The 56,914-nt window shown below is 71.8% G+C and carries 49 protein-coding genes, 1 pseudogene and 1 riboswitch (1 of these 51 running past the window's edge); of the genes and pseudogenes, 17 read left to right on the forward strand and 33 right to left on the reverse strand.

Translation table 11 applies throughout. The annotated features are described in order from the left end of the window. Positions 1-250: the start of a phospholipase C, phosphocholine-specific gene (locus P3T39_RS15020; RefSeq protein ID WP_280698057.1), read on the reverse strand. Its footprint begins 1,700 nt before the window's first position; the window shows 250 of its 1,950 coding nt (coding positions 1-250); its start codon is at positions 248-250; its stop codon lies beyond the left edge, outside the window. 11 nt (positions 251-261) lie between these two features. Then, entirely contained in the window at positions 262-1,686 is a 1,425-nt protein-coding gene (locus tag P3T39_RS15025) for an endonuclease/exonuclease/phosphatase family protein (protein WP_280698058.1), read from the reverse strand. 273 nt (positions 1,687-1,959) lie between these two features. On the opposite strand from P3T39_RS15025, the gene P3T39_RS15030 reads away from it, so the two are divergent. The 3 genes from P3T39_RS15030 (at position 1,960) to P3T39_RS15040 (ending at position 4,285) form a co-directional block, all read left to right on the forward strand. Further along, positions 1,960-2,316, forward strand: coding sequence for a hypothetical protein (locus P3T39_RS15030; RefSeq protein WP_280698059.1), 357 nt, complete (start codon positions 1,960-1,962; stop codon positions 2,314-2,316). A gap of 54 nt (positions 2,317-2,370) precedes the next feature. After that, the gene (locus P3T39_RS15035; protein WP_280698060.1) at positions 2,371-3,384 is read left to right on the forward strand and encodes a hypothetical protein; all 1,014 of its coding nucleotides are present in this window, start codon (positions 2,371-2,373) and stop codon (positions 3,382-3,384) included. 100 nt (positions 3,385-3,484) lie between these two features. Further along, positions 3,485-4,285 (forward strand): hypothetical protein, encoded by an 801-nt coding sequence (locus P3T39_RS15040; protein ID WP_280698061.1) that lies wholly within the window; start codon positions 3,485-3,487, stop codon positions 4,283-4,285. A gap of 90 nt (positions 4,286-4,375) precedes the next feature. Here the strand turns inward: P3T39_RS15040 and P3T39_RS15045 are convergent, their stop codons facing one another. From P3T39_RS15045 to P3T39_RS15075, 7 genes are all read right to left on the reverse strand, one after another. Further along, on the reverse strand, positions 4,376-4,774 hold the full coding sequence (locus tag P3T39_RS15045) for a hypothetical protein (protein WP_280698062.1): 399 nt from the start codon (positions 4,772-4,774) through the stop codon (positions 4,376-4,378). Between the two features lie 172 nt (positions 4,775-4,946). After that, positions 4,947-5,267, reverse strand: a complete 321-nt coding sequence (locus P3T39_RS15050; RefSeq protein ID WP_280698063.1) for a multidrug efflux SMR transporter — start codon at positions 5,265-5,267, stop codon at positions 4,947-4,949. Then, positions 5,267-5,959 (reverse strand): HAD family phosphatase, encoded by a 693-nt coding sequence (locus P3T39_RS15055; RefSeq protein WP_280698064.1) that lies wholly within the window; start codon positions 5,957-5,959, stop codon positions 5,267-5,269. The genes P3T39_RS15050 and P3T39_RS15055 overlap by 1 nt, the downstream gene beginning before the upstream one ends. 43 nt (positions 5,960-6,002) lie before the next feature. Beyond that, positions 6,003-7,094 (reverse strand): ABC transporter ATP-binding protein, encoded by a 1,092-nt coding sequence (locus tag P3T39_RS15060; RefSeq protein ID WP_280698065.1) that lies wholly within the window; start codon positions 7,092-7,094, stop codon positions 6,003-6,005. 40 nt (positions 7,095-7,134) lie between these two features. Further along, positions 7,135-7,947, reverse strand: a complete 813-nt coding sequence (locus tag P3T39_RS15065) for an ABC transporter permease subunit (RefSeq protein WP_280698066.1) — start codon at positions 7,945-7,947, stop codon at positions 7,135-7,137. 11 nt (positions 7,948-7,958) lie between these two features. Next, the gene (locus P3T39_RS15070) at positions 7,959-8,930 is read right to left on the reverse strand and encodes an ABC transporter permease (RefSeq protein ID WP_280698067.1); all 972 of its coding nucleotides are present in this window, start codon (positions 8,928-8,930) and stop codon (positions 7,959-7,961) included. Positions 8,931-8,937: 7 nt separating this feature from the next. Further along, positions 8,938-10,110, reverse strand: coding sequence for an ABC transporter substrate-binding protein (locus P3T39_RS15075; RefSeq protein WP_280698068.1), 1,173 nt, complete (start codon positions 10,108-10,110; stop codon positions 8,938-8,940). 278 nt (positions 10,111-10,388) lie between these two features. On the opposite strand from P3T39_RS15075, the gene P3T39_RS15080 reads away from it, so the two are divergent. Then, entirely contained in the window at positions 10,389-11,183 is a 795-nt protein-coding gene (locus P3T39_RS15080) for a GntR family transcriptional regulator (RefSeq protein WP_280698069.1), read from the forward strand. Between the two features lie 100 nt (positions 11,184-11,283). Here the strand turns inward: P3T39_RS15080 and P3T39_RS15085 are convergent, their stop codons facing one another. The 3 genes from P3T39_RS15085 to P3T39_RS15095 all read right to left on the reverse strand — a co-directional run bounded on the left by P3T39_RS15085 (position 11,284) and on the right by P3T39_RS15095 (position 14,619). Continuing rightward, a complete protein-coding gene (locus P3T39_RS15085; RefSeq protein ID WP_280698070.1) occupies positions 11,284-12,873 on the reverse strand; it encodes a TauD/TfdA family dioxygenase in 1,590 nt (529 codons plus the stop codon). Between the two features lie 166 nt (positions 12,874-13,039). Further along, on the reverse strand, positions 13,040-13,189 hold the full coding sequence (locus tag P3T39_RS15090; RefSeq protein WP_280698071.1) for a hypothetical protein: 150 nt from the start codon (positions 13,187-13,189) through the stop codon (positions 13,040-13,042). Between the two features lie 338 nt (positions 13,190-13,527). Continuing rightward, the gene (locus tag P3T39_RS15095; RefSeq protein ID WP_280698072.1) at positions 13,528-14,619 is read right to left on the reverse strand and encodes an aminotransferase class V-fold PLP-dependent enzyme; all 1,092 of its coding nucleotides are present in this window, start codon (positions 14,617-14,619) and stop codon (positions 13,528-13,530) included. A gap of 150 nt (positions 14,620-14,769) precedes the next feature. On the opposite strand from P3T39_RS15095, the gene P3T39_RS15100 reads away from it, so the two are divergent. The 5 genes from P3T39_RS15100 (at position 14,770) to P3T39_RS15120 (ending at position 20,670) form a co-directional block, all read left to right on the forward strand. Next, positions 14,770-15,861, forward strand: a complete 1,092-nt coding sequence (locus P3T39_RS15100; protein WP_280698073.1) for an amidohydrolase family protein — start codon at positions 14,770-14,772, stop codon at positions 15,859-15,861. 189 nt (positions 15,862-16,050) lie between these two features. After that, entirely contained in the window at positions 16,051-16,728 is a 678-nt protein-coding gene (locus P3T39_RS15105) for a uracil-DNA glycosylase (RefSeq protein ID WP_280698074.1), read from the forward strand. Positions 16,729-16,957: 229 nt separating this feature from the next. After that, positions 16,958-17,944: an SCO1860 family LAETG-anchored protein gene (locus P3T39_RS15110; protein ID WP_280698075.1), complete on the forward strand. Its 987-nt coding sequence runs from the start codon at positions 16,958-16,960 to the stop codon at positions 17,942-17,944. A 181-nt stretch (positions 17,945-18,125) separates the two neighbouring features. Then, the gene (glnII, locus tag P3T39_RS15115) at positions 18,126-19,148 is read left to right on the forward strand and encodes a glutamine synthetase (RefSeq protein WP_280698076.1); all 1,023 of its coding nucleotides are present in this window, start codon (positions 18,126-18,128) and stop codon (positions 19,146-19,148) included. A 388-nt stretch (positions 19,149-19,536) separates the two neighbouring features. After that, positions 19,537-20,670, forward strand: a complete 1,134-nt coding sequence (locus P3T39_RS15120; protein WP_280698077.1) for a M48 family metallopeptidase — start codon at positions 19,537-19,539, stop codon at positions 20,668-20,670. 73 nt (positions 20,671-20,743) lie between these two features. Here the strand turns inward: P3T39_RS15120 and P3T39_RS15125 are convergent, their stop codons facing one another. Beyond that, entirely contained in the window at positions 20,744-22,069 is a 1,326-nt protein-coding gene (locus tag P3T39_RS15125; RefSeq protein WP_280698078.1) for a hypothetical protein, read from the reverse strand. Positions 22,070-22,312: 243 nt separating this feature from the next. Between P3T39_RS15125 and P3T39_RS15130 the strand changes: the two genes are divergently transcribed. Beyond that, the gene (locus P3T39_RS15130; protein ID WP_280698079.1) at positions 22,313-23,143 is read left to right on the forward strand and encodes an MOSC N-terminal beta barrel domain-containing protein; all 831 of its coding nucleotides are present in this window, start codon (positions 22,313-22,315) and stop codon (positions 23,141-23,143) included. Here P3T39_RS15130 and cobC read toward each other — a convergent pair. Next, a complete protein-coding gene (gene cobC / locus P3T39_RS15135; RefSeq protein ID WP_280698080.1) occupies positions 23,130-24,188 on the reverse strand; it encodes an Rv2231c family pyridoxal phosphate-dependent protein CobC in 1,059 nt (352 codons plus the stop codon). The genes P3T39_RS15130 and cobC overlap by 14 nt on opposite strands. Next, positions 24,185-24,634, reverse strand: coding sequence for a cobalamin biosynthesis protein (locus P3T39_RS15140; protein ID WP_348534344.1), 450 nt, complete (start codon positions 24,632-24,634; stop codon positions 24,185-24,187). Before P3T39_RS15140 ends, cobC begins: the two co-directional genes overlap by 4 nt. A 217-nt stretch (positions 24,635-24,851) precedes the next feature. Between P3T39_RS15140 and P3T39_RS15145 the strand changes: the two are divergent. Both P3T39_RS15145 and P3T39_RS15150 read left to right on the forward strand, forming a co-directional pair. Beyond that, positions 24,852-24,977: pseudogene (locus P3T39_RS15145) on the forward strand (acid phosphatase); the annotation flags it as partial. A 336-nt stretch (positions 24,978-25,313) separates the two neighbouring features. Next, positions 25,314-26,957, forward strand: a complete 1,644-nt coding sequence (locus P3T39_RS15150; protein WP_280698081.1) for an APC family permease — start codon at positions 25,314-25,316, stop codon at positions 26,955-26,957. Between the two features lie 22 nt (positions 26,958-26,979). On the opposite strand, the gene P3T39_RS15155 is transcribed toward P3T39_RS15150, so the two are convergent. The 6 genes from P3T39_RS15155 to P3T39_RS15180 form a co-directional block, all read right to left on the reverse strand. After that, a complete protein-coding gene (locus P3T39_RS15155; protein ID WP_280698082.1) occupies positions 26,980-27,450 on the reverse strand; it encodes an OsmC family protein in 471 nt (156 codons plus the stop codon). Between the two features lie 54 nt (positions 27,451-27,504). Further along, entirely contained in the window at positions 27,505-28,869 is a 1,365-nt protein-coding gene (locus P3T39_RS15160; RefSeq protein WP_280698083.1) for a cobyrinate a,c-diamide synthase, read from the reverse strand. A 4-nt stretch (positions 28,870-28,873) separates the two neighbouring features. Next, positions 28,874-29,479: a cob(I)yrinic acid a,c-diamide adenosyltransferase gene (gene cobO / locus P3T39_RS15165; RefSeq protein ID WP_280698084.1), complete on the reverse strand. Its 606-nt coding sequence runs from the start codon at positions 29,477-29,479 to the stop codon at positions 28,874-28,876. Positions 29,480-29,482: 3 nt separating this feature from the next. Beyond that, positions 29,483-31,510 carry a putative cobaltochelatase gene (locus tag P3T39_RS15170; protein ID WP_280698085.1) on the reverse strand — a complete coding sequence of 676 codons (2,028 nt, stop codon included), beginning with the start codon at positions 31,508-31,510 and terminating at the stop codon, positions 29,483-29,485. 55 nt (positions 31,511-31,565) lie between these two features. Next, complete coding sequence (locus tag P3T39_RS15175) at positions 31,566-33,089, reverse strand: cobyric acid synthase (RefSeq protein ID WP_280698086.1); 1,524 nt, start codon at positions 33,087-33,089, stop codon at positions 31,566-31,568. An 85-nt stretch (positions 33,090-33,174) separates the two neighbouring features. Beyond that, positions 33,175-34,134 carry a cobalamin biosynthesis protein gene (locus tag P3T39_RS15180; protein WP_280698087.1) on the reverse strand — a complete coding sequence of 320 codons (960 nt, stop codon included), beginning with the start codon at positions 34,132-34,134 and terminating at the stop codon, positions 33,175-33,177. A gap of 108 nt (positions 34,135-34,242) precedes the next feature. After that, positions 34,243-34,443, reverse strand: a riboswitch (cobalamin riboswitch). 292 nt (positions 34,444-34,735) lie between these two features. On the opposite strand from P3T39_RS15180, the gene P3T39_RS15185 reads away from it, so the two are divergent. The 3 genes from P3T39_RS15185 (at position 34,736) to P3T39_RS15195 (ending at position 38,484) form a co-directional block, all read left to right on the forward strand. Further along, on the forward strand, positions 34,736-35,431 hold the full coding sequence (locus tag P3T39_RS15185; RefSeq protein WP_280698088.1) for a helix-turn-helix transcriptional regulator: 696 nt from the start codon (positions 34,736-34,738) through the stop codon (positions 35,429-35,431). A gap of 174 nt (positions 35,432-35,605) precedes the next feature. After that, complete coding sequence (locus P3T39_RS15190; protein WP_280698089.1) at positions 35,606-36,730, forward strand: alpha/beta hydrolase; 1,125 nt, start codon at positions 35,606-35,608, stop codon at positions 36,728-36,730. Positions 36,731-36,981: 251 nt separating this feature from the next. Beyond that, positions 36,982-38,484, forward strand: a complete 1,503-nt coding sequence (locus tag P3T39_RS15195; protein WP_280698090.1) for a hypothetical protein — start codon at positions 36,982-36,984, stop codon at positions 38,482-38,484. Positions 38,485-38,619: 135 nt separating this feature from the next. Here P3T39_RS15195 and P3T39_RS15200 read toward each other — a convergent pair whose 3' ends face one another. From P3T39_RS15200 to P3T39_RS15250, 11 genes are all read right to left on the reverse strand, one after another. After that, positions 38,620-39,444, reverse strand: coding sequence for a CDP-alcohol phosphatidyltransferase family protein (locus tag P3T39_RS15200; RefSeq protein WP_280698111.1), 825 nt, complete (start codon positions 39,442-39,444; stop codon positions 38,620-38,622). Positions 39,445-39,487: 43 nt separating this feature from the next. After that, complete coding sequence (locus P3T39_RS15205; RefSeq protein WP_280698091.1) at positions 39,488-40,177, reverse strand: phosphatidylserine decarboxylase; 690 nt, start codon at positions 40,175-40,177, stop codon at positions 39,488-39,490. A gap of 599 nt (positions 40,178-40,776) precedes the next feature. Next, on the reverse strand, positions 40,777-41,979 hold the full coding sequence (locus tag P3T39_RS15210; protein ID WP_280698092.1) for an acyl-CoA dehydrogenase family protein: 1,203 nt from the start codon (positions 41,977-41,979) through the stop codon (positions 40,777-40,779). Positions 41,980-42,130: 151 nt separating this feature from the next. Further along, positions 42,131-42,634 (reverse strand): MaoC family dehydratase, encoded by a 504-nt coding sequence (locus P3T39_RS15215; RefSeq protein ID WP_030059972.1) that lies wholly within the window; start codon positions 42,632-42,634, stop codon positions 42,131-42,133. Positions 42,635-42,647: 13 nt separating this feature from the next. Further along, entirely contained in the window at positions 42,648-43,610 is a 963-nt protein-coding gene (locus P3T39_RS15220) for a CoA ester lyase (protein ID WP_280698093.1), read from the reverse strand. Between the two features lie 23 nt (positions 43,611-43,633). Further along, entirely contained in the window at positions 43,634-45,676 is a 2,043-nt protein-coding gene (locus tag P3T39_RS15225; protein ID WP_280698094.1) for a protein meaA, read from the reverse strand. After that, positions 45,676-47,013 carry a crotonyl-CoA carboxylase/reductase gene (gene ccrA, locus P3T39_RS15230; RefSeq protein ID WP_280698095.1) on the reverse strand — a complete coding sequence of 446 codons (1,338 nt, stop codon included), beginning with the start codon at positions 47,011-47,013 and terminating at the stop codon, positions 45,676-45,678. The genes P3T39_RS15225 and ccrA overlap by 1 nt, the downstream gene beginning before the upstream one ends. Positions 47,014-47,355: 342 nt before the next feature. Further along, positions 47,356-48,282, reverse strand: coding sequence for a TetR family transcriptional regulator (locus P3T39_RS15235; protein ID WP_280698096.1), 927 nt, complete (start codon positions 48,280-48,282; stop codon positions 47,356-47,358). Between the two features lie 407 nt (positions 48,283-48,689). Continuing rightward, entirely contained in the window at positions 48,690-50,468 is a 1,779-nt protein-coding gene (locus P3T39_RS15240; protein ID WP_280698097.1) for a 3-hydroxybutyryl-CoA dehydrogenase, read from the reverse strand. A gap of 453 nt (positions 50,469-50,921) precedes the next feature. Beyond that, positions 50,922-52,415, reverse strand: coding sequence for an MFS transporter (locus P3T39_RS15245; protein ID WP_280698098.1), 1,494 nt, complete (start codon positions 52,413-52,415; stop codon positions 50,922-50,924). A gap of 67 nt (positions 52,416-52,482) precedes the next feature. Next, positions 52,483-53,127 (reverse strand): TetR/AcrR family transcriptional regulator, encoded by a 645-nt coding sequence (locus P3T39_RS15250; protein ID WP_280698099.1) that lies wholly within the window; start codon positions 53,125-53,127, stop codon positions 52,483-52,485. 358 nt (positions 53,128-53,485) lie between these two features. On the opposite strand from P3T39_RS15250, the gene P3T39_RS15255 reads away from it, so the two are divergent. Together P3T39_RS15255 and P3T39_RS15260 are read left to right on the forward strand one after the other, a co-directional pair. Then, positions 53,486-54,826, forward strand: a complete 1,341-nt coding sequence (locus P3T39_RS15255) for a glutamine synthetase family protein (protein ID WP_280698100.1) — start codon at positions 53,486-53,488, stop codon at positions 54,824-54,826. A gap of 2 nt (positions 54,827-54,828) precedes the next feature. Further along, the gene (locus tag P3T39_RS15260; protein WP_348534345.1) at positions 54,829-55,929 is read left to right on the forward strand and encodes an amidohydrolase family protein; all 1,101 of its coding nucleotides are present in this window, start codon (positions 54,829-54,831) and stop codon (positions 55,927-55,929) included. Positions 55,930-55,987: 58 nt separating this feature from the next. Here P3T39_RS15260 and P3T39_RS15265 read toward each other — a convergent pair whose 3' ends face one another. Continuing rightward, positions 55,988-56,902 (reverse strand): HipA family kinase, encoded by a 915-nt coding sequence (locus P3T39_RS15265; RefSeq protein WP_280698101.1) that lies wholly within the window; start codon positions 56,900-56,902, stop codon positions 55,988-55,990. Between the last annotated feature and the right edge of the window lie 12 nt (positions 56,903-56,914).

Below are 56,914 nucleotides of genomic sequence, written 5' to 3' on the forward strand. Positions count from 1 at the left end.
GGCGGAACACGTTGCCGCCGTCCGGGAACCGGAGCGCCTGCTTGTCGCCGAAACCCCGGACACCGTTCAGAGTGCCGAAGTAGTGGTCGAAGCTGCGGTTCTCCTGCATCAGGACGACCACGTGCCTGACGTCCTTGACGCTGCCGGAGCGGGCCGGCGCGGCGGAGGCCGTGGACGGGAGGCCGACCACGGCGGCCGCGCCCGCAGCTGCGGAGGCGCCGACGAAGGTGCGGCGGCTGAACTGGGTCATGGTCCGGCCTCTCAGAGGGTGAAGGTGGCGACGGCGGCGGCGGTGTCGGACGGCCACTCGTTGGCGGCGGTGGCCGGGTCCGGCTGCGGCCAGCCGACGGTCAGGGTGTGCGCCTCGACGAGGGTGAGCCGCCCCGCGTACTGGATCTGGTCGATCCGGTCCTGCGGCTCGGGCTTGCTGCCGCGCACCCGGCGGGTCGGCGACCAGGTGGTGCCGGGCGAGGCCACCGGGTCGGGATGGGCCTTGCGGTAGGCGTCGGTCAGCCCGGCGCCCTGAAGAGCGACGGTGACCGGCCAGTCGAGCCGGCCGGCGCCGAAGTGGGCGGCGGCGTTGGCGGCCGTCCAGTCGAGGTGGGAGGGCGAGGAGAGCCCGGCGGCCAGGATCACCGGAGTGCCCGCTGCGAGGTCCGCCTTGACGGCGGCGGCCAGTGCCTGCGCCTGCCGGCCCCGGGTGGAGGCCGCCTCGGCCGCCTCGACCTGGGCTGCGCTCCGGCCGTCCTGGACGGCGTACGGGCCGTAGTCACTCTCGTCCAGGTGCGCCGCCCAGAGCCGGACGCCGCGCCTGCCGGGCAGTTGGACGGTGACGGCGGCGGCGGGCAGCGAGGCGGTGGTGCCGGTGACGGCGGTCAGCGGGTAGCGGCTGAGGATGCCGACGCTGCCCGCGCTCTGGTACGCGTACCAGCCCAGCGCGGTGGCCAGCGCCTGCGCGGCGGTGCCCGCCGTCTCCTGGAGGGCGAGCACGTCCAGACCCTGGGTGAGGATCGTGCGCAGCTGCTTCTCCACACCGTCGGTGCTGTGCGTACCGGCGTCCCAGAGGTTCCAGCTGGCGATCTTGAGCCGCAGCGGCTCGGCGGCGGCCTTGACCTGGACCTGGACGGTGACGGTGTCCACGGCGCCGGAGGCGTCCTTGACCTCCACGGTGACGGTGCCGGGGTGCGCGGGCGCGGTCCTCGGCGCGGTGCCGGTGACGGTACCGTCCGAGCCGACGCTCAGCCAGGAGTCCCCGCCCGTACGGCGGTATTCGACCGCCCCCGTGCCGTGCATCCACAGCCCGGCCAGCCTGACGTTCACCGCCGCGCCCGGTGCCACCCGAGTGGCCGTCAGGGCGTCCACGGCAAGGTGTGCGCGGACCGGTGCGGGCTTCGGTTCGAAGCTGAACGGTGCGGTCTGTGCCAGGATCCCGTATCCGTCCTTGGCCAGCAGGTACGCGGTGTACGGGCCACCGGTGAGAGCCGAGGTGTCCAGCTGTACATCGCCTGCGCCGTCGGCGGTGTACTTCCACAGCAGCGAGGAGCCGGTGCCGGGCCGCCGGGTGCCGTCGTAGATCCCGACCCAGTTCTTGGGGTCGGGGGCGTCGGTGGTCCAGCGGAAGGTGAGCTTGTCGCCTTCGGTCGGGCTCGTCGGCGTGCCGAGGACGAGTGTGGATCCTGTCGCCACGGAGGTCCTGTCCGCCGCACCGATACCGGTGCAGCTGGGTCGAGTTGGCTGTACAACTGACCCAATTCACTCCGATCGTGGCGGACTTCGCGTGAACAGGGCATGGCGGCTCGTCGGGAGAATGCCGAACTCGACCGAACCCCGTTCCCGGCGGCCCGGGGAGGCGGCTCGGACTGCACGCCCGTACGAGAGTGCGAGGGCGGCTTCTCCGGGTAGGGCACGGTTCGCTAGCCTCTTGACGCGGAGTCAGCCAAACAGTATGGGGGAGTTGGGATGAGTTTTCTCGGGGAAGCCTGGAATGATGCCAAGGGCCTGGTCGGCGACGCCGTCAAGGTCGGCGAGGACATCGTCATGGCACCGGCGGAGATCGCCCACTGGGCGCTGACCCAGATGTTCGGCGGCGGCGAGGCCGACCTGCACAAGATAGCGAACGAGCTGTCCGAGCTGAGCAAGCAGATGGACGGGCTGTCCAAGGAGATCGGCACCGCGCTGGGGCAGCTGACCTGGCACGGTCCGGCGTCCGACGCCTTCGTCGGCTACGCGCAGGCGCGGGTGGGCGAGATGAACGCCGTCACCGACGACCTGTCCTCGCTGAGCCGGTCGGTCGACCAACTGGCCAACGCCTACTGAGTCGGAAGACTCGCTCCAGCACCGCAAGAGGAACTACGGGGGTATCAGCCTCATATGGCAAATGACCAGTTCGGCTATCAGATGCAGGAACTCGCCAAGATCGAGCAGGATTGGCGCTCGGTCGGCGAGCGGATGGAGCAGCTGAACCGGCAGCTCGGACAGATCACGCAGACGCTGGCCAAGGCGACGGCGATCGACCTCGCATCGAGCCAGTTCGCCGGAATCCCGGGCTTCGGGATCGCCTTCCAGGTACTCGACGACGTCAAGCAGATAGAGGACGCGACCAAGCGTCTGAAGGCCGACAAGGAGAAGCTGGCCAAGCAGATCGCCGACGGTGCCGAGCGGATGAGGGCGGTCAAGGCCGAGTACGAGGCGGCCGAGAAGAAGATCGAGGACGAGCTCAGGAAGCACGAGCACCAGAACCAGCCGCCCACCAGCCCGAAGCCGCAGCCACAGCCGCCCACCAGCGGATCCGGTGGTCATGGCGGTGGCTCGGGCGGCCACGGCGGTGGCTCGGGTGAGCCGGGCGGCCACGAGGGCGGTGGCAGTGGCGGTGACGGTGGCGGCGGCAGCCACGGCGCGCCGGACGGCCACGTCAGTACCGCCAGCGAGATCAAGGTCTCCGAGGTCACCTACGGCGGCGCCGGATCGTGGAAGAGCGGCCAGGCAGCCACCGAGGACTACATCAACCAGGCGCTGGACAAGATGGGCATCACCGACCCGCAGGCCCGGGCCAACTGGATGCGCGGCATGCTGACCATCGCCGAGCGCGAGTCCAGCTACAACGCGCCGCATTCCCAGATCTGCACGTGGGACAGCAACGCCCGCGGAGAGCGGGTGGCGGACGGCGCGCCCGCCGAGTGCTCGCGCGGTGGCTGGCAGTGCATACCGAGCACCTTCGCCGCGTACCACCAGCCCGGGACGGCGACCGACATCTACGACCCGGTCGCCAACTGCGCCGCGTCCATGAACTACATCATGGACACCTACCACGTCTCGCGCGACGGCTCGAACCTCACCCACAACGTCCAGCAGGCGGACGCCAGCCGTCCGCCGAAGGGCTACTGACACTCACTCGCGCGGCAACGCCAACGGCCGGTTCCGGGACGGGCGTTGCCGCGCCCTTTCGAGTCCCCCCACACCACACACCTGAGGAAGAGTCATCCCCGTGTCCCGCTCCACCACCCTCACCAAGACGGCCGCCGCGCTGCTCGTCGCACTCGGCTCGCTGACCGCGTGCGGTCCCACCGACGACCCGGCCCCGGCTGCCGGCTCGGTCGCCGCGGCCCCGGTTCCGGACAAGAGCGCAGCCGACTCCCCCACGGCCGCACCGTCCGGCACCGCGCCGTCGGCGACCGCGGGTTCCGGTGCCGCCCCGGCCACCGGTGTGCCGGCTTCGGCGTGGGCGGCTGCGAGCGGTATCCCGATGGCCGCGCAGTACCACTGGGGCTCCCCGGCCGATGTGGCGCAGGCCGTGCAGAACCCGAAGTTCGAGTTCGAGCAGCTCTGTATGTCGAGCCGTGACCCGTCGAACGACCTCTCCGACTGGAAGGGGCCCGCCGCGCAGGCGCACCTCGCAGCCGGTCAGAACTTCGCGGACTGGCAGGTCCAGCAGACGGTCGTTCACTTCCCCGGGACCAGCAGCGGCGGAGCGCAGCTGGCCCATGCGCTCTACCGGGGCCTGACGGACGAGCTGAAAGCCTGCGGCAGAAGCGCGAAGGGCGCGACGGTGAAGGTGACCAGCACCGGTGGCGACGCCGGGAACAGCAACCTGGCCGCGACCGTCACCGTCCCGGAGTCGGGCGGCGGCGCATACACCCTGCACCAGTACCTGTCCCTGACCGGCCGGACGGTGACCGAGCTGGCCCTCTGGTCGGACCATCCGACGCATCAGTGGTCGGCGCCTGCGGACGCCGCGGTCCTGGGGCCCCTGGAGTCCCCGCTCTGCTCGTCGTTCAAGGACTGCTGACGCCGGCCTGGCAGTTGAGCCGGAGGACGGCCGGCCATGCACTGCGCCCGTGGGCAGTGCATGGCCGGCCGACTGCGGAAAGATCCGGGGTCAGCCGCAGTCGGGGGTGAGCGAGGCCACCCGCCTGCCGTCCAGCTCGTGGTCACCGATGCCGCTGACCTCCTGCTCGTCACCGGCGAAGTTCGGCTGGTCGTTGAGGCGCACGATGCAGCCGAAGTCGTCGGGGAGGGGGTTGCGCGCCGACTGCGGGTGGATGGGGGGCTCGATGTCGTCCAGCTGGCGCAGGTCGAAGCCGTCCTTCGTCACGTGCGCGTCCTCGGCCAGCAGGACCCTGCCCGTCTGGTGGGGCCCTTCGAAGAGGCAGAAGTAGCCCTTCTTGCACTTCAGTGTGTGAGCGGCGGTGTCCGCGTAGGTGGCGGAGGCGGCGGTGGCCGAAAGGCCGATGGTTGCCATGACCATGACAGCAAGGCGGAGGGCGCGGTTTCGCATGAGAACTCCGTTCGTCGGGGAGGCGCCACCGGTAGTACCCGGATGGCGACCCAACGTTAACCCGCAACTGCTCCCTGTACGGAGCTTTTCGGGATGACACGTGCGGCGCGAGTGGCAGCGGGGCTGACGGGGGCCAGTGGGTGGCGTCCCGTCAGCCCCGGGGCCGTGAAGGTCAGTGGCTGCCGCGCAGGTTGAGGACGACGACGCCGACGATGATCAGGGCGATGCCCAACCACTGGGCGCGGCCCAGCTGTTCGCCGAAGGCGATGGTGCCGATGGCGGCGACGGCGGCGGTGCCCGCACCGGACCAGACCGCGTAGGCGATCGAGACCGGGATGTGCTTCAGGGCGCGGCCGAGCAGCAGGAAGGAGAGCAGGTAGCCGAGTCCGACGCCGAGGCTGGGCCAGAGCCGGGTGAAGCCCTCGGTGAGCTTGAGACAGCTGGTGGCGCAGACCTCGCTGGCGATCGCGAGGGTGAGCAGCAGGTAGGGCATCAGGCCGTGCGCTCACCGGCGGACCCGGCCGCGAGCCGGCCGAGCAGGGCGAGGTCGGCCTGCTCCAGGCTCTCCAGCAGGGTGATCCGCTCGGCGGCCGCGATCGGCACGGCGGACGGTACGGCCAGCACATTGCAGCCGGCGGCGTGGGCGGAGGCGACGCCGGTCGGGGTGTCCTCGACGGCCACGCAGGCGGCCGGGTCGAGGCCGAGCCGGTCGGCGGCGGCGAGGTAGGGGGCCGGGTCGGGCTTGGTGCGCTCGGTGTCCTCGGCGGCCAGGGTGATGGTGAACCACTGGCTGCCGAGCGAGGAGAGCACCAGGTCGACCACCCTGCGCGGGGAGGCGGAGACCAGGGCGGTGGGGACCGCCGCGTCCCGGAGTTCGGCCAGCAGCGCCAGTGCGCCCGGCCGGGGGACGACCTCGCTGGCGACCTTGCTGCTGAACGACTCGTTGAGCTGCTCGGCGAGTTCGGCCTCGGTCCGGTCGGTGCCGCTGGTGCGGTGCAGATGGGCGGCGGTGTGCTCGACCGGGCGGCCGAGCACGTCGGGCAGGTCGTCGTCGGTGAGGGTGATCCTCAGTTCGGCGGCGAGTTCGGCGGCGGCCTGCCACCAGAGGTGCTCGGTGTCGACCAGGGTGCCGTCCATGTCGAACAGGACGGCGGCGGGCCCATGGGGGAGCGGGGTTTCAGGCATGGCGGTACCTTTGGTCTTCGTCGTCGGGTGAATTGACGGTATGTCAGTTCGATGCGGTGCGGTGGTCGACCAGGACGGGCCGCTCCGGCAGGGTGATCTCGGCCGTGCTGCCGACCGGAAGTGCGGCGGCCGCCTCGGTCGGCAGGTCGGACTTCACCTCGGTGCCGTCGGCGAGCCGGACGGTGAGCCGGGTGACGCTGCCCAGGAAGGACGCGGACACCACGATCGCCCGTCCCTGCTCGGCCGGGGCGAGGCCGACGTTCTCCGGTCGTACCAGGACGTCCAGTCGGCCGTCGGCGGGCACGGCGCCGTCCACCGCGTGGCGGCGGCCGAGCACCTCGACGCCGTCGCCGGCACGCTCGCAGGGGATACGGCTCATGGTGCCGACGAACTCGGCGACGAAGGCGGTGGCCGGGCGTGCGTACAGCTCGGACGGGGTGGCGCACTGCTCGAGGCGGCCCGCGCGCAGGACGGCGACCCGGTCGGCCATCGACAGCGCCTCCTCCTGGTCGTGGGTGACGAACAGGGTGGTGATGCCGAGCTCCTGCTGGAGGCGGCGGATCTCCTCGCGCAGGCTGAGCCTGACCTTGGCGTCCAGGGCCGAGAGCGGCTCGTCGAGCAGCAGGACGCGCGGCTTGAGGGCGAGCGCGCGGGCGAGCGCGATGCGCTGCTGCTGACCGCCGGACATCTGGTGCGGGTAGTGTCCGGCGCGCTGCGGCAGGCCGACGAGCTCCAGCAACTCCTGGGCGCGGGAGCGGCGTTCGGCCTTGGAGGTGCCGCGCATCCGCATCCCGAAGGCGACGTTGTCCAGCGCCGTCAGGTGCGGGAAGAGGCTGTAGGACTGGAACACCATGCCCGCGTCGCGCTTGTGCGCGGGAATCCTGGTGATGTCCTCGCCGTCGACCAGAACCTCACCCGAGTCGTGGGTCTCGAAGCCGGCCAGGATGCGCAGGGCGGTGGTCTTGCCGCAGCCGGACGGCCCGAGCAGGGCGAGCAGCTCACCCGGGTGGACGGTCAGGTCGAGACCGTCCAGCGCGGTGGTGGCGCCGAACCGGCGGCGCAGGGAACGGAATTCGACGGTCGCGCTGCCGGGCGCGAGCGGCACACCGGCGGCGGGGGCGGTAACCGTGGACATTCGGGAGACTCCTGGAGATACCTTGAAAAGGAGGGGTGGATCAGGTGCGCGCGGACTTGCGGCCACGGCCGAGCGCGGACATCAGCAGCAGCAGTACCCAGACGACCAGCAGGCTCAGGATCGAGACCGCGACCGACATCTGGCCGTCGCTCTTGCCGTTGGAGCTGATCCACACCGAGAAGGGCTGGAAGCCGAGGATCGCGGCGGTGGTGAACTCGCCGAGCACCATTGCCACGGTGAGCACCGAGGCGTTCAGCAGCGCGCTGCGCAGGTTGGGCAGGACGACGGTGAACACCGCACGCGGCCAGCTCGCACCGCAGTTGCGGGCGGCCTCCACCAGGGTGACCACGTCCACGCCGCGCAGCCCGGCGTCCAGCGCGCGGTAGGCGAAGGGCAGCGCCATCAGGACGTACGCGATCACCAGCACGATCGGGAAGCCGGGGTCCTGGATGGCCACGATGGTCTGGAACAGCGGGGTGTCGGACAGGTAGTCCGGGCCCCAGCGCAGCACGCCGACGATGCCGGTGGTGAGCGCCACCACCGGGACGACCAGCGGCAGCGAGCACATCACCTCGATCACCGGGCGCAGCTTCGGTGCGCCGAGCCGGGCCGCGAGCAGTGCGGGCACCAGCAGGAGCAGCAGGATCGCGACGGTGACGGCGGCCAGCTCCAGGCTGAGGGAGAGGCTGTCCAGGAAGCCGGGGGCGTTCAGCAGCTCGGTGTACGCCCGGAAGGTGGTGCCGCCCTTGTTGTCGTCGATGCTGAAGACCACCGAGGCGGCCATCGGTACGGCGAAGTAGACGCCGCAGACGAGCAGGACCAGACCGCGGCCGAGGCGGATGCGAGATCCCAACGATTGGAAGTTCAGGCTAGCCACTTGGCACTCCGGCGCTGAAGGGGCAGGTAGATCGCCATCACCAGGCAGGCGACCACGATCATGTCGAGTCCGAGTGCCAGTGCCAGGTTGCCCTGGCCGACCAGCACGTTGCCGGAGAGCGCGTCGCCGATCTGCATCGAGATCAGCGGTACCGAACTGCCCACCATGGCCTCGGCGGTGGCGTACGCGGCGAAGGAGGCGCCGAAGAGCAGCACGAACCCGCCGAGCAGCGAGGGCAGCAGCACCGGCAGCGCGACATGGCGCCAGTACTGGAAGGTGGTCGCGCGGTTGTTGTGGGCGGCCTCGCGCCACTGCACCCGCAGACCCTCCAGAGCGGGCGTGATGGTGAGGATCATCAGCGGCACCAGGAAGTACAGGTAGACCACCGAGAGGCCGGTGAAGGTGTAGAGGTTCCAGCCGTGCTTGGTGAGGCCGAACTTCTTGGTGACCTCACCCGCGTTGCCGAGGGTGGCGACGAACATGAACGCCAGCGGGACGCCGCCGAAGTTGGCCAGCACGCCGGAGCCGGAGAGCACGGCCTCGCGGAACATCCGGAACCGGGAGGTGACCACCGCCTGGGCCAGCGGCAGACCGACGACGGTGCCGATCAGCGCGGTCAGCAGCGAGAGCTTGATGCTGCCGAAGAGCGCGGTCCAGTAGGCGCCCTGGAGCGAGTTGGTCAGGTTGTCGGTGGTGAAGGCGCCACCGCCGTCGGGGGAGTCGGTGGAGGTGGTGAACGCACCGATCGCGATGGCGATCGTCGGCAGGCCGAAGCCGACGGCGAAGAAGACCAGCAGCGGGAGGGCCGCGAGCCAGGCTCGGCTGCCGCCCCGCCGGCGGCGGGGGGTGGGGGCCGAACGGGCGGCCAGGGGTTCGGGGGTAGCGGTACCGGGGGCCCCCGCGCCGCCGCCGAGGTCGGCGGCGGCGGGGGTCGGCACCGGGGTGGGAGCCGTAGTCATCGTCAGGTCAGCCCGCGATCGCCTTGGCCCAGTTCTCGGTCACGGTCTTCTTGGCCGCGTCCGTCTGAGCCTGGGTCGGGAAGGTGGTGAAGGGCTTGGCGACCGGCGGCAGCTTGGCGGCGGCCGCGGCGTCCAGGGTGCCGGCGGTCTTCAGGGCGTCGAACAGGACCGGGCTGGCGTAGCCGCCCAGGAAGCCGTTCTGGCCCTCGGCGCTGTAGAGGTACTCCTCCCACAGGCGGGCGGCCGCCGGGTGCGGCGCCCACTTGTTGATCGCCTGGTTGTAGTACTGGGCGTAGGAGCCGTCCGAGGGGATGGCGACCTTCCAGTCGATGCCCTTGTCCTTGAGCTTGTCGGTGTAACCGGTGTTCAGGTAGGACCAGTCGACGGTGATCGGGGTCTCGCCCTTCTCGATCGTCGCCGGGGTGACCTCGACCGGGTTGAAGTTGCCGGCCTGCTTCAGCTTGCCGAAGAAGTCGATACCCGGCTGGATGTTGTCCAGCGAACCGCCGTTGGCGAGCGCGGCGGCGTAGACGGCGCCGAAGGCCGCACCGGCCTTGGTCGGGTTGCCGTTCAGCGCGACCATGCCCTTGTAGTCGGGCTTCAGCAGGTCGGCGAAGGTCTGCGGGCAGGCGGCGACCTTCTTGGCGTCGCAGCCGATCGACATGTAGCCGCCGTAGTCGTTGTAGGACAGCCCGGTGGCGTCCTTCATGGTGGCCGGGATCTTGTCGAAGTCGGCGACCTTGTACGGGGCGAGCAGGCCCTGGCTGCCGGCGCTGAGCGCGAAGGCGGAACCGAGGTCGACCACGTCCGGGGCGCGGTCCTGGCTCTTGCGGGAGGTGATCGCGTTGATCTCGTCCTGGCTGGTGCCGTCCGGGTTCTCGTCCTCGATGTCGATCCCGTACTTGGCCTTGAAGCCGTCCATCAGCTTGCCGTAGTTCGCCCAGTCCTTGGGCAGCGTGATGACATGCAGCTTGCCCTCCTTCTTGGCGGCGGCGACCAGGCCGTCCATCCCGCCGAAGTCGGCGGCCGAGGCGGCGTCCTTGGCGGCCTTGCCGCCCGGCTGCGCGGCGGTGTCGGACTTCGCGGAGCTCGAACCCGCGGACCCGCAGGCGGTGAGGGAGAGCGCGGCGGCGGTCAGCACGGCCGCGAAGGCGGCGGCACGGGCACGGTGCAACGTCACGGGAAGTTCTCCTGACAGGGGGGAGAGGCAAGCTGGGGATTCGCGATGGAGGAGGTGCCGGAGGGCTCAAGGCCAAGTTGGCTAGGCAACTCTTCCCCGACGACGCCAAGTACGCCGGAGTTCGGTGACGGGAAGGTGAACGGACGGCCCAGCTCAGGGGGCGGCTGCGGGAACGGTCGAATCCGCGCCGCCGCGCAGTGATCAGCAGCGGCTACAGTCGGTGGCGTCCGCGCTGCACCCGTGCGCAGGACCCTGCCCCAGGAGGGACATTGACAGACGTGGCACAGGACTCCGAGCACACCGTGGCCGCCGGGGGCACCGACCGCGCTTCCGGCGCGCTCTACCGCCGGGTGGCCTCCGACCTGCGCGAGGCGATCACCTCGGGCTCGTACGGACAGTCCGGACGGCTGCCCGCCGAGGGCGCACTCGCGGAGCAGTACGGAGTCTCCAGAGGCACCGTCCGACAGGCGCTCGCCCTGCTGCGCGCCGACGGACTGGTCACCTCCAGGCGCGGCACCCGCCGTGTGGTCCTCGGCAACGCCCGGGTGCAGAGCTTCTCCGAGCTGCTCAGCTTCACCCACTGGGCCCGTTCGATGGGCGAGGAACCCGGCGGCCGTCTGGAGTCGCTGACCCGCCGCCCGGCCGATGCCGCCGAGCGCGAGCAGCTGCGCCTCGAACCGGGCGCCGAGGTGTATGTGACGCTCCGGCTGCGCACCCTCTCCGGCAACCCCGTCATGGTCGAGCGCACCGTGTACCCGCCCCGGGTCGGCGAGTTGGTGGCCCAGCTCCCGGCCGACGTGGTCTCGCACACCGAACCCCTGCGCGAGCACGGCATCCTGTTCACCGACGCCGACCACACCATCGACGTGGTCGCCGCCAACGCCGACGACGCCCGCCTGCTCGGCTGCCGCCGGGGCAGCCCGCTCCTGCGCGAACGCCGCCGCACCACAGATCCCACCGGCACCCCCGTGGAGTGGTCCCAGGACCGCTACCTCCCCGGCACGGTCGCCTTCAGCGTCCACAACTCCCTTGCCGCCTCGGCCCTCTCCCGCCACGCCCGGGACGGCGACTGACCCGGCAAGGTGCAACCAGCCTTTGAGGGGCAAGGGGCAACCAATCAGGGGCGCGGGGCTCCGCCTGATGGTTCACGCCTGCCCCTGAGAGGTTTCCGGCTCAGGACATCAGTCGCTCCAGTAGCGGGCGGAAGTGTGCGAAGGCCGGTGTGGGGGCGCCCGCGACCTTGGCCTGGTCGTCCCAGCGGCGGACGGCCACCGCGTCCTCGGCACCCGGGTGGGCGGTGAAGGCCGCAGCCTCGTCCGCCTCCATCGGCCCGCCCTGCACCTGCAGCGTGTACTCGGAGGCCTCGGAGAGCCCCGCCCGGTAGGAGGGCTCCACCGCACACAGGTACCGCTTCGCGGCCACGTGCAGCCGCACCGGCTCCGTCACCTCGGGCCCGAACCACCGGGCCAGCCAGTCCGCGCCGGTGTGGCTGTGCCGGTTGTCCCGGCCCTGCATCAACTTCAGCCCCGAGCCGTCGAAGTGGCCGACGTCGTGCAGGAGCGAGGCCGCCACCAGGTGATCGGATGCCCCCGCCGCCTCGGCCAGCGCGCCCGCCTGGAGCATGTGCTCGGCCATCGTCACCGCCTCGCCCAGGTACTCGCCCAGGCCCTCGCCCTCGAACAGCTCCTCCAGTGCGTCCAGCGCGCCGGCCCGCCGGTTCAGCACGGCGAGGGAGGAGGCGAGCGAGTCCAGGTCGGCGTAGCAGCCCTGGAGGTGGCGGTGGCCGTCCTGCTCGAAGGCCGTCCTGGCGTGCAGCAGGCGGACGTTGTCGAAGATCAGGCAGTCACCGGGCCCGAGCCGGAAGGTGAGACGGAGCTCGGGCCGCAGCGTGATCCGGGCGAAGCGCCGGTACGCGGCGTAGAAGGCGTCCAGCTGCTCGGCGGGCAGCCGGAGGGTGCCGATCGACCGGTTGTTGAACCGCACCTCGCGGATCCGGCCCGCCGCGTCCACCTCGATCAGCGGCCGCTCGGCGCGCAGTTCGGTGGTGCGGTCGCGGAAGACGAACGGCACCGGTGTACGGGTCAGCACCGCGAAGTCCTCCGGTGCCTCCTCGCGGAGAACGGCTGCCGCCCGGAAGCCGTCCACCAGGCCCGAGTCGCCCCCGGTGGAGTCGTTTCGCAGGCAGTGCAGCAGTTGCAGGGTCGGTACCGGGTCGCGGTACGGGTTGTCGGTGTGCGGCGCGATGGCGGCGCTGGTGAACGCCAGGTTGTTGGGGTCCGGCTCGACCCGGACGTCGAACAGCTCACCGTAGTTGGTCTCCCGCACGTACCCGAAGCTGCGCGCCACCTCCAGCACCTGCCGCTCCACCGCCGGTACGTCGCGCAGCAGCGCGAACCCCGAGCGCTGCACCGCAGCCAGCACCGCCGCCCGCTCGCCCGAGTCCGCCAGGTACGTGGCCCAGTCGGCCTCCGGCAGCCCGCCCGCGAAGTCGGCCGCCGTCCACAGCCGCTTGCCCTGCTCGGTCCGGCCGTCCCCCTCGGGCCCCTCGGAACCCTCGGCCCGTTCGTCCGGCCACTCGGCCGGGTAGGCCGACCGGTGCCCGTCCGACCAGTGCACCTCCAGTACGCCCTCGCCCTCCCGCTGTGCCACGATCGCCAAGTCCCCCGGCAGATCGGTGATCTGGAACAGCTTCTGCCCGTTGCGCGGGTCACGGCACTCGGCACAGGGGCAGTTGTCGCGCAGCCAGTACGCGGAAAGCGCCATCGGAACTCCTCCTCCTGGGGTCGGCCAAAGTTGTATAGCCAACTTTGCGTCGCGCACGACCCTGCCGATCGTGAGTGAGGAGCGGAGGTCCAGCAGATGTCCGTCACACGAACAGCAGCGGATCCATGGGCGCAGGCCCGACGGCGGCTCCTGGCCCGGCGCCGGCTCACCGCTGGTCGGCGCCCCGGCGGCGGGGCAGGAACAGTGCGGGCAGCAGGGCCGGCGCCATCAGCGCGACCGCCCAGACGCAGGTGTGGCGGAAGGCGTCGGCGGGGTGCGGCGCGCTCTTCAGCTCGCCGGTCAGCAGTACGGACATCCCGGCCGCCGTCCTGGAGGACTGGCAGCGCATCGGCCCGGGCGCGGTCCAGGCCGAACTCGCCCGCCGGCTGGGGCTGCTGGCCGACCAGGGCCTGCTCTCTCACCGACCCGGAGCGCGCCGCCCGCCGCTACATCCTGCTGGTGGCCACCGAGGTCACCAACCGCTCCTACTGGGGCGTCTTCCCGCTCCCCGAGCCCGAGGTCCGGGCGATGGTCACCGCGGGCGTGCAGGACTTCCTGCGCCTCTACGCCCCCTGAGGGGCAACCGGCCGGGAGGCGGGGTGACAGGGCCTGCGAACGGGACGTTCAGGAAGGCCCCGGAGAGCGGGCGGGTGGTCAGGCGGTGGTGAGTGCTGCGGTCCAGGCTTCGGCCGCGGCGCTGGTGGCCTGCTCGGGGGTGGTGCCGGGGAGGGTCTCGGCGAGGGCGGTGAGGACGGACTGGACGGACTGCAGTGAGGCGGCGGAGCCGTAGTGGTTGACGCGGAGCATCCCGGTGGCGAGGGCGCCGCCGCCGGACTGGACGGGGAGGGCGGGGTCGAGCCGGGCGGCGAGCTCGGCGGCGTGCAGGCCGGGCGGGGTGCGCAGGGTGGTGGCGACCGGGGCGGCGTGGCGGTCCTGGTGGACGAAGGGAGTGAGGGTGCCCAGGGCGCGGACGCCCGCGCGGGTCGCGGCGGCGGCCGCGCGGTGCCGGGCGATGGTGGCGGTCAGGGTGTCGGCCTCGATCCGCTCCAGGCAGGCGTCGAGGGCGAGCATCTCCAACTGGGCCGGCGCGTGGGGGAGTACGGTGCGCCCGGCGTCCGTCCAGCGCTCCTTCCAGTCCAGCAGGGAGAGGTAGGAGCGGCGCGGCGCAGCCGGGTTGGCGGCGATCCGCTCCCACGCGCGGTCGCTGACCGAGACGGCGGAGACCCCGGCGGGGCCGCCCATCGCCTTCTGCCCGCCGATGACGCACAGGTCCACGCCCCACTCGTCGGTGAGCAGCGGTTCGGCGGCGACCGAGGCGACCGCGTCCAGCATCAGCAGTGCGCCGTGCGCCCGTACCACGGCGGCGATTTCGGCGACCGGGTTGGTGTTGCCGGTGGCGGCCTCGGCATGGACCAGCGAGACGAAGTCGGTCTCCGGGCGCGCCCGGAGCGCCTCGGCGACCTGCTCGGCGCGGACCGCGCTGTCGAATGGCACGGCCAGGTCCACGACATCGGCGCCGCAGCTGCGCAGCCAGTTGCCGAAGGTCTGCCCGTACGGACCGGTGACGATGTTGAGTGCGGTGCTGCCGGCGTGGGCCGCGCCCCGGATCGCCGCCTCCAGCGGGAGCAGCGCCTCGCCCTGGGTGACGATCACATCGGCCGTGGTGTGCAGCAGCGCGGCCACCCGGTCCTCGATCGCGGCGAACTGCGCGGCACTCAGCGGCGGGAGGTCGAGGAAGGGGCTCACGGGGCTGGCCTTTCGCTGACGGTGGGGGAGCGGCCCGGTGTCGGGGCCTGGAAGTACGGGCACCAACGGTCAGTCTGCCTCATCGCGCCGGTCCGAAGGCGCCCGGTGGCCCCTCCCGTCGGCGGCGGCCCCGTCGGTAGAGTGCGGGACATGAGCGATGCCGCGGTGCTGCACATCAAGGGGCGGGTACTGGTCGGGCCCGAGGACGTCCGGGACGAGCTGTGGGTGGTGGACGGCCGGGTGAGCTTTGAGCGTCCGGCGCGGGCGACCGATGTCCGTACGGTCTCCGGCTGGGTACTGCCCGGCCTGGTGGATGCGCACTGCCATGTCGGCCTGGACGCCCACGGCGCGGTGGACGAGGCCACCAGCGAGAAGCAGGCCCTCACCGACCGTGACGCCGGGACGCTGCTGATCCGCGATGCGGGCTCCGCCGCCGACACCCGCTGGATCGACGACCGCGAGGACCTGCCCCGGATCATCAGGGCCGGACGGCACATCGCCCGTACCCGTCGCTACATCCGCAACTACGCGCACGAGATCGAGCCCGGTGACCTGGCCGCGTATGTCGCGGCCGAGGCCAGGCGCGGCGACGGCTGGGTGAAGCTGGTCGGTGACTGGATCGACCGCGAGCGCGGTGATCTGGCCGCCTGCTGGCCGGGGGACGCGCTGCGCGAGGCGATCGCCGCCGCGCACGCCGAGGGCGCCCGGGTCACCGCGCACTGCTTCGCCGCCGAGTCGCTGCCCGATCTGCTCGCCGCCGGCATCGACTGCATCGAGCACGCGACCGGTCTGACCGAGGAGTTGATCCCGGTCTTCGCCGAGCGGCAGGTGGCGATCGTCCCGACGCTGGTCAACATCGCGACCTTCCCCGGGCTGGCGGACGGCGGCCAGGAGAAGTTCCCGGCCTGGTCCGCGCACATGCGCCGCCTGCACGAGCGCCGTTACGACACCGTCGGCGCGGCGTACGACGCGGGGATCCCGATCTTCGTCGGGACGGACGCGGGCGGCTCGCTCGCGCACGGACTGGTCGCGGACGAGGTGGCCGAGCTGGTCAAGGCCGGTATGCCGCCCGCCGCCGCGCTGTCGGCGGCGAGTTGGGGAGCACGCGAGTGGCTGGGCAGGGAGGGACTGACCGAGGGCGCACCGGCCGACCTGGTGGTGTACGCGCAGGACCCGCGCGCGGACGTCCGGGTACTGGCCGATCCGCAACTGGTCGTCCTCCGGGGCCGCGTGGTCGGCTGACACTCGGACCCCACCTGCTCGCGCCGACTCGGGCACCTGCTCGGCCAGGCGCCCCCGCCCGGCATCGACAACTGCGATCAGCCGTGCACCCGCCTGGGAGCGTGCGTGTCGACCGCCGGAGCGAGTACGTGATGCCGTGCCTGCGGTCGGTCGGGCCGGCGGCGGGCGTTGGGCCGATAGGGTGGCGATATGGCACCACGTCCACTGAACGAGATCGTCGAACCCGGCTGGGCCAAGGCCCTTGAGCCGGTGGCCGGGCGGGTCGCCGCCATGGGCGACTTCCTGCGCGGCGAGCTGGCCGCAGGCCGTACCTACCTGCCGGCCGGGCCGAACGTGCTGCGTGCGTTCCAGCAACCCTTCGACTCGGTACGGGTGTTGATCGTCGGCCAGGATCCGTACCCGACTCCGGGGCATGCCGTCGGGCTGAGTTTCTCGGTTGCGCCGCAGGTCCGGCCGATCCCGGGCAGCCTGGTCAACATCTTCCAGGAGTACGGCCGCGACCTCGGCTTCCCGCCGCCTGCCAACGGCGACCTCACCCCGTGGACCCAGCAGGGTGTGCTGCTGCTCAACCGGGCGCTGACCACCGCGCCGGGCAAGCCGGCCGCGCACCGGGGCAAGGGCTGGGAAGAGGTCACCGAGCAGGCGATCCGGGCGCTGGTGGCGCGTGGCGGCCCGCTGGTGGCGATCCTGTGGGGGCGCGACGCCCGCAATCTGCGCCCCTTGTTGGGGCCGGTGCCTTCGGTGGAGTCGGCGCATCCGAGTCCGATGTCGGCGGACCGGGGCTTCTTCGGCTCGCGCCCGTTCAGCAGGGCGAACGAGCTGCTGGCCCGCCAGGGCGCGCAGCCGGTGGACTGGCGCCTGCCCTAGGGCCGGCCTCCCGGTGGCATACCGCCCGGCGTCGTACTGCCCGGCGTCAACCTCACTCGAAGGAGTGAACCGACGCTGGGTGTTGCTTGTGTGATGGACGGTTCGGAAGAGACTGATGGGAGTCGAGAGCACAAGCCCCTTCCCCCGGCCCGATGCGGCACCAGTCTGCGCGCGGGGTGACTACGGCGGCGCGCTCTGTCCATCCGTCACCCGTGGGGGGTCCTTCACGATGTCCGTTCCGCGTTCCACTCCTCTGCGTTCCACTCTCCGCTCCGCCGCTGCCACCGGACTGGCGGCCGGTCTCCTCGCTCTTCCCGGCGGCGCCGCGTACGCCACGGGGCCGACTCCCTCACCGGGGAAGGCCCGCGCGGTGACCGCCGAACTCGCGCTGGACGTCAGCCTGCTGAACGACAAGGTGGATGTCCCCGTCGACATCACCCTGAACAAGGTGGAGTCCCCGGAGCAACAAAAGGGGCACCTCCCAGCCGTCAAGGCTGGGGGAGGCGCGATGCTCACGGCCAAGGTGGACGGTGTCGACCAGGGGCGGCCGGTCACCCTGGTCAAGGCGGAGGCGGGCAACTCCACCACGCGGGCCGACGAGCACGGCACCGCCGCCTCCGTCCGCCTGGTCGGCGCCGACCTGAACGCGCCCGGTCTGGTCACCACGCTGATCGGCCTGGAGGCGCTGAGCGCCGAGGCCACCTGCCCGGTGGACGGGCAGCCGACCGCCAAGGTCACCTCGCCCGCCCGGGTCACCGTGCTCGGCAGGTCGGTCGCGCTCGGCCTGAACGGGCCGACCCACGTGGACGTCCCGGCCGTGGGCAGTGTGGACATCGAGTTCTCCAGGCACACCACCACCTCCACCATGGCCGCCGCCTCCGCACTGGAGGTGAACGTCGCGGTCAATCCGCTCAACCTCAACGTCGCCAAGGTCACCGGGAAGATCACTGTCGCCTCGGTCAGCTGCGAGAAGCCGGTGCCCGCACACACCACGGCCCCGACGAACCCGGCCCCGTCCGACACGGCGGCGAGCACCGCCGCCCGCGCCGTCCCCGCCGCCGACACGACCACCGGAGCGGGCAAGGCACTCGCCTTCACCGGCAGCACCGGCACCGGCACCCTGGCAGGTGCCGCAGCCGCGCTCATCACGGCTGGAACCGGCGCTCTCTGGCTGGCCGCACGCCGTCGCCGCAATACCCGGGCGCGCCACCGCTGACGCCGATAGGGTGCGACAACGTCACCTGGAAGCCCCGGAACTGGTTCTGGCACTTCCGGTGCGTAAGCGTGCCACTGCGGACGGTTGGTTCACATGGGCGTTACATAGGAGGAACAACCGGGAAACGGCGGCTTGCAACGCTACGCGGGCACCCACCACCCAAGCAGTGAGGTACACAGCGATGGCAATCAAGGCCGAGTACATCTGGATCGACGGCACCAAGCCGACCGCCAAGCTCCGTTCCAAGACTCGGATCCTGCCCAACGCTGACAAGATCCCCACCTGGGGCTTCGACGGCTCCTCGACCAACCAGGCCGAGGGCCACGCCTCGGACCGCGTGCTGGAGCCGGTTGCCACCTTCCCGGACCCGATCCGCGGCGGCGACAACATCCTGGTCCTGTGCGAGGTCAACGAGACCGACGGCACCCCGCACGAGTCCAACACCCGTGCGCTGCTGCGCCCGATCGCCGAGCAGTACGCCGCGCAGGAGTCGATCTTCGGCATCGAGCAGGAGTACACCTTCTTCAAGGGCTCCCGTCCGCTCGGCTTCCCCGAGGGCGGTTTCCCGGCCCCGCAGGGCGGTTACTACTGCGGCGTCGGCGCGGAGGAGGTCTTCGGCCGCGAGATCGTCGAGCTGCACCTGGACCGCTGCCTCGCGGCCGGTCTGGCCATCTGCGGCATCAATGCCGAGGTCATGCCCGGCCAGTGGGAGTTCCAGATCGGCCCGGTCGACGCGGTGACCGTCTCCGACCATATGTGGGTCGCCCGCTACCTGCTCTACCGCACCGCCGAGGAGTTCGGCATCGACGCCACCCTGGACGCCAAGCCCGTCCGCGGCGACTGGAACGGCGCCGGCGCGCACACCAACTTCTCCACCAAGGCGATGCGCGAGGGTTACGACGCGATCATCACCGCCTGCGAGTCGCTCGGCGCCTCCCAGGAGAAGGTGCTGGAGCACGTCACCCAGTACGGCGCCGACATCGAGACCCGTCTCACCGGCAAGCACGAGACCGCCCCGTGGAACGTCTACAGCTACGGCGTCTCCAACCGCGGCGCCTCGGTCCGCATCCCGTGGCAGGTCGAGGTCGAGCAGAAGGGCTACATCGAGGACCGTCGCCCGAACGCCAACGTCGACCCGTACGTGGTGACCCGCCTCCTGGTCAACACCTGCTGCTCCGCCCTGGAGAAGGCCGGCCAGGTCTGATCCGCTCTGCGGCCAGGCCGAGTTGAACTGCTGACGCCCGCCCGGTGCCTCTCTTCCGAGGGAGGCCGCCGGGCGGGCGCTGCTTATTGCGATCTCTTCGCAATAAGCTCTGACGGATGATCAACGGTCCTGCTTCGAGCACGTCGGCTGCATCCACCACCGCGAACAGACCCACCCGGGACGGAGCCGTCCGGGGCGAACAACCATGCAGCTCCGTAGCGGGCTGGTTGCGCACGCAGTTGATCAAGCAGAGCCCCGCGCCCCTGAGGCGGTGCCTGGCTGATCGGGTTCTGTACGGCACCGGGTGGTGCATGGTCGATCGGGTAGCGGATCCCCTGCGTGGGGGCTGTTCTCGGAAAGGTTCGGCGGCAGGCCCTACGGTGGCTCCATGGATGACTTCACCCCGGAAGAGGTGGCCAGGGGCAGGGCGCTGCGCCGGGCCCAACTGCCGTGGGCCCTCGGTGGCCGGACTGCCGGGCTGCTCTACACCCTGGCGCTCGGCCTCACCCCGGCCGGGGCCGGCCTGGTGACGGCGGTCGGTGCGCTGTTCGGCGGCTCGCGCACCGCGCAGCTGCTGGCCGGAACGGCTGCGCTGCTGGTCACCGGCCAGGTGCTGCAGCTTCCGTTCTCGGCAAGGGTCAGGACCGTCCGCAGCCACTACGGCCTGGTCACCCAGGGCCGGCGCGGTTGGGCAGTGGACATCCTGCGCGGCCTGGCGCTCACACTGGTACTCGCCCTTCCGCTGGTGTACGGGCTGTACGCGCTCACCGAGCGCTCCCCGCACGGCTGGTGGCTGCCCGCCGCCGGGCTGGCCGCGCTGCTCACCATCGCCCTGTCCTTCCTCCACCCGCTCCTGATCGAGCCGGTGTTCAACCGCTTCACCCCGCTGCCCGACGGTGAACTCCGCAGTGCGCTGCTGGGCCTGGCACGCCGGGACGCGATCCGGGTGCGGCAGGTGCTGGTCGCCGACGCCTCGCGGCGGACCACCGCACTCAACGCGTACGTCTCCGGGTTCGGCGCGAGTCGGCGGATCGTCGTGTACGACACCCTGCTCACCACTGCCGAACCGCGCGAGGTGGAACTGGTGGTGGCCCACGAGTTGGGCCACGTCAAGCACCGGGACGTCCTCACCGGGACGGTCCTCGGGGCGGTCGGTGCCGCCGTCGCGGTCTGTCTGCTCGGGCTGCTCGCCAACTGGCAGGCCCTGCTCTCGACGGCCGGTGCCACCGACGCGGCCGACCCGCGTTCGCTTCCGCTGCTCGCCGCCTGCGCCGCCCTGATCGGAGCCGCCACCGGTCCGCTCCAGTGCGCGGTGAGTCGTCGCATCGAGGTCAGGGCCGATCTGCACGCCCTCGAACTCACCTCCGACCCCGAGCAGTTCATCGCCATGCAGCGCCGTCTCGCCGTCACCAACGTCTCCGACGTGGACCCGCCCCGGCTGCTGGAACTCCTCTTCGCCACCCATCCGAGCGCCACCCGGCGGATCACCGCCGCCCGCGCCTGGCGCCCGCCCGCCGGGTGACCCCGGGATGCACTGCGGCCACTCCGGGGGCAGGTAGCCCGCCGAAGTGGCCGCAGTACGGGGCTCGCCGGCGTCAGCCGACGAGCCGCTCCAGGACCCATTCGACCAGGGGCTCGGTCACCTGGCTGTGCTCGCTGTTCACGATGTTGCACTTGAACTCGTCGAGCAGGCTCTTCTCGGCGGGCAGCGACTCGATCTTCTCGTCCAGCTTGACGTTCCACTTGACCGGGTCGTAGTCCAGCGCGACCGCGCTCACCGAGGGGACGAAGCAGCTGTTGCGGTACTCCTCGGGGATCTTGGCCTTGAGCGCGTCGGCGATCAGACCGAAGGAGTTGAGAGTGCCGCCGGGGGCGTCGTCGAGAGCCGGAACGTACGAGGTGTTGCCGCGTCGCACCTGACCGAGGAGCTTCATCTCGCCGATCGGCTGGTGCTCGCCCTTGTCGGGCTGGAAACGGGCCGTGGCGGTGAGGGTGAGCAGCGCGTTCTGGACGTCGAACACCACCTCGCCGGCCGGCAGGTCGAGGCCGATGCCGTTTCCGGTGCCGTTGGCCACGCCCAGCTTGCGCGGCCGTGCCGGGAACTGGCCGTACTCCTCCAGCTCCGCCAGGAACTGCTTGCGCATCTCGCTGGAGGTGGCGACCGGTCCCGAGTACTTCGCGTCCTCGACCCAGGCCCACAGCAGCTGCTGCGCGGCAGGGCTCCTGATCAGTTCGGCCTGCTTGGGGCCGGGCTGGCCGGTCGGGATGCTCTCGAAGAAGTACGCCATCTGCTGGAGCACCAGCGGGATCCACGCCCCGTTGTGCGGGGAGTCCCAGGAGAGGTAGGTCTCGGTCTGGTGGTCCTGCTTGCGGTGCTCCATCTCGGCGAGCGCATAGCGGGTGATGAGGCCGCCCATGCTCACTCCGCCGACGATCAGCGGGGTGTCGCCGTGCCGCTCCGAGATGGCCCGCTGGATGGCGCTGATCACCACGCCGGCGTTGGCCTGGATGTAGGTGTGCCGCAGGTCGAAGCCGACCAGGATGACGTCGATGCCCGCGTTGAGCAGCTGGTCGAGGAAGCCGATCTTGCCCTTTGCGTAGATCGTGTTGAAGTGCTCCCACAGGCCCGGCAGGTCGCTGGGACCGTAGTTGAACCCGTCCGCGAAGATGAACGGCCGCTCCAGCCTCTTGCGGCCCTTGGCGTAGTAGACCGCCGCTGTACCGGTCGCCACCTCGCGCCGGTACGGCCGGGCGGACCGCAGCTCCCAGATCTCCGGCTCCCGCTCCTCGGCGCGGGCCGCGCGCGGCGGCGTCGCGAACCAGACGCCCGGCTTCACTGAACCGGCGAGCTTCGCCAACTCCTCGGTCGAGGGCTCTTGCTGCGCCGTCAACTCGACGTCGATCCTGGCTTCCTGCGCCATGACTACCGCCTCTTGCTCGGGTGGGTGCTTCTCATGGACTTGCCGACGGCTTGCGCCGTGATCAGATGCGATTCGGGCAGGCAATGCACGGGAGTTGTCGCCAACCCCTTGCAGATACTCGGCTCCCTGCCCCCACGCAGTGATTGACTGTAACAGTCCGATCACTTTGTGTACTGCAATTCGAGTGGGGAGTCGCAGCCCCCTGAATCGGATGCCGGTTCGGGGCTCTGGCAGGGTGGCGTTATGACGATGATCGGGACGGTGGGGGCGCTGTGGCGCTACCCGGTGAAGTCGATGCTGGGGGAGCGGCTCGCTGACTGCGAGGTGGGTGAGCGGGGGCTCTCGGGCGATCGGACGCTGGCGCTGCTCGACCGGGCCACCGGTCAGGTGGCGAGCGCCAAGAACCCGCGCTGGTGGCGGGAGTTGCTGGGCTTCGGCTCCACCGCCACGGGCGACGGGGTGCGGATCACCGGGCCCGGCGGGGAGTCGTTGCGGGGCGGGGAGGTGGACGGGATTCTCTCCGAGCTGCTCGGCCGCAGCGTCTCGCTGATCGACGCCCCGCCGCCCGGTGCGACCCTGCGCCGCGCGGTGCCGGAGGAGGTCCTGCGCAGCGGGATCGAAGCCGAAGTCCCTTACACCGAAGGGGAGCTGGGCAAGGCCGCGCCCGCCGGGACGTTCTTCGACTTCGCCCCGCTGCATCTGCTGGCCACCGCCACCCTCGACGGGATCGCGAAGCTCGGCGGTCCCGGGCCGGACGAACTCGCCCGCTACCGGCCGAACCTGGTGATCCGCACCGGAGGCGGAGCGCCGTTCGAGGAGAACGGCTGGGCCGGGCGGGAGCTGCTGATCGGCGAGGAACTGCGGATCCGGGTCCTGGTGCCGACCCCGCGCTGCGCGGTGCCGACCCTTGCGCACGGTGAACTGCCGCGCAGCTCGGAGGCGTTGCGCGTACCGGCCCGGCACAACCGGGTGGAGCCGCTGCCCGGCCTGGGCCTGCTGCCCTGCGTCGGCGCCTACGCGCAGGTGGTGCGGCCGGGCAGGGTGGGCGTCGGGGACGGCGTCAGCGTGGTGTGAGGCCGGTGGCGGCCGAGGCGAGGGCGGCGAGGAAGCGGTCGGTGGTGGACCTGTCCCGCACCGCGATCCGCAGCCAGTCGGGGCCGAGACCGGGGAAGGTGTCGCCGCGCCGGACCGCGAAGCCGGCTGCCCGCAGGCGCTCGCGGACGGCCGCCGCGCCGGGCAGCTCGACGAGGACGAAGGAGGCGGCCGGCTCGCCGTGCACCCGTACGTCGAGGAAGTCGGCGAGGCCCTTGAGCAGGTACGTGCGCTGCTCGGCGGTGGTACGGGCGGCCTGTTCGGCCTCGGCGAGCGCGGCGGGCGTGCTGCACACCTCGGCGGCGGCCAGCGCCGGGGTGGAGACCGGCCAGAGCGGCTGGGCGGCGCCGAGGCGGGCGATCAGGGCGGCGGGCCCGAGGGCGTAGCCGATCCGCAGCCCGGCCAGCCCCCAGGTCTTGGTCAGGCTGCGCAGGACGACCACCTGGCCGGGCAGTTCGCGGAACTCCGGCCCCGTCAGGGACTCGGTCTCACCCGGGACGGTGTCCATGAACGCCTCGTCCACCACCAGGGTGCGCCCGGGACGGGCCAGCGCGGCGACCTCGGCGGCCGGATGCAGCACGGAGGTCGGATTGGTGGGGTTGCCGAGGACGACCAGATCGGCCTCCTCGGGCACCGCGTCACGGGTGAGCCGGAAGTCGTCGGCGGCGGAGAGGACCGCGCGGTGGACGGTGTGCCCGGCGTCGCGCAGCGCCGCCTCGGGCTCGGTGAACTGCGGATGTATGACCACGGGATGACGCGGCGTCAGGGTGCGGGCGAGCAGTACGAAAGCCTCGGCCGCCCCCGAGGTCAGCAGGACTTCGTCCACCGGTCGGCTGTGGCGGGCCGCGACGGCGGCGCGGGCGGCGGTCTGCTCGGGGTACGCCGCAAGGTCCGCCAGGGTCGCGGCGAGGTGCTCGCGCAGCCAGGCCGGGGGCGTGGCGGTGCGGACGTTGACCGCGAGGTCGACCAGGCCGGCGGTACGGACCTCGGCGTCGCCGTGGTGGCGGAGGTCGGGCTCGGTCGTCACGTCGCGGCTCCAGGGTGAGAGGGCAGTCGGGAGACCGCCACGGTGACCCGGGCGGACTTGCGCTTGGGGACGAGCAGCGGGCCGCCTGCGGCGGAGAGCAGCGCGGCTGCCTCGGCGACGCTCGCTGTACCGACGGTGGCCAGGGCCGAGGGGGAGGGGTTCGGCACCACGACGGCCGCCAGCGCTTCGGCGCGGTGCGCGACCAGCGGTACGCCCAGTTCCCGGGCGGCCGCCCGCAGGCCCGGCTCCCCGGCCCTGCGCTCGACGGTGGCCAGCAGGGCGATCTGGCGGCGCTCCAGCCGGGCCTCGGCCAGCGCGGAGTCGACGAGTGCGAGCACCTCGCCGACCGTCACCCCACGGCTCGCGCCGATGCCGATGCCGATGCCGACGACGGCGGGGCGCTGCTCCGCTGCGCTCTCCCGCACCGGGCACACCCCCTCGATCACGTCCGCTCCATCGGTCCGGAAATCCCACCACGGGGCCGATGACCAGGTCAATCGCACCACCTGTGACCTCCGGCGCAGGGCCTCTCCAAGGGAGGGCGTCCTCAGAGCCCCGCGCCCCGGGTGGTGCTCCGAACTCGAAGTGGGAGGGTGGAGGTGCGAGGCCGTTCGACGATCCCGGACCCGTTCGGAGGGCAGCCGTCATGACTGTCGAGCAGATCCCGGCAGCGGCACCGCCACCAGGTACGACCACTACAGCGTGCTGCGCACCCTGGAGGACCTGGCCGATCTGAGCACCCACGCGGGCAACGCGGCCGCCACCGACATCAGCGGCATCTGGGACTGACGTCCGGATACCCGGGCGTCCGACGCCGGCGTCCAGCGTGCATACGATCCGACGACTCGGCCGAGGGGTGGCCGTGTCCGCGCGTGTCCCTGCTGTTCGCGGCATCGGGTGGCCGATCTGAGGCACCGTCGGGTTCCAGGGCCTGTCCCGCCGGTCGCGGGTGCGACGCCGGTCTTGCAGTCTTCAACCGTCGAGTTTTCAGCCGTGCAGTCGTCAGACCCCCCGCCCCTGGACGGCGCATGGCCACCGTCTGCGGAAAGACCGGCCGGACGGGCCCCAACACCGCCGCCCGACCGGCCGGGTCCGCGCACGGTCGAGTTCCGAGAGGCCGAACCCATGGCACCGACCGAGCAGAGCACCCCGCCCGATGCGCGCGGCGACGGCCGGCTGCGCCGGGAGGTGGGGCTGGTCGGGCTGCTGTGGGCCTCGGTGGGCGCGATCATCGGCTCGGGCTGGCTGTTCGGCGCGAAGAACGCCGTGGTGACCGCAGGGCCGGCCGCCCTGTTCTCCTGGGGGATCGGCGCGGTGGCGATCGTGCTGCTGGCGCTGGTCCATGCCGAGCTCGGCGGGCTGTTCCCGGTCGCCGGGGGCACCGCCCGCTACCCGCACTACGCCTTCGGCGGCTTCGCCGGGATGTCCTTCGGCTGGTTCTCCTGGCTCCAGGCCGCCACGATCGCGCCGATCGAGGTCCAGGCCATGATCAACTACGCCGGGCACTGGTCCTGGGCGCGCGGCTTCCTGCACCCGGACCACACCCTGACCAGCTCGGGCTTCGCCCTCGCGGCCGCCCTGCTGGCGGTCTTCGTGGTGATCAACTTCCTCGGCGTCAGAATCCTCGCCCACACCAACAGCGTGGCCACCGCGTGGAAGGTGGCGATCCCGCTGCTGACCATCCTGGTGCTGGCGGTGACGGGGTTCCACGGCGGCAACTTCACCTCGCAGGGCTTCGCGCCGTACGGGGCCAAGGGAGTGCTCGCGGCGATCAGCACCAGCGGGGTGATCTTCGCGCTGCTCGGCTTCGAGCAGGCGATCCAGTGGGCCGGCGAGAGCGTGAACCCCCGGCGCGACATCCCACGGGCCGTCCTGGGATCGGTGCTCATCGGGACGCTGGTCTACATCCTGCTCCAGGTGGTCTTCATCGCCGCACTCCCGGCCCAGACCCTCGCCGGCGGCTGGGCCTCGCTCACCTACCCCGGGATCACCGGACCGTTCGCCGGCCTGGCCACCCTGATCGGCCTCGGCTGGCTGGCGAGCCTGCTCTACGCGGACGCGATCATCTCCCCGGGCGGTACCGGCCTGATCTACATCACCTCCAGCTCGCGGGTCTCGTACGGACTGAGCCGCAACGGCTACGCTCCCGAGGCGCTCCAGTGGACGGACCGGAGCTCGGTGCCCTGGGTCGGGCTGATCGTCGCCTTCGTCGCCGGGGTGCTGTGCTTCCTGCCGTTCCCCAGCTGGCAGCGGCTGGTCAGCTTCATCACCTCGGCGGTGGTGCTGATGTACGCGGGAGCGCCGCTGGCCTTCGGCGTCATGCGCAGGCGGCTGCCGGGACTTGCGCGCCCCTACCGTCTGCCCGGGGGCTCGGTGGTCTCGCCGGTGGCCTTCGCGATCTCCGGAATGATCATCTACTGGTCGGGCTGGGACACCCTGTGGCGGCTGGGCGCGGCGATCCTGATCGGCTACCTCCTGATGGGCTCGTACGCCGCGTACGCGAAGGCCAAGGGCGCACCGAACGCCCCACGGATGGACTTCGGGGCCGGCCGGTGGCTGCCGGTCTATCTGGTCGGGATGGGCGTGATCTCCTGGCAGGGCACCTTCGGTGCGGGAGCGGCGGGCAATCTGCCGCTGTGGTGGGACATCGCGGTCGTCGCCGTCTTCTCGCTGGCCGTCTACTACTGGGCCCTGCGGGTCGCGCTGCCCGCCGAGGAGATCGAGCGGAACATCCAGGGCGTCGTCGTGGTGGACGAGGGCAGCCACTGAGCGGCCCCGCAGCCGGGAGGAGTCACCCCCGGACGGTCACCCCGGGCTCGTGACGGACGGGGAAGTTGACCGAGTTGGCGATGAAGCAGGCGCGATGGGCGTCGGCGTGCAGCGCAAGGGCGCGCTCGACCATCGACTCCTCGGCGACCTCCACCTGCGGGTGCAGCACCGCCTCGGTGAAGTGCCCGCCCTCGGCGGTCTCGGCCATCGTGCCCACCGGGTTGTCCGCATAGGCCGTGACGACCACGCCGTTGACGGCGCAGTAGTGCAGATACCAGAGCAGGTGGCACTGCGAGATCGAGGCGAGCAGCAGCTGTTCGGGGTTCCAGCGCGCCGGGTCGCCCCGGAAGGCCGGGTCGGAGCTGCCGAGGATGGCCGGACGCCCTGCCGCCGTCACCTCGTGGGCGCGCTCGTACGAGCGGTAGCCGCTGGTGCCGCTGCCGGTGTTGCCGGTCCAGGTGACCCGGGTGGTGTAGGTGTGGAGCTTGCTCATGGGTGTCTCCCCGTCGTCTCGTCGGGCACGGATGCTCCGGGCGGTCGGTTTCTGTCAGCCCTGTCGGTGCTCGGCCGCCGCACGGACCAGCCGCTCGGCCAACTCCGGTGCCCCGGCCCAGTGCAGATGCAGGTAGGAGGCGTGCACCGAACCGGCGACGAAGCCCTCGGTACGCGGCCCGGTGGGCCCGCGCCAGCCCCAGGCGGGCTGCGGTCCCGAACCGGGCTCGCAGACGGTGCGGTGGAACTCGTGCCCCCGCACGCGCGCGCCCGCCGGGGCGAGCGCGCTGTCGCCGATGGCCACCGCCTCGCGGTAGCCGAGGGTCAGCCGCTCGGTCATCCGGGCGGCGCTGTCGAGCACCCCGCACATCGGCCTACCGTCCAACTCCCGCCCCAGGTAGAGCAGTCCGGCGCACTCGGCGGTGATCGGAGCACCCGAGGCGGCGAGCGCGGCGATCGAGGTGCGCAGCGAGGCGTTCTCGCTCAACTCGGCGACGTACATCTCGGGGAAGCCGCCGCCGATCACCAGCCCCGAGGAGTCCTCGGGGAGTTCGGCATCGTGCAGCGGATCGAACGGCACCACCTCGGCCCCGGCCGCCGTCAGCAGCTCCGCGTTCTCCGCGTACGAGAAGGAGAACGCGGCGCCGGAGGCCAGCGCGATCCTCGGCCGCCCGGCGACCTCGGCGACCTCGGCCGCCGCCGACCACGGCTCGGCGTCCAGCGGGGGCGCGCTGCGCGCCAGCTCCAGCAGCGCGTCCAGATCCACCGAGGCGGCGACCAGTTCGCCCATGTCACGGACGGCCTGCAGGGCCTGTGCCGAGCGCTCGACGGCCGGGATCAGGCCCAGGTGCCGCGAGGGCGTGGCCACGGCGGCAGTACGCCGCACCGAGCCGAGCACCGGGACACCCGAGCCCTCCTCCAGGGCCTCGCGCAGCAGTTGCTCGTGCCGGTCCGAGGCGACCCGGTTGAGGATCACCCCGGCGAGGCGGACCTCAGGGTCCCAGGAGGCGAAGCCGTGCACCAGCGCGGCCACGGACCGGGACTGCGAGGAGGCGTCCACCACCAGCACCACCGGTGCCCGCAGCAGCTTCGCCACGTGCGCCGTGGACGCCAGCTCCCCCCGCCCGGCCGCGCCGTCGAACAGCCCCATCACGCCCTCGACCACCGCCACATCGGCCCCGGCGGCACCGTGCAGGAAGAGCGGGGCGATCCGCTCGGGCCCGCACATGTACGCGTCCAGGTTGCGCCCCGGCCGGCCGGCGGCCAGGCCGTGGTAGCCGGGGTCGATGTAGTCGGGGCCGACCTTGTGCGGCGAGACCGCCAGGCCCCGGGCGCTGAGCGCGGCCATCAGCCCGGTGGCGATGGTGGTCTTGCCCGCACCCGAGGACGGTGCGGCGACGACGAGACGGGGAACGTTCAAGGACTTACCACTCGATCCCGCGCTGGCCCTTGCGGCCCGCGTCCATGGGGTGCTTCACCTTGGTCATCTCGGTGACCAGGTCGGCGAAGTCGGTCAGCGCCTCGGGCGCGTAGCGGCCGGTGATGACCACGTGCTGGCTGCCGGGGCGGTCCTTCAGGACGGCCAGCACCTCGTCCACGTCGATCCACCCCCAGTGCATCGGGTAGGTGAACTCGTCCAGCACGTAGAAGCGGTAGCGCTCGGCGGCCAGGTCGCGCTTGATCTGCGCCCAGCCCTCCTTCGCCGCCTCCTCGCTGGACTCGACCATCTCGGCGGACCGCTGCACCCAGGACCAGCCTTCGCCCATCTTGTGCCAGTCCACCGTGCCGCCCTCGCCGGAGGCGCCGAGCACGCGCAGCGCGTTCTCCTCGCCCACCTTCCACTTGGCGGACTTGACGAACTGGAACACTCCGACCGACCAGCCCTGGTTCCAGGCCCGCAGCGCCATCCCGAAGGCGGCGGTCGACTTGCCCTTGCCCGGGCCCGTGTGCACGGCGGTGATCGGCAGCGTACGGCGCTGCCGGGTGGTCAGGCCGTCGTCGGGGACGGACTCGGGGATGCCCTTCGGCATGGTTCAGGCTGCCTTTCGGTCGTGGCCGGCAGATCGGTGCGCGTGGACCAGCGCGGTGACACCCTCGGCCCGCAGCTCGTCCAAGGTCACGGCGGGGGCGTTCAGTTGCGTCGCCAGCGTACGGGCCAGGCCGAGCCGGACAGGACCGGACTCGCAGTCCAGGACCACGCTCGCCAGGCCCTGCCCGGCCAGCAGTCCGGCCGCCCGCCCGGCCTGGGCGAGCGCGTCGCGCCCGCCGGTGGCCCGGCCGTCGGTGACCACCATCAGCAGCGGACGGCGGTGCGGGTCGCGCATCCGCTCCACCCGAAGCACCTCGTGCGCGCGCAGCAGCCCGGCCGCGAGCGGGGTCCGGCCGCCGGTCGGCAGCTGTTCGAGCCGGGCGGCGCCGACCTCCACCGAGGAGGTCGGCGGCAGCGCCAACTCGGCCGTCGCGCCCCGGAAGGTGATCATGCCGATCTTGTCGCGGCGCTGGTAGGCGTCCATCAGCAGCGACATCACGGCGCCCTTGACCGCCGTCATCCGCTGCCGCGCCGCCATCGACCCGGAGGCGTCCACCACGAACAGCACCAGGTTGGACTCCCGTCCCTGGCGCACCTGCTCGCGGAAGTCGTCCCGGTGGAGTACGAGGGCGCGTGAGTCGCGGCCCCGCGCCACCTGGTGCGGGGCGGCGGCGCGCAGGGTGGCGCTCAGGTGCAGCCGGGTCAGGCTGCCCTGCGGGCGCCGGGCCCGGACGGTGTGCCCGCCGTCGGTCTCGGCGGGGGAGCGGCGGCCCTGGGCGCCCTTCCCGGTGCCGGGCACCTTGAACAGCCTGGTGCGGTAGGGATCCCCGGCCGAGGCCACCGGTGCCCTGCTCGAACCGCCGGATCCCTGCGGGGGCACGTTCGCCTCGGGCTCGCCGGCGGCGCTGCCGTCGGGGGCGTCACCCGAGGGCTCGGGAGCACCGCCACCGTCCGGACCGCCGCCGCCGTCCCCCGGACCGTCCCCTTCGGGGCCGTCGTCCTCGGGGCCATCATCGGGCTGCGAGTGCTCCGCAAGCGTCTGGTCCAGCTGGTCCTCGTCCAACCCCGGCGCGTCGAAGGGGTTGCGCCGACGGCGGTGCGGCAGGGCCAGCTGGGCGGCCTTGCGGACGTCCTGCTCCAGTACCTCCGTCCGCCCCTCCCAGGCCGCCAGTGCGACCGCCGTCCGGGCCATCACGATGTCCGCCCGCAGGCCGTCCACCTCGAACGCCGCGCAGACGGCGGTGATCTGACGCAGCGCCACATCGGTCAGCGCCACCTGGGGCAGCAACTGGCGTGCTGCGGTGATCCGTTCGGCCAGCGCCAGCTCGTCCGCGCGGTAGCGCACGGCGAAACCGGCCGGGTCGGCGTCGTAGGCGAGCCGACGGCGGACGACCTCGGCGCGCTCGTCCGGGTCGCGGGTGGCGGCGATCTCCACCGTGAGGCCGAAGCGGTCGAGCAGCTGCGGGCGTAGCTCGCCCTCCTCCGGGTTCATCGTCCCGACCAGCAGGAACCGGGCTGCGTGCCGCACCGAGACGCCCTCGCGCTCCACGTACGACCTGCCCATCGCGGCGGCGTCCAGCAGCAGGTCGACCACATGGTCCTGGAGCAGGTTGACCTCGTCGATGTAGAGCACGCCGCGATGGGCCTTGGCCAGCAGCCCGGGCTCGTACGCCTTGACGCCCTCGGCCAGTGCCCGCTCCAGGTCCAGCGAGCCGACGATCCGGTCCTCGGAGACGCCGACCGGCAGCTCCACCAGGTGCGCCGCGCGCTCCTCGCCGGCGGCCGTCTCGTGCGGTCCGTCCGGGCACTGCGGGTCCACCGCTGCCGGGTCGCAGGCGAACCGGCAGCCGGGCACGGTCGCAATCGTCGGCAGCAGCCCGGCGAGGGCGCGCACCATGGTGGATTTCGCGGTGCCCTTCTCGCCGCGTACCAGCACGCCGCCCACCGCCGGGGAGACCGCGTTGAGCAGCAGCCCGAGCCGCAGGTCGGCCATGCCGACGATCGCGGTGAAGGGGTATCGGACGTCACTCATCGGCTTTGCCACTCTCCAAAGTTCACGGTGCCCACGGCAGTGGCCATCACGGTGTTCACGGTGCTCCCGGCGGTACGAAGGGCAGCGAGTCGCCCGGCACCCCGCCCTCGATCAGCTTCCACAGCGCGTCGGTGTCCGCGTGCTCCTCGATCAGGTCGCCGAGCCGGTCGAGGCGGTCCTCGCGGGCCGCCGCGAAGGAGGTGCCGGGCGCCGGTACGAACGCCCGTCCCGAGAGCGCGGCGGCCTCGCGCAGCAGCGCGCGGCGGAAGCCGTCGTTCTCCAGCGCGCCGTGCCAGGTGGTGCCCCAGACCGAGCCGAGGCGGCAGCCGTCCAGACTGCGCCCACGGTCATCGGAGATGAACGCCTCCCCGCCCTCGACGCTCACCACCCCGTGGTGGATCTCGTACCCCTCGACCCGTTCGCCGTACGCCTCGCCGACCGGCCGGGCCAGTACCTTCTCGCGTCCGAAGACCACCCGGGTCGGCAGCAGCCCGAGCCCTTCGACCACACCAGCCCCGGACTCGATCTCGTCCACGATCTCGCGGCCGAGCATCTGGTAGCCGCCGCAGACCCCGAGCAGCGGCAGCCCGGCGGCCACCCGGGCCTTCAGCGCGGACTCCAGGCCGCGCTCGCGCAGCCAGGCCAGGTCGGCGACGGTGGCCCGGGTCCCTGGCAGGACGACCAGGTCCGCGTCGGCCAGCTCCTCCGGCCTGGTCGCCCAGCGGACCAGGACACCCGGCTCCTGCGCCAGGGCGTCCACATCGGTGAAGTTGGACAGCCTCGGGAAGCGCACCACGGTCACCCGCAGTACGTCCGCCCCGACCGGGCCGCGGGCCTCGGCGCGGTCCACCACGGTGGTCAGGTCCAGCGAGTCCTCGGCGTCCAGCCACAGCCCGGACAGCATCGGCAGCGTGCCGAGCACCGGACGGCCGGTCAGCCGGTGCAGCATCTCCAGGCCCGGCGCGAGCAGTCGCGCATCCCCCCGGAACTTGTTGACGAACCAGCCGGCCACATGCCGCTGGTCCTCGGCCGAGAGCAGCGCCAGCGTGCCGTACATCGCGGCGAAGACCCCGCCCCGGTCGATGTCGCCGACCACCACCACCGGCAGCCTCGCGGCGGTGGCCAGGCCCATGTTGGCGATGTCCCGGTCCCGCAGGTTGATCTCGGCGGGGGAGCCGGCCCCCTCGCAGACCACCACCTCGTACCGGCTGCGCAGGTCGGCCAGGCACTCCAGGGCCCGCTCCAGCAGGACGGGCTTGCGCTCGCGGTAGTCCAGCGCGCCGACCTCGGCGACCGGGCGGCCGAGCAGGACGACCTGGCTGCGGCCGTCGGCACCGGGCTTGAGCAGCACCGGGTTCATCGCCGCCTCCGGTTCGATGCGCGCGGCCTGCGCCTGCATGGCCTGCGCACGGCCGATCTCGGCGCCGTCGGCGGTCACGAAGGAGTTGAGCGACATGTTCTGCGCCTTGAACGGCGCGACCCTGACACCCTGTCGGGCCAGCCAGCGGCAGATGCCCGCCGTGACCACGCTCTTGCCCGCGTCGGAGGTCGTCCCCGCGACCAGCAGTGCCCCGCTCATCCCTCTGCGCCCCGTCCCTCGTCCGCCGTGTGCGTCGTGCGAACCATCCGATGTGCCGCCCGATCTGCCGTCCGGTCGATGCCCGTCATACCCGTCCCCGCCCGGCAGACCGCCGCCAGGCCCACAGCATCCGCCCGCCCAGGGTGACGGCCAGTGCCAGGCCGCCGACCCGGCGGGAGAGCACACAGGCCCGCTCGATGTCGTCGACCGCCACCGGCCTCAACTCCGCGCCGAGCACCGGCCGGTGCTCGACCCGCGCGCCGTAGTTCAGGGTGCCGCCCAGCCGTACGCCGAGAGCTCCCGCGAAGGCGGACTCGGCCTGCCCGGCGTTGGGGCTCGGGTGCGCGGAGCCGTCCCGCCGCCAGATCCGCCAGGCCGTGGCGGGTTCGGGCGCGGCGGCCACCGCCAGCAGGGCGGTCAGCCGGGCGCCGGGCCAGCCGGCAACGTCGTCCAGCCGGGCCGAGGCCCAGCCGAAGCGCAGATGGCGCGGTGAACGGTGACCGACCATCGCGTCCAGGGTGTTGACGGCCCGGAAGGCGAGCAGCCCGGGTGTGCCCGCCAGGGCGCCCCAGGCCAGCGCGTTGACCACGGCGTCGGCGGTGTTCTCGGCAACCGACTCGACCACGGCGCGGGCGATCTGCCGCTCGTCCAGCGTGCTCGGATCACGGCCGCACAGGTGCGGCAGCCGCTCCCGGGCGGCGGTCAGGTCGTGGGCCTGGAGCGAGCGGCCGATGGTCCTGGCCTCACGGGTGAGCGAGGTCCCGCCGAGCACCGTCCAGGTCGCGGCGGCGGCCAGCGCCGCCTGCCCGGCCCCGCTCCGCCCCAGCGCCCGCTCGGCCAGGACCGCCCCGGCCGCGACCGCGCCGACGCAGGCGGCGGTGTACGCGGCGCCCACCGAACGGCGGTCGCGCCACAGCCGCCGCTCCAACCGGCCGGCGGCGGTACCGAAGACGGCCACCGGATGGCCACGCCTGGGGTCGGCGAAGGCGGCGTCGGCGAGGTAGCCGGCGACGCCGCCCAGCGCGAAGGCGACAGTGCGGTTCAACCGAGGCACGGCACGGGCGCAGGGATGGCCAGGGCTCGGAACGGCGGCCGGATCGGGGCCGGGGCAGCCTGCATGGCGTGCGTGTCCTCACTCAGGGTCCGCGCCCTGGATCGACGTACGGGAAGGCGAGAGTCTCCTGGCTTCCGGGGCGGACACACCCTCGGGCCTTCCAACGGCCGTACGAACGGGCCGCCGTGACCATGTTTCGAGCGTGCTCCCCGGTGACAGTGGCGGGACCGCGCCGGACTCGCACCGGCTTCCTCTCCATGCCTCCGTTTGGCTGAAGGATCCCATCACGGTGCTCGACCGGGAGTCAACAAAGCGCGCGGAGGGCTTGGTCACAGCCGCCACCCCGCTCACCTGCGGATGCCCGCCGCGCGGGAGCGCGCCGGGGGTCCCGGCCGACCGGACCTCGGCGACCGCCGCGCACTACCCGCGTAGCTGTGCGGAGTGTCGAGGTCCCGTCACTACATCCGACTGCCGGGCCGATCGAAACGGCCCGGACTGTAGGACTCTCCAGTGCCAACTCCGGGCGGTCGCCGGTACTTCGTGCAATCGGCGGGATGTGGACGAAATGTGACCACACCTACGGTCGGGTGTCATGCGACGCCGACAGCCGCCCTCCCCACCGCCCGTGCCGTTCTCCCCGACGGCCGTACGGGCCCACCGCACCGGGCTCGGCCTGACCCCCGCACAGGTGGCCGAGGGCATGGCCGCGCACGGTATCCGGCTGCTTCCCGCCCATGTGATCGGCTGGGAGGCCGGCGAGATCCGGCCCTCCGAAGAGGAGTTCATCGCCCTGTCGCGCGCCCTGTGGTGCCCGCCCGCCCAGCTGATGGGCGCCTCCCCCGCCACCCTGCGCGACTTCAGGGTGGCCAGGGAGCTCGGCCAGGAGCAGACGGCCCGCCGGATCGGGATGGCCCTGCCGGCGTACGAGCGGGCCGAGGCGACGGGCAGGTGGACCGGCGACGAGGAGCAGGCGCGCGAACTCGCCCGGGTGCTCGGCCTCGGGCTGCGCACCCTGCTCGTGGTGACCGACCGTCAGGAGGAGCTCGACCGGCGTCTGCGCCAGTGCGTGGACGGCCGCTGGCAGGGCCAGCTGAAGCCGGTCGCCCGACTGGTGCCGGTGCCCGGTGAGATCCTGGCCGAAGTGCTCGCGCAGCTGCAGAACGACCACCGGGTGCCGATGCACTGGGGCGCCTCGGAGCCGGGGCCGGCGGAACGGCAGCCGGAGCAGCCACTCGCCGACCGCTTCTGGGAGCTGCTCTCCCGGCACCCGACCGACATCCCCGTCTGAGACCCCCCAATTGCCGGAGGGTCTCGCACCGCCCCGGCCACAGGGCCTGTGCCCGGGGCGGTGCGCGGCCCGGACGGACCCGCCCCGGTGGCAGGTGCGCGGCGCGGGGAGTGGACTGGGAGGCACTGTCCTGTCCGACACGCCACCGTCGCGTCCAGCACACCGGGGAGCGCCATGCGTTGGGGAACCGTCGCCGTCACGGCAGCCACCGCCGTCGGAGCCATCGGAGCGGGGGTGGCCGCCGTACTGCTCGGGCGCAAGGCGTCCGAACGGATGGTCCGGCCGGGGCCCGCGCAGCCGGGCGCGGGCGCCCGGCTGCGGGTACACGGCCTGGCCGCCGGGCAGGTCACCCTCACACGTGCCCCGCAGACCATACGGCCAGGCCGGTACGCGCTCGAATGGCCCAGCGGCGGACATGCGGTGGTCGGCAAGGTCCTCGGCACCGACATCCAGACCGTCACCCGGGTTCTGGAACGCACGGACAGTGGCACCCTCGGCGTCGGCACCGAGGTCGAGCTGACCCCCCGGGTCCACATCGGCGACCCGGCCTCCGCGCTCGGCCTCGCCTTCACCGAAACCGCCGCCGAGGGCGAACTCGGACTGCTGCCCGCCTGGTACGTCCCCGGCATGCGTGGCACCTGGGTGATCCTGGTGCACGGACCGGGCGCCGACCGCACCCAGGCGCTGCCCGTGCTCCCATTGCTGCACGGGCTGAAGCTGCCGACGCTCACCGTCACCTACCGGGGCGACGCCGGAGCCCCGGCCTCGCCGGACGGGCTCGGCCACTTCGGTGAGACCGAGTGGCGGGACGTCGAGTCGGCGATCCGGCTCGCCCTGGAGGGCGGCGCGGGCCGGGTCATCCTGTACGGCTGGTCGCTGGGCGCCACGATGTGCCTGCACACGGCCGCCCGCTCCGCCTGGCGGGAGTCGGTCAGCGGACTGGTGCTGGACTCCCCGGTGATCGACTGGTCCGCCAGCGTCCGGCGGGAGAGCGTCCGCGCGGGTATCCCGAGCGTGCTGGCCGAGCTGGCCGCACTCGCGGCCGAGGGCCGCACCAAGGTGGATCTGGCCGGTTTCGCCCGCCTTGCGGACGGCACCGACCTGCACGTCCCCACCCTGCTGCTGGGCAGCCGGGCGGACGGCATCGCCCCGATCGCGGCCGCCCGCCGTCTCGCCGACCGGCGCGTCGACCTGGTCAGCCTGCACGAGATTCCGGGCGCCGAACACGCCCAGCTGTGGAACGCGGACCCGGACGGCTACGCCGAGACCCTGCGCCGCTGGCTCGTCCCGCTGCTCTGAGAGCGTGGTCACTCTGTGTAGGCAATCTGTCACGATATTCGATCATCGGACGGCTTCCGGTTGCCCCGCACCGGGTGGCCCCAATGGCCGTTCTGTGGCGTCCATGACATGCGAATCAAGCCAACCATTCAAACGTTCAGGCCCGGTTTGAGGGCTGTTGCCCCATCTCTTCCGTCCCACGGGCCCGGGCGGCGAAAGACGCGCCGAACCCGATGTGACAGAAGGCCGGTGCACGGGGAAGACTGCACGGCGTGACGTCTCGGAACCCGCGCGACCGTGATGCCCCGCTCCAGCCGACGATCGGTACCGGTGCGACGGTGACCCGTCTGCCCGGTGCGGCCCGCCGCGCCGACGGCGCGCACCCCGGCCACCCAGCAGCAGCCCGCCGCCGTACCCCGGCCCCCAAGCCGGGCCGCGGAAGGGTGCCCGTACCCGATGGCTTCCCCGCACCGGCGGAGCTCGCTCCGCTGGCCCGGCGGATGCTCGTGGACGCGGTACGGATCGCGCGCTGGGCGGGTGAACTTGACAAGGTCGACCGCCGGGGCGAGCTGCTCCCCGACGACGCCCGGGCCGCCGGCCGAGCGCTGGCGATGACGGTGGGCGCCGCCGCCAAGGCATGGGGCCAGGCCCTGCTGGTCGGCCTGGTCGAACCGCGCGAGGGAGGCGCGGGCCCCGGCTGGCGGCTGCACGCCTGGGAGCACGACGACGAGGCCGTGATCCGCGGCTGGGCCGCCCTGTTCGATTCCTGGACCCTGGTCGCGCCCGTCCCGCCCGCCGCGATGCGCGGAGTCTTCGCCGTGCTGGCCGGTCAGGCCGTCGACCAGGCACCGCAGCTGCTGTCCTTCCTGCACCTGGTGGACGGCCCGGTCGCCGACAGCGAGCTGCTGGAACTGCTCCGGCGCGGCCTGGACGAGCGCCGCCACGGCGTCGGTACGGGCGCTCTCTCGCTCTCCCCGGTCCCGCACGCCGCCTCGGCCGTCTCCGCCGTCCGCGGCACCTGCCGCGAGCCGCAGGTCGACACCCCGCACGCCCCCTCCGACGTCGCCGCGGTCCTGGACTGGATGCTGGACGGACTCGCCGCCGTCGGCGCACTCGACCGCAAGGACGAGGCCGCCGAGCTCTCCCCGCTCGGGCACTGGGCGGTACGCGCCAAGTTGGAGGAGATCTGCACGGTCGCCCAGACCGCCGCAGGCCACATCGAGCAGAGCGCCCTGGAACTCCTGGACGCCTGCGCCAACTACTCCCCGGGGCCCGCCCGCGCCGAGTACCGGGCCTGGGTCGCCGCCCGCCCGGTGGACCGTGCGGTCGCCGAACTGCTGGACGCGGCCAGGGGCGAGGACGCCCTGCTCCGCGGCCTCGCCTTCGAGGCGCTGAGGGTCGCCGGGGGTACCGCCGAGCAGGCCGTCAGGGCGGCCGTGGACGAGCCGGTGCTGCGCCCGTACGCACTCCTCTGGCTCGCCGAACAGTCGGACGAGGGGGTCTCCCCGGCCGATGTCCTCGGCGCGGACGATGCCGCCTGGCTCTGGGTGGACACCGCCGCGGCGGTCCTGGACCACGGCGAGACCGAACTGCTGGTCGGGCATGTCGAGGGCGCCTCGGCGGGTGAACCGGTCCGGCTGTTCACCCGGGCCCGCCAGTCCGGGCACCCCAGGGCGGCCTCCGTCCTCACCGCCGTCGCCGGGGTCCACCCCGACCCGGCGGTGGCCCGCGCGGCCCGCCGCTCCGCCTTCAGCGTCCACCGCGGCGGCGCCTAGCCCCTGGCAACGGGGGGCCCATAAGCGCAACCGGGAACCGATGAGGGGCGCGGGGCTCTGCTGAAAGGTTTCGAGGGGAATGGCGAAAGGGCCCGGTCCTGGTGTCAGGATCCGGGCCCCTTCGGGGGTTGGTGCTCAGCAGCCGCGGGACTCCGCGCGGCGGGCGCGGACGTCGCCGACCTTCTGGCCCACCTTGCGGCGGATGACCAGCAGCGGCGCCATCGCGGCCAGCGTGATCTGCGCGATCGCCCCGATGTGCATCAGCGTGTCGCCGCCCGGCAGACCGGCGGCCCAGGCCGCCAGGCAGCCGATGGAGACCACGATCCAGCAGAGCGTCGCGGTGGCCAGCAGGCCCTGCGGCTTCGGGTACTCGATTCGGCTGACCATCAGGTAGGCCACGCCGAAGATCATCAGCAGGCCGACCAGCATCGGCGGGTCCAGCAGCACGATCGCGATCACCGTCATCGCGCCCATCGGGCACGGCATGCCCTGGAAGATACCGGGTCGCATCTTCACGGCTGAGAACCTGGCCAGCCGCAGTACCACCGAGAGCAGCACCGTCAGCGCGATGAACGCCGAGAGCTGCTGGTTGCTGTCCGGCGAGACGATGCCCCAGACCGCGACGAAGTAGGCCGGCGCGATGCCGAAGCTGATCAGGTCGGCCAGGTTGTCGAGTTCCGCACCCAGCGCCGAGGAGCGCAGCTTGCGGGCCACCAGGCCGTCGAACAGGTCGCACATCGAGCCGATCAGCAGCAGCGTCACGGCGGTCGCCGCGCTGTGCTTGTCGGGCGAGCTGGACTCGCCCATGATGTGCGGCATCAGGACTCCGGTGGTGATCGAATAGATCGCCATGAAGCCGCAGACGGCGTTCCCCAGGGTCAGGAAGTCGGCCGTGGACAGGTGCTGCGGCGAGCGGGGAGCCCGCAGCTCGCGGTCGCGTGCCCAGCGGCGGCGGCGCAGCTCCGTCTCCTCTTCCTCGCCCAAGCCGACAAGAGTCTCAGGATCAGTCACGGTCAAGGCGCGTCACCCCGGCTGTGGTCTTCTGGCCGACCTCGACGCCGACCTCGACGCCGGCCGGCAGGTAGGTGTCTACGCGGGAGCCGAAGCGGATCAGCCCGATCCGCTCGCCCTGCTCGACCTTGGTCCCGGCGTCCATGTACGGCACGATACGGCGGGCCACGGCCCCCGCGATCTGTACCATCTCGATGTCGCCGATTTCGGTGTCGAAATGCCAGACGACTCGCTCGTTGCGGTCGCTGTCCTTGTTGAACGCCGGGACGTAGCCTCCGGCGATGTGCTCGACCGATGTCACCGTGCCGGGCAGTGGGGCGCGGTTGACATGGACGTTGAGCGGGCTCATGAAGATCGCGACGCGGGTACGTCCGTCCGGCCAGGCGTCGATGCTCTGCACCACACCGTCGGCGGGGGAGATCACTCTGCCGGCGCCGATCTCGCGCTCCGGGTCGCGGAAGAACCACAGCATGCCCGCGCTCAGTGCGCAGGCCGGCACCGCTGCCATGGCCCACTTGCCGTTCCGCCTGGTGAGGGCGGTGGTGAGGGCGGCAGTGGCCAGGGTCGGGACGAACCAGGGGGTGGCGCCGCGCGCGATGGTCACGCGGGGACGCCGACCGTCCGCCGGGGCGTCGAGGGCGCCGGCCGGAGCAGAGGTGTGAGGGGACGGGCTGATGGGCATCGAAGACCTTAGTCGCGGGGGATCATGGCCGCTGGACGGGGGCCACCGCGGGGATCGAGTGAGATGGGGACGGCTACTGTCCCGGTGGATGCTATCGGGACCAGGCGGTAGGTGGGCAAGCCGCCTGCATGTTCAGGAGTCCGGTGCGGCGCCGATCTGTGCCTGCTATGTGTACGACCGTAGCTCGGGTCGGCGTGGTTCCCAAGGCGTCGGACGAGGCGCGTGACCCATGTCTCAATCGGGACAAGGGTGGCGGGGTGGGTTCCGGCTGACTGCCAGTCAGCCGCGGGATCCGAGCCTCGAAAGTGCCCGCGGAAGGCCCTCGAAGGGGCCTCAGGGCCGCCTGGGCGGGTCGGCGGCGCTTGGATGTGCCGTAGGGCGTGCACCGGGTCGGTGCACGCCCTACGACCTTCCCCGGTCGCCGTACCGCCCCCGGTGGCTGACCAGGCCAGGGGAGTGCGCGGCGCGGCGTGGCCGAGAGGCGGGCCCGCACGCCTGCCCCCGGCCTTCACATGGCTCTTACGTTTGCTGCACGGTGAGCGCCGGTACGGATGGCCGGAACCCGGCCACCGGGAGTCACCGGCGCTCACCGGCTGCGCTCACTCCGAGATGCGGTACTCCTCCAGGAGGCGGCGGCCGACGATCATCTTCTGGATCTCCGCCGTACCCTCGCCGATCAGCAGCATCGGGGCCTCGCGGTAGAGGCGCTCGATCTCGTACTCCTTGGAGAAGCCGTAGCCGCCGTGGATGCGGAAGGCGTCCTCCACGACCTCCTTGCAGTACTCGGAGGCGAGGTATTTGGCCATTCCGGCCTCAAGGTCGTTCCGCTCGCCGCTGTCCTTCTTACGGGCGGCCATCACCATCATCTGGTGGGCGGCCTCGACCTTGGTGGCCATCTCGGCGAGCTTGAACTGGATGGCCTGGTGCTCGGCGATCTTCTTGCCGAAGGTGGAGCGCTGCTGGGCGTAGGAGATACCGAGCTCGAAGGCGCGGCGCGCGACGCCGCAGCCGCGGGCCGCGACGTTCACCCGGCCGACCTCGACGCCGTCCATCATCTGGTAGAAGCCCTTGCCCGGGACGCCGCCGAGGATCCGGTCGGCCGGGATGCGGACGTCCTGGAGCACCAGCTCGGTGGTGTCGACGCCCTTGTAGCCCATCTTCTCGATCTTCCCCGGCACGGTGAGGCCCGGGACCGTCGGGTTCGGGCCGAAACCGGCCGTCTTCTCGATCAGGAAGGTGGTCATGTTCCGGTACGGGGTCGAGGCGCCCTCGTCCGTCTTGCAGAGGACGGCGACCAGGGTCGAGGTGCCGCCGTTGGTCAGCCACATCTTCTGGCCGTTGAGGACGTAGAAGTCGCCGTCCTTGACGCCCTTGGTGGAGATCGCCGAGACATCGGAGCCCAGACCCGGCTCGGACATCGAGAAGGCGCCCCGGATCTCGCCGGCGGCCATCCGGGGCAGGAAGTACTCCTTCTGCTCCTGGGTGCCGTGCGCATTGATCATGTGGGCGACGATGAAGTGCGTGTTGACGATGCCGGAGACCGACATCCAGCCACGGGCGATCTCCTCGACCACCAGGGCGTAGGTCAGCAGCGACTCGCCGAGGCCGCCGTACTCCTCGGGGATGGTCAGGCCGAACAGGCCGAGCTGCTTCATCCCCTCCACGATCGCGGCCGGGTACTCGTCCTTGTGCTCCAGCTCGGTCGCGACCGGGATGATCTCCTTGTCGACAAAGTCCCGCACGGTGGCGAGGATGTCCCGCTGGATCTCGGTAAGGCCGTCGGTCTGTGCGAGGCGTCCCATCGTGCGGCTCCTGTCATGCATGAAGAGGGTGGGGGAGCGGGGGCTCCACGAAGCGTGACTTCCGTGGAGCCCCCGTGAACCGGGGTGGGCTCGGCCGATGACGGCGGCCTGCCCGTTCCGGGGTCTCAGGGAATTCCGGGGTCAGGAAGGGTCAGGAAAGGGGAGTGGGCCGGCCGGGCTGCTCGCCGCCGCGCTCCTTGATGTACGTCTCGGTCGGCACCATCACCTTGCGGCGGAAGATGCAGACGACCGTGCCGTCCTGCTTGTAGCCCTTGGTCTCGACGTAGACGATGCCGCGGTCGTCCTTGGACTTGGACGGCCACTTGTCGAGCACCGTCGTCTCGCCGTAGATCGTGTCGCCGTGGAAGGTCGGGGCGATGTGGCGCAGCGACTCGATCTCGAGGTTGGCGATGGCCTTGCCGGAGACGTCCGGGACGGACATGCCGAGCAGCAGGGAGTAGATGTAGTTGCCCACCACGACGTTCTTGCCGAAGTCCGTCGTCTTCTCCGCATAGTTGGTGTCCATGTGGAGGGGGTGGTGGTTCATGGTGAGCAGACAGAAGAGGTGGTCGTCGTACTCGGTGACCGTCTTGCCGGGCCAGTGCTTGTAGACCGCGCCGACCTCGAACTCTTCGTAGGTGCGTCCGAACTGCATGGTGAAGGGCTCCTTAGGCCTGCGGGGGCTCGAACTTGCTGGTGCGCTCAAAGCCGGCGGCGCGGCCCTTGCCCGCGATGACCAGGGCCATCTTGCGGCTGGCCTCGTCGATCATCTCGTCGCCGAGCATCGCGGAGCCCTTGGCGCCACCGGCCTCCGAGGTGCACCAGTCGTAGGCGTCCAGGATCAGCTCGGCGTGGTCGTAGTCCTCCTGGGTGGGGGAGAAGACCTCGTTGGCGATGGCGACCTGGTCCGGGTGCAGGACCCACTTGCCGTCGAAGCCCAGTGCGGCGGCGCGGCCGGCCACCTCGCGGTAGCCCTCGGGGTTGCGGATCTGCAGGTACGGACCGTCGATGGCCTGCAGGTCGTGGGTGCGGGCGGCCATCAGGATGCGCATCAGGATGTAGTGGTAGGCGTCCGCCGGGTAGCCGGGGGGCTGCTGGCCGACCACCAGGGTCTTCATGTTGATCGAGGCCATGAAGTCGGCCGGGCCGAAGATGATCGTCTCCAGGCGCGGGGAGGCGGCGGCGATCTCGTCGACGTTGACCAGGCCCTTGGCGTTCTCGATCTGCGCCTCGATGCCGATCCGGCCGACCTCGAAGCCCATGGTCTTCTCGATCTGGGTGAGCAGCAGGTCGAGCGCCTTGACCTGGGTGGCGTCCTGGACCTTGGGCAGCATGATGCAGTCGAGGTTCGGCCCGGCGCCCTCGACGACCGTGATCACGTCCCGGTACGTCCAGTGGGTGGTCCAGTCGTTGACCCGGACGACGCGGGTCTTGCTGCCCCAGTCACCGTTGTTGAGGGCGTCCACGATGTTGTGGCGGGCGCTCTCCTTGACCAGCGGGGCGCAGGCGTCCTCCAGGTCGAGGAAGACCTGGTCGGCCGGGAGGCCCTGGGCCTTCTCCAGGAAACGGGGGTTGCTGCCCGGGACGGCCAGACAGGAACGGCGGGGCCGGAGGCGGTTGACGGCGGTCATGAGGGGATTTCGTTCCTTCCGGATCAGCTGGTCGCGGCCTGCTGCTCGATGCGGTGCAGCGTCGCGGCCCAAGGCTGGAGCCTGTTGGCGAGCCGGATCTCGTCCACGATCCGGCCGATGATGGTGGTGATGCCGAAGTCCTTCGGGGTGAAGACTGCTGCGACTCCGGCGGCCTTCAGGACCTCGGCGTCCGCAGCCGGGATGATGCCACCCACGACGACTGGCACATCCTCCACCCCCGCCCGGCGAAGTCGGTGCAGAACGTCGGGAACCAGCTCCGGGTGGGCGCCGGAGAGGATCGACAGGCCGACGCAGTGCACATCCTCGGCGACGGCGGCGGAGACGATCTGTTCCGGCGTCAGCCGGATGCCCTGGTAGACCACCTCGAAACCGGCGTCGCGGGCGCGGACGGCGATCTGCTCGGCACCGTTGGAGTGGCCGTCCAGGCCGGGCTTGCCGACCAGCAGGCGCAGGTTTCCCACGCCGAGCTCGGCGGCGGTGGCGGCCACCGCCTCGCGGACGGTGGCGAGTTCGCCGCCCGGCTCGGCGGTCACCGCGACCGGTGCGCCGCCGACGCCGGTGGGGGCCCGGTACTCGCCGAAGACCTCGCGCAGGGCGAAGGACCACTCCCCGGTGGTGACCCCGGCACGGGCACAGGCGAGCGTGGCGGGCATCAGGTTGTCGCTGGTCGCGGCGGTGGCCTTGAGCTCCGCCAGCGCGGCCTGCGCGGCGGCCTCGTCGCGCAGACCGCGCCACTGCCGGAGAGCGGTGAGGACGGACTGCTCGGACGCCGGGTCGACCACCATGATGGCGGTGTCGAGGTCGGCGGTGAGCGGGCTCTCCTCGGTGGTGTCGAAGCAGTTGACCCCGACGATGCTGTCCTCGCCGGACTCGATCCTGGCCCGGCGGGCGGCGTGCGAGGCGACCAGGTTGGACTTGAGGTAGCCGGACTCGACGGCGGGAATCACGCCGCCCATCTCCAGCACCTTGGCGATCTCGGCCTCGGCCCCGGCGAGCAGCTCGGCGGTCTTGGTCTCGATCACCTCGGAGCCGTTGAAGATGTCGCCGTACTCCAGCAGGTCGGACTCGTAGGCGAGGACCTGCTGGATGCGCAGCGACCACTGCTGGTCCCACGGGCGGGGCAGGCCCAGCGCCTCGTTCCACGCGGGCAGTTGGACGGCCCGGGCGCGGGCGTCCTTGGAGAGGGTGACGGCGAGCATCTCCAGCACGATGCGCTGGACGTTGTTCTCCGGCTGGGCCTCCGTCAGGCCGAGCGAGTTGACCTGGACGCCGTAGCGGAAGCGGCGCTGCTTGGCGTCCTCGATGCCGTAGCGCTCGCGGGTGACCTTCTCCCAGAGCCGGGCGAAGGCGCGCATCTTGCACATCTCCTCGATGAAGCGGACGCCCGCGTTCACGAAGAAGGAGATCCGGCCGACCACCTCGCCCATCCGCTCGGCCGGCACCTGGCCGGAGTCGCGGACGGCGTCGAGGACGGAGATCGCGGTGCACATCGCGTACGCGATCTCCTGGACGGGGGTGGCCCCGGCCTCCTGCAGGTGGTAGCTGCAGATGTTGATCGGGTTCCACTTGGGGATGTGGGCGACCGTGTACGCGATCATGTCGGTGATCAGGCGCACGGAAGGACCGGGCGGGAAGACGTGCGTCCCGCGCGAGAGGTACTCCTTGACGATGTCGTTCTGGGTGGTGCCGGTGAGCCTGGCGATGTCGGCGCCCTGCTCCTCGGCGACCACCTGGTAGAGCGCCAGCAGCCACATCGCGGTGGCGTTGATCGTCATCGAGGTGTTGGTCTGTTCCAGCGGGATGCCGTCGAACAGGGTGCGCATGTCACCGACATGGCCCACCGGCACGCCGACCCGGCCGACCTCGCCGCGTGCGAGCACGTGGTCGGAGTCGTAGCCCGTCTGGGTCGGCAGGTCGAAGGCCACCGAGAGGCCGGTCTGCCCCTTGGCGAGGTTGCGGCGGTAGAGCGCGTTGGAGTCGCTCGCGGTGGAGTGGCCCGCGTAGGTGCGCATCAGCCAGGGACGGTCACGTTTCTGATCGTCCATCAGATGTCCCGGAAGCGATTGATCGCGGGCAGGTGCTGCTCGCGCAGCTCGTGGTCGCGGACGCCCAGGCCCTCCTGCGGGGAGAGGCAGAGCACGCCGACCTTGCCCTGGTGCTTGTTGTGGTGGACGTCGAGGGCGGCCTGGCCGGTCTGCTCCAGGGTGTAGACCTTGGAGACCGTCGGGTGGATCTTGCCCTTGGCGACCAGGCGGTTGGCCTCCCAGGCCTCGCGGTAGTTGGCGAAGTGCGAGCCGACGATCCGCTTCAGCGACATCCACAGGTAGCGGTTGTCGTACTGGTGCATGTAGCCGGAGGTGGAGGCGCAGGTGACGATGGTGCCGCCCTTGCGGGTGACGTAGACCGAGGCGCCGAAGGTCTCCCGGCCGGGGTGCTCGAAGACGATGTCCACGTCCTCACCACCCGTCAGCTCACGGATCCTGCCGCCGAAGCGCTTCCACTCGCGCTGGTCCTGGGTGTGCTCGTCCTTCCAGAAGCGGTACCCCTCGGCACTGCGGTCGATGATCGCCTCGGCGCCCATCGCCCGGCAGATCTCGGCCTTCTGCGGGCTGGAGACCACGCAGATCGGGGTGGCGCCGCCGGCCAGCGCGTACTGGGTGGCGTACGAGCCGAGGCCGCCGCTCGCGCCCCAGATCAGCACGTTGTCGCCCTGCTTCATGCCCGCGCCGTTGCGCGAGACCAGCTGGCGGTAGGCGGTGGAGTTGACCAGGCCGGGGGAGGCGGCCTCCTCCCAGGTCAGGTGGGCGGGCTTGGGCATCAGCTGGTTGGTCTTCACCAGGGCCAGCTGGGCCAGGCCGCCGAAGTTGGTCTCGAAGCCCCAGATGCGCTGCTCCGGGTCCATCATCGTGTCGTTGTGACCGTCCGAGCTCTCCAGCTCGACGGAGAGGCAGTGCGCGACCACCTCGTCGCCGGGCTTCCAGGCGTTGACCCCGGCGCCGGTGCGCAGCACCACGCCCGCGAGGTCGGAGCCGACGACGTGGTACGGCAGGTCGTGGCGCTTGGTGAGCGGCGACAGGCGGCCGTAGCGCTCCAGGAAGGAGAAGGTGGAGACCGGCTCGAAGATCGAGCTCCACACGGTGTTGTAGTTCACGGCGCTTGCCATGACGGCGACCAGGGCCTCGCCCGGGCCGAGCTCGGGCAGGGCCACCTCGTCGAGGTGGAGGGACTTGCGTGGGTCCTTGTCGCGGCTGTCGAGGCCGGCGAACATCTGCTCCTCGTCCTTGCGGAGCGTCACGGCTCGGTAGGACTCCGGCAGCTTGAGGGCGGCGAAGTCCGCCGAGGTGCTGTCGGAGTTGAGGATTGCGTCGAGGATTTCCTTCATGGCTGCCTCCGAAGGCGTACCTGTGTGAGGGGCTGCACAGGGCGTCTGGGGGAGCCGGGAGCGGACACCGGCTTCGCTGTCGGTCTGAGGGTGGGTGGAAACGAGAAGTACGGGCTGCGACGGGTGGTGGTGTCGCATCCGGACACGGCGCGCCGAGGTGGGGAGCCGCGGCGCCGCGACTGGTGGGTAACAAGTTAGTGGCACCCTGTGCCACTCGTAAAGACACTGGGTGTCATCAATTCAGGTGAATGCGACGCCCGTTCGACCACCCGTGGATAGGCATGGGAAAGGCCCGCCCCGCAACTGCGGAGCGGGCCTGGAAAACCCTTCTGACCTGTGGAATCAGCCCGTGGCCGCACCGCTCAGCGCGGCTCGGATGCGGTCCACCACCAGGTCCAGCGGGGCGTCGGTGCGGGCCACTGTGATGAGAACCTCACCGCCGGGGCTGGCACTCAGTGCGCTCACCGCCGCCGCCTCCAGCGACGAGACCGTGTCATCAGTGGCACCGGGTGCCACAGTCGTCCCACGCCTGCGCATCCCGTGCGGGGCGGTCGCCCAGAACGTTCCCCGGATGACCTCGAAGGAGTGGTCCAGCTGCGCCTCCACGTCCCCGTGGCCGCCGGCCCGCAGCCAGCGCCGCAGGACGTGGTTGTGCGCCGCGACCACCGCTGCGGCCGACACCTCCGCCAGCATCGAGTCGTCGTCCCCGCCGCGCTGCCAGCCCGGCGGAATCTCCTCGGCCGCGTCGAAGCGGCCCAGCAGGTACCGGGTGAACAGCCGCTCGTAGCGGGAGACCACCGCGATCTCCCGCTCGCGCAGCGCCGGGACCTGGCGGATCAGCTGGTACCGGGCCACCGAGACCCCGGGCGTGGAGGCGTACATCCGCAGCACCTCCTTGATGCCCCGGCAGACCACGTCCAGCGGGTGCTCGTCCGGCTCGGCGCTCGCCAGCAGGTCGGCCACCCGGACCAGGGTGTCGTCGTGGTCCGGGAAGATCGCCTCCTCCTTGGACCGGAAGTACCGGAAGAAGGTCCGCCTGGCCACACCGGCCTCGGCGGCGATCTGATCGACCGTCGTCTCCTCGTAGCCCTGCGAGGCGAACAGCTCCATGGCGGCCGTGGCCAGATCCTGGCGCATCTGCTGCCGCTGCGCGGCCGCCCGGCGGTGACCGGCGGGCGATGGCCCCGCCGCCGACTGTGCCGCCAGCGCCCGTTCTGCCAATGCCCCTTCGAGGGCCGACTGCTCCACCGGTGACTGATCCCGATCCATGTCAGGCACGCTACACGCCTCGGCAGCCGTGCCAGCGGCCTTCGGGCGGCGCACGGCCGGCACCGGCCCGGTCGCGGTCGGCCTGGGCCACCGGGCGGAGACCGCCCCTGGCTCCCAGGCCGGCCGTACGGGTACGTCCCGCCGCCCGTCCCCGAGGGGTGCGGACGCGGGCGGGCCGTTCATGCGTCCACCTCGCTGCGCTCGGAGTTCGCCTCGCCCGGTGCGCACCTGTCACCGCTGCGCTCGCTCATGCGTCCACCTCGCTGCGCTCGGAGTTCGCTGCGCTCGGAGTTCGCTTCGCTCAACGCGCACCTGCTCGCTGCGCTCGCTCATGCGTCCACCTCGCTGCGCTCGGAGTTCGCTTCGCTCAACGCGCACCTGCTTGCTGATTCGCTCGCTGCGCTCGCTCATCGGCGCGCGTGGTCGCGGAAGCCGCGGCCGGTCTTGCGGCCCAGGCAGCCCGCCGCCACCAGGTGCTCCAGCAGCGGTGCCGCCGCCAGACCCGGCTCGCGGAACTCCTGGTGCAGCACCTGCTCGATGGTCAGCGACACGTCGAGCCCCACCACGTCCAGCAGTTCGAACGGGCCCATCGGGTAGCCGCAGCCCAACTTCATCGCCGTGTCGATGTCGTCCACCGTCGCGTAGTGCTCCTGGAGCATCCGCACCGCGTCGTTCAGATACGGGAAGAGCAGCGCGTTGACGATGAACCCCGCCCGGTCGCCGCACTCCACCGCGTGCTTGCGCACCCGGCCGCACAGCTCCAGCACGGTCGAGGTGACGTCCGCCGAGGTCAGCACGGTGGAGACCACCTCGACCAGCTTCATCGCCGGGGCCGGGTTGAAGAAGTGCATGCCGATCACGTCCTGCGGCCGCGAGGTGGCGGTCGCGCAGCTGATCACCGGCAGGCTGGAGGTGGTGGTGGCCAGCACCGCACCCGGCTTGCAGATCTTGTCCAGCGTCGCGAACAGCTCCCGCTTGACCGCAAGATCCTCGGCCACCGCCTCCACCACCAGGTCGACCTCGGCCAGTTCGGCGTACGAACCGCTCGGGGTGACCAGGGCGAGGGCGGCCTCGCGCTGCTCCCCGCTCAGCCGGCCCTTGGCCACCGAGCGCTCCAGCGACTTGGCGAGCTGCGCCTTGGCCCGGTTCGCCTTGTCCAGGCTGCGCGCGGTGAGCAGCACCCGGTGCCCGGCCTTGGCGAAGACCTCGGCGATGCCGGTCGCCATGGTGCCCGAGCCGCAGACGCCGACACTGTCCACCTGGCGGCTCGCGGCCCGAGGCGTGGCGGTGGCGGTGGCCGGTTCGGCGATCACCTTGGACGAGCCCGGGGCCTCGTAGGTGTAGAAGCCGCGGCCCGACTTGCGGCCGAGCAGTCCGGCCGCGACCAGCTGGCCGAGGATCGGTGCCGGTGCGTGCAGCCGGTCCCTGGACTGCTCGTACATCGCCTCCAGGACGGTACGGGCGGTGTCCACGCCGATCAGGTCCAGCAGGGCCAGCGGGCCCATCGGCAGGCCGCAGCCGAGCCGCATGGCGGCGTCGATGTCCTCGCGGGTGGCGTACTTGGACTCGTACATCGCGGCGGCCTGGTTGAGGTACGCGAAGAGCAGGCCGTTGACCACGAACCCGGCCCGGTCGCCCGCCGCCACCGGCTCCTTGCCGAGGTCGCGGGCGAAGTCGGCCGCCTCGGCGGCAACCTGAGGGGACGTCAGGACGGTGCGGACCACCTCGACCAGCTTCATGGTGTGCACCGGGTTGAAGAAGTGCAGGCCGAGCACCCGCTCGGGGCGGGCGGTGGCGGCCGCGATCCGGGTGACCGACAGGGCCGTGGTGCCGGTGGCCAGGACGGTCTCCGGCGGGCAGATCCGGTCCAGTTCGGCGAAGATCTCGCGCTTGAGCTCCAGCTGCTCGGGCACCTCCTCGATCACCAGGTCGGCGGTGGCGGCCGCGTCGAGCTGGTCGCCGACCGAGATCAGCGCGAGCAGCGCCGTACGCTCCTCGGCGGTGAGCCGCTCGCGCTGGACGGCGTGCGCGGTGGCCTCCTCGATCCGGGTCAGTGCCCGCGCGGCTGCGTCCGGGCCGGCCTCGATGCCGATGACCCGGCGGCCGCTGCGCGCGACGGCCACGGCGATACCGGCACCCATGGTGCCGAGGCCGACCACGGCGACGATGGGGAAGGGACGCTTCATGTCCTGACTCCTTGTCATGGGCCCCGCGCCGTGCTCGGGAATTGCCGGGGCAGCGCTGTGCCGCAGGCGCACCGGAGGAGGGCGCGACGGCGCGGGGGAGTGGTGATGACGGTTGCGGCACCGCGCGGCGGGCCGGTCCGCTCCGGCCGTGCCGCGGATGTGCCGTGGTGCTCAGGCGCTCTGGGTGAGAGGAAGCGACGCTGACGCGCTGAGAAGAGCCGGCCGTCGCCCGAGTCGGGCAGAGGCCGGGAAGCGGGCACCTCGGCCGGGTCCGTGGATCGCGCGATGGCGCGCCGGACGCAGACCCCGCCGGTGCGGCTCCCGAAGCCCAGCGGTGGTGCGTGCGGTCACTGTAGCGAAGTTACCGCCGCGTAGGAAGAGTTCGGACATGGCGAAGCCCCCGCCGTTCCTCCCTGGGTGGGAGGGCGACGAGGGCTTCGGGAGCGCGGGGCGTCAGTGCACCAGCACCGGAACGGCGTCCTCCGTGGAGGCACCCTCGACCTGGGCGTCCGGCCGGCCGATGTTGATGAAGACGAAGGAGATCGCCGCCGCCAGCAGCAGGATGCCGAAGGACCACCAGATCGCGGTGGAGAAGCTGTGCACCATGGTCTGGACCTTGAACAGCTCCGGCGAAGTCGCCTTTGCCATGTGCGCCTTGACGTACGCGGTGGCGGAGCTGGCCGCGATGGTGTTCAGCAGTGCGGTGCCGATCGCGCCGCCGACCTGCTGCGAGGTGTTGACCATGGCGGAGGCGACACCCGCGTCACGCGGCTGGACGCCGTGGGTGGCCAGGCTCATCGCGGGCATGAACGCGGTGCCCATGCCCAGGCCCATCAGGACCAGGCCGGGCAGGATGTGCACCGGGTAGGAGCTGTCCACCTTGATCTGGGTGAGGATCAGCAGGCCGAGCGAGGCGACGGCGAAGCCCGGGGTCATCAGGTAGCGCGCGGGCACCCGGGTCATCAGCCGGGCGCCGATCTGGGTCGAGCCGGTGATCATGCCCGCCACCATCGGCAGGAAGGCCAGGCCGGTGACCACCGGGCTGTAGCGCAGCACGACCTGCAGGTAGTAGGTGAGGAAGAGGAAGAGCCCGAACATGCCGATCACGGCCAGGCCCAGCGAGAGGTACACCCCGCCGCGGTTGCGGTCGGTGACCACGCGCAGCGGCAGCAGCGGGGCCTTGACCGAGCGCTCGACCAGGACGAAGGCGATCAGCAGCACCGCCGCGGCCGCGAACAGGCCGAGGGTGATGCCGGAGGTCCAGCCGTCCGACTCGGCCCGGGTGAAGCCGTAGACCAGGGCGACCAGACCGCTGGTGACCAGCAGCACACCGGGGATGTCGAGCTTGTTGCTGTTGCGGCCCTGGGCGGGCTCGCGGATCACCAGCACCGCACCGGTGATGGCCACCGCGGCGAACGGGATGTTGACGAAGAAGGTCCAGCGCCAGTTCATGTACTCGGTGAGCAGGCCGCCGAGGATCAGACCGATGGCACCGCCGCCACCGGCGATCGCACCGAAGATGCCGAAGGCCTTGGCGCGCTCCTTGGCCTCGGTGAACATCACCGCGAGCAGCGAGAGCGCCGCCGGGGCGAGCAGTGCGCCGAACACGCCCTGCAGGGCACGGGCGCCGAGCAGCACGCCGGTGTTGGCGGCGGCGCCGCCGACGGCGGAGGCGAGGGCGAAACCGCTCAGGCCGACTATGAAGGTCCGCCGGCGGCCCCACAGGTCGGCGATCCGGCCGCCGAAGAGCAGCAGGCCGCCGAAGGCGAGCGCGTAGGCAGTGATGACCCACTGGCGGTTGGCGTCCGAGATGCCGAGGTCGGCCTGGGCGGACGGGAGGGCGATGTTCACGATGGTCGCGTCGAGCACGACCATCAGCTGGGCGAGAGCGATGAAGGCCAGGGCCTTCCAGCGCCGGGGGTCCGGCTGCAGGACGGATTCAGACATGGGAGTACCCACTTACGTACAAGAGCGTGCAGGAGATCGAGGAATGGGGCTGCAGATCAGATGCAGGTCAGTTGTGCCGCTTGAGGTCCTCCAAGGTCACGGCGCGGCCGTTCAGCGTGGAGCGGGCCGGGGCCTGAAGTCCGTCCAGGAAGAGCTGGAGGTGACGGTCGACGAAGCCGTCCGGGTTCAGGCAGCTGCTGCCGGGAATCGGGCGGGTCAGCTGGGTGATGACGACCATGAAGTCGCCGACACCGATGTCGTCCCGGAGCAGGCCGTCGCGCTGGGCGCGGGCGATCAGCTCGGTGACCGCTCGCTCCAGCCGCAGGCGGCTGGCTGCCAGCTCGGGGTCGTCGTGGTCGATGTGCTCGGAGAAGAGCGGGCACAGGGCGCCGATCCGCTCGCGGGCCGCCGCGTGCGTGAAGCGGCTCACCGCCCGGAAGGCGTCCGACTCCTCGGCCATGGCCTCCTCGGCGTGGCCGAGGACGTTGGTGAGCACCGACAGCGTCACATGGTGGATCAGCTCACGGCGGTCCGGGAAGTTGCGGTACAGCGTCGCGTTCCCGACTCCGGCCCGACGGGCGATCTCGTCCAGCGGCACATCGGCCCCGAACTCGACGAAGGCCTCCCGGGCGGCGGCGATGATCCGGGCCCGATTGCGGGAGGCATCGGCCCTGAGCCGGGGTGCGGCCGGTGGGGCTGCGGTGACGGTCATGGTCGAGGGCTCCCTTCGGGTGTGAGTCCGGCTGCTGGGGTGCTTCCGGGGAATGTCTCCCCGGATCGTGCGGACAGAGGAGTAAACGGGGAGTTCATCCCCGGAAATTTCACGATCGGGTGTGAGCTGCGCCACCTCTGGCGGGTGGCCCGCTCCGGCCATCTCGGCGAGAGCGACGCCGCGGCCTGCTTCCTCCCCGTTTGCCGCAGACGACGCCCAGCGTGACTACTCTCCGCCATCGCAGCGCGCCTTCTCAACTGATTTACGTACGGGGGTCGATGGGCGGTCGCTCCCCGGACGGGTGACAGATCCGCCCGGCGCACCATTGGGCACGCCCGGTATTGGGCAGCATGGAGGTATGAGCACTACGCAGCCCCGCGCGGAACGCGCCGCCCAGGCCCGGCTGGCCGCTGCCCGACTGATCGACGAGGCCATCGACGGTGTGGTGCTCGGCTGGGTGGACAACGCCGGGATCGGCCGGGTGAAGGCCATTCCCGTCCGGCAGTTGGCGCATGCCGCCGAGTGGGGTGTGGGCGCCGCGCCGTGCTTCGACGTGTTCCTGGTGGACGACTCGATCACCAGCAGCCCGTTCACCCAGGGGCCGGACGGCGATCTGCGGCTCGTCCCCGATCTGGCCAGGCTCTCCCGGCTGGCCGCCCAGCCCGGCTGGGCCTGGGCGCCCGCGGATCGCTACACCCAGGACGGTACCCCGCACCCCGGCTGCCAACGGCGCTTCGCCCGGCGGATGGTGGACGCGCTGGAGCGGCGCGGCCTGGCACTGCGCGCCGGGTTCGAGGTCGAGTGGGTGGTCACCGACGCCGAGGGTGCTCCCGCCACCGACGGCCCCGCGTACGGGATGAACCGGATGATCGACCTCTCCGACTACGTCCGGGACGTGATGCGGGCGCTCACCGCACAGGAGTTGACGGTCCTGCAGATCCACCCCGAGTACGCCCCGGGCCAGTTCGAGGTCTCGGTCGCGGCGGAGGGCCCGATCGAGGCGGCCGACACCGCGCTGCTGGTGCGGCACACCGTGCGCGCCGTCTCGACCCGCTACGGGCTGCGCACCTCCTTCGCGCCCGCCGTGGCGGCGGACGGCGTCGGCAACGGCGGCCATCTGCACCTCAGCCTCTGGCGCGGCGAGCAGAACCTCGGCGACGGCGGCTCCGGGCCGTACGGGCTGCACAACGAGGCGGAGACCTTCCTCGCCGGCGTCCTGGCCGAACTCCCCGCACTGCTGGCCCTCGGTGCTCCCAGCGTCGCCAGCTATCTGAGGCTCCAGCCTTCCCGCTGGTCCGGACCGTTCCGCTGCTGGGGGCTGGAGAACCGGGAGGCCGCGCTGCGGCTGATCACCGGCTCCACGGGATCGCAGGCCAACGCGGAGATCAAGTGCTTCGACGCCGCCGCCAACCCCTATCTGGTGATCGGCGCCGTCATCGCCGCGGGGCTCGCCGGGCTGGACGCGGGCCGCTCGCTGCCGCCCGAGGTGCACGGCGACCCGGCCGGGCAGAGCGGCGTCGAACGGCTCCCCGCCGACCTCTCCCAGGCCGTGGACGCCTATGAGAAGTCGGTCCTGCTGCGCGAGGCGCTCGGTGCCCAACTGCACGCGGCCGTGCTCGCGGTGCGCCGCGGGGAGGTCGAACTCCTCGGCGGCCTCGCCCCCGAAGAGCTGATCGCCGCCACCCGCTGGCGGTACTGACCGTGCACCTGGTCGACCAGCACTGCCACAGCGTGCTCGTGGCGGACTTGGACGAGGACCGTCTCGCCGCTCTGCTCACCGAGTCCGACCGTCCACCCGCCGCCGGGACCACGCCCTTCGACAGCGCGCTCGGGCTCGCCGTCCGGCGCTGGTGCCCGCCCGTGCTCGGCCTGTCCGCGCACGCCCCGGCCGCCGAGTACATAGCCCGCCGGCGCGAGCTGGGCGCCACCGAGGCCACCGCCCGGCTGCTGGAGGCGGCCGGGCTCAGCGTCTGCCTGGTGGACACCGGGCTCACAGCCGCCGCCGGACACTCCCTGCTTCCGCTGACCGAACTGGCCGCCGTCGCCGGCGCGGAGGTCCGCGAGGTGATCCGTCTCGAGAGCATCGCCGAGCGGGTCACGGCCACGGCCGAGGGCTGGTCGCGAGCCCTGCGTGCGGCGCTGGAGACCGCCTGCGCGGGGGCCGTGGCGGTCAAGTCCGTGCTGGCGTACCGGCACGGCCTGGCCGTGCCGCCCGAACCGCCCACCGAGGCCGAGGTCGCCAGGGCGGCCGCCGGCTGGCTGCGCGGGCCGCGGACCAGGCTGGCCGACCCCGTCCTGCTCGCCCGGCTGCTGTGGACGGCCGTCGACGTCTGCGCCGGGGCGGGCCTGCCGATCCAGCTGCACACCGGCTTCGGCGACCCCGACCTGCGGCTGCACCGGGCCGACCCGGCCCTGCTGACCGACTTCATCCGCGCCGCCGAGCCCAGCGGCGTACCGCTGGTGCTGCTGCACTGCTACCCGTACCACCGCCAGGCCGCCTGGCTGGCCGCCTCCTTCCCGAACGTGTACGCGGACATCGGCCTCACCGTCTCGTACACGGGCACCCGGGCCGCGCAGGTGCTCGGCGAGGTGCTCGAACTCGCCCCGTTCGGCAAGGTGTTGTTCTCCACCGACGCCTACGGCCTGCCCGAGCTCTATCTGGTCGGTGCCGCCCAGTACCGGCACAGCCTCGGACGGCTGCTCGCCGACTGGAGGGCGGACGGCGCCTGTTCGGCAGCCGACGCCGCCCGGATCGAGCGCATGGTCTCGGCCGACAACTCGCGCCGCCTCTACCGCTTGTGAGTTCCTCGGTCGACCGAGGGTGAGCGGCCGCCGAGCGGGCACGGCAACTGGCGGACGGTCAGTCGATGTGCCGGCTCCAGTCGGGCGCGGCGGTGGGCTTGCCGTGCAGGTCCGGCACGTGCTGGAGCCAGGCCGGGCGGCCTGCCTGCCGGGCGGCGGCCCGCTCGGCCTCGGTGCGGCGCAGCTGCTCGGGGGTGGCGAAGCCGTCCGGCAGCCAGGCGGCCGAGCCCCTGGCCCGCGCGGCCAGGTGGTGGACGTACGCCGCGCGTACCTCGTCCACCGAGGAGAACCCCGGCTCCTCGGCGAGCCACTCCTCGGGCACCAGCGCGACCACTTCGCGCAGCAGGTCCTCGGTCACCAGCGGGGCGAGCCGGGCGTCGGCGGCGGGGACGTCCGGGCCGAAGGCGGCGAGCGCGTGGTTGCTGAGGTCGTACCGCTTGAGCAGTGAGGCGTGTGCACCGGACCAGCGGTGATGGAAGATCAGCCCGGCGCCGTTGTCGATCAGCCAGAGCCGGCCGTGCCAGACCATCAGGTTGGGGTTGTGGACGCTGCGGTCGACATTGCCGGTCAGCGCGTCCAGCCAGACCACCCGCCCGGCCTCGGCGGGGTCGACGTCCACCATCGGCCCGCCGTTGCCGGGGGTGGTGGCCTTGAAGTCGCGGGCGCCCGGCAGGTAGTCCATGCCGAGGTTGCGGCCGCTGCTCGCCCGCAGGATGTCCTGGATCTCGGGGTCGGGTTCCTCGGCGGCCACGGCCGGGTCGAAGTCCACCAGCACCAGTTCGGGAACCCGCAGTCCGAGCCGCCTGGCCAGTTCACCGACGATCACCTCGGCGATCAGCGCCTTGCGGCCCTGCGCGGCCCCGGTGAACTTGACCACGTACGTACCGAGGTCGTCGGTCTCCACGATCCCGGGCACGGAGCCGCCCGCACGCAGGGGGTTCAGATAGCGGAGCGCAGTCACCTCGGTAAGCACACCGGCCACCCT

Source organism: Kitasatospora sp. GP82 (assembly GCF_029892105.1).
Classification (GTDB): domain Bacteria; phylum Actinomycetota; class Actinomycetes; order Streptomycetales; family Streptomycetaceae; genus Kitasatospora.

Bases quoted from the DNA above. Each gene is read 5' to 3' on its own strand.
- P3T39_RS15030 (WP_280698059.1), top strand. From the start codon at position 1,960: ATGAGTTTTCTCGGGGAAGCCTGGAATGATGCCAAGGGCCTGGTCGGC.
- P3T39_RS15035 (WP_280698060.1), top strand. From the start codon at position 2,371: ATGGCAAATGACCAGTTCGGCTATCAGATGCAGGAACTCGCCAAGATC.
- P3T39_RS15045 (WP_280698062.1), bottom strand. From the start codon at position 4,774: ATGCGAAACCGCGCCCTCCGCCTTGCTGTCATGGTCATGGCAACCATC.
- P3T39_RS15050 (WP_280698063.1), bottom strand. From the start codon at position 5,267: ATGCCCTACCTGCTGCTCACCCTCGCGATCGCCAGCGAGGTCTGCGCC.
- P3T39_RS15055 (WP_280698064.1), bottom strand. From the start codon at position 5,959: ATGCCTGAAACCCCGCTCCCCCATGGGCCCGCCGCCGTCCTGTTCGAC.
- P3T39_RS15060 (WP_280698065.1), bottom strand. From the start codon at position 7,094: ATGTCCACGGTTACCGCCCCCGCCGCCGGTGTGCCGCTCGCGCCCGGC.
- P3T39_RS15070 (WP_280698067.1), bottom strand. From the start codon at position 8,930: ATGACTACGGCTCCCACCCCGGTGCCGACCCCCGCCGCCGCCGACCTC.
- P3T39_RS15085 (WP_280698070.1), bottom strand. From the start codon at position 12,873: ATGGCGCTTTCCGCGTACTGGCTGCGCGACAACTGCCCCTGTGCCGAG.
- P3T39_RS15090 (WP_280698071.1), bottom strand. From the start codon at position 13,189: ATGTCCGTACTGCTGACCGGCGAGCTGAAGAGCGCGCCGCACCCCGCC.
- P3T39_RS15100 (WP_280698073.1), top strand. From the start codon at position 14,770: ATGAGCGATGCCGCGGTGCTGCACATCAAGGGGCGGGTACTGGTCGGG.
- P3T39_RS15105 (WP_280698074.1), top strand. From the start codon at position 16,051: ATGGCACCACGTCCACTGAACGAGATCGTCGAACCCGGCTGGGCCAAG.
- P3T39_RS15110 (WP_280698075.1), top strand. From the start codon at position 16,958: ATGTCCGTTCCGCGTTCCACTCCTCTGCGTTCCACTCTCCGCTCCGCC.
- glnII (WP_280698076.1), top strand. From the start codon at position 18,126: ATGGCAATCAAGGCCGAGTACATCTGGATCGACGGCACCAAGCCGACC.
- P3T39_RS15120 (WP_280698077.1), top strand. From the start codon at position 19,537: ATGGATGACTTCACCCCGGAAGAGGTGGCCAGGGGCAGGGCGCTGCGC.
- P3T39_RS15125 (WP_280698078.1), bottom strand. From the start codon at position 22,069: ATGGCGCAGGAAGCCAGGATCGACGTCGAGTTGACGGCGCAGCAAGAG.
- P3T39_RS15130 (WP_280698079.1), top strand. From the start codon at position 22,313: ATGACGATGATCGGGACGGTGGGGGCGCTGTGGCGCTACCCGGTGAAG.
- P3T39_RS15150 (WP_280698081.1), top strand. From the start codon at position 25,314: ATGGCACCGACCGAGCAGAGCACCCCGCCCGATGCGCGCGGCGACGGC.
- P3T39_RS15155 (WP_280698082.1), bottom strand. From the start codon at position 27,450: ATGAGCAAGCTCCACACCTACACCACCCGGGTCACCTGGACCGGCAAC.
- cobO (WP_280698084.1), bottom strand. From the start codon at position 29,479: ATGCCGAAGGGCATCCCCGAGTCCGTCCCCGACGACGGCCTGACCACC.
- P3T39_RS15170 (WP_280698085.1), bottom strand. From the start codon at position 31,510: ATGAGTGACGTCCGATACCCCTTCACCGCGATCGTCGGCATGGCCGAC.
- P3T39_RS15175 (WP_280698086.1), bottom strand. From the start codon at position 33,089: ATGAGCGGGGCACTGCTGGTCGCGGGGACGACCTCCGACGCGGGCAAG.
- P3T39_RS15185 (WP_280698088.1), top strand. From the start codon at position 34,736: ATGCGACGCCGACAGCCGCCCTCCCCACCGCCCGTGCCGTTCTCCCCG.
- P3T39_RS15190 (WP_280698089.1), top strand. From the start codon at position 35,606: ATGCGTTGGGGAACCGTCGCCGTCACGGCAGCCACCGCCGTCGGAGCC.
- P3T39_RS15205 (WP_280698091.1), bottom strand. From the start codon at position 40,177: ATGCCCATCAGCCCGTCCCCTCACACCTCTGCTCCGGCCGGCGCCCTC.
- P3T39_RS15210 (WP_280698092.1), bottom strand. From the start codon at position 41,979: ATGGGACGCCTCGCACAGACCGACGGCCTTACCGAGATCCAGCGGGAC.
- P3T39_RS15215 (WP_030059972.1), bottom strand. From the start codon at position 42,634: ATGCAGTTCGGACGCACCTACGAAGAGTTCGAGGTCGGCGCGGTCTAC.
- P3T39_RS15220 (WP_280698093.1), bottom strand. From the start codon at position 43,610: ATGACCGCCGTCAACCGCCTCCGGCCCCGCCGTTCCTGTCTGGCCGTC.
- P3T39_RS15225 (WP_280698094.1), bottom strand. From the start codon at position 45,676: ATGGACGATCAGAAACGTGACCGTCCCTGGCTGATGCGCACCTACGCG.
- ccrA (WP_280698095.1), bottom strand. From the start codon at position 47,013: ATGAAGGAAATCCTCGACGCAATCCTCAACTCCGACAGCACCTCGGCG.
- P3T39_RS15235 (WP_280698096.1), bottom strand. From the start codon at position 48,282: ATGGATCGGGATCAGTCACCGGTGGAGCAGTCGGCCCTCGAAGGGGCA.
- P3T39_RS15240 (WP_280698097.1), bottom strand. From the start codon at position 50,468: ATGAAGCGTCCCTTCCCCATCGTCGCCGTGGTCGGCCTCGGCACCATG.
- P3T39_RS15245 (WP_280698098.1), bottom strand. From the start codon at position 52,415: ATGTCTGAATCCGTCCTGCAGCCGGACCCCCGGCGCTGGAAGGCCCTG.
- P3T39_RS15250 (WP_280698099.1), bottom strand. From the start codon at position 53,127: ATGACCGTCACCGCAGCCCCACCGGCCGCACCCCGGCTCAGGGCCGAT.
- P3T39_RS15255 (WP_280698100.1), top strand. From the start codon at position 53,486: ATGAGCACTACGCAGCCCCGCGCGGAACGCGCCGCCCAGGCCCGGCTG.